Raw genomic sequence first — 55,254 nt, forward strand, 5'->3', positions numbered from 1 at the left:
GGTGCATTAGCGTGGGTCACGAGGACCTCCTGGGTGGTGCGGAACCTTCGACAAGCTCCACCTCACCCGGAGGTCCTCACCCATTTCAAGATCTAAGTCCTGTCACCAACGTCCGTGGACAGAACACCTAGCGTGGGGACGACGACCGACCGGAGGAAAGCCGATGATCGATCATCTCTCCATTCAGATCCGCGACCACAGCCCGGAGTGACCGATGGAGCAGCGGATAAGTCTCGTCACCCTCGGCGTCGCCGACCTGCCACGGGCCCGAACCTTCTACGAGCGGCTCGGCTGGCACGGCCAGCAGGTCGAGGAGACGGTCTTCCTCCAGGCCGGCGGGTTGGCGCTGGTGCTCTGGGGTCGCGACAAGCTGGCCGCCGACGCCGGCGTCGACGATCCGGGCGATGACGGTTTCGGCGGGATCACGCTGGCGCAGAACATGCGCTCCCGCGCCGAGGTCGACGACGCGCTCGCCGCGGCCGCCTCGGCCGGGGCCACCGTGACGCGGCCGCCCCGCGAGACGTTCTACGGCGGCTACGCGGGCTGCTTCACCGACCCCGACGGACACGTCTGGGAGATCGCCTGGAATCCGGGCTTTCCGCTCGCCCCCGACGGCACCCTCACCGTCCCCGACTTCGGCACCAGCGGGTGACCCGCGGCCCGGACCGGCCGGCAGCGCGGGTCAGTCGTCGTCGCGCGGGCAGAGCAGCGGGTCCAGCAGCGGCAACCTGAGCGGGTCGAGGCAGACGGTGAGCAGGCGCTCATGGTCGTCGGCCGGCGCGGTGGTCGGATCGGGCGCGGGCGTCGCCGGCGGCGGGCTGCTGCTCGGCGGCTTGCTCGGCGACGGAGCGGCGCTGGACGGCGGGGCGGTGCTGGGCGGGGCCGCAGGGGCGGGCGACGTCGGGGCGGCGGGCGCCACCGGCGCCGTGCCGGGGCGGGAACCGCCGCCGTCGCCCCCGGTCGTCGGACGGCCGGTCGACCCGGCGGCTGTCGCTCGCGGACCGGTCGCCGGCTCGGCTCCGCCGCCGGAGGTGCCTCCGGGTGCCGGGGCGTCGGTGGGCGCGACCGCGCCGCCGGGCGCGCCGGGCGCCGGGGTGAGGGTCGGGATGACCGCGCCGATCCCCATCGGCAGCTCGACGGCGCTCCTGCCGTCCGCCTCGGCCCGGTACAGCGGAACCTTCTCCTCCGCCCCGTAGGCGCCGGCGGTCACCGTCGCGAACGCCGCGGCGGCGACGGCGGCGACCGCGGCGACGCGCCGGCCGGGTCGCCGCGCGGTCAGCGGGGCCTGCCACGGCTCGACCGGCACCGGTGGCATCGGACGCTCGCGGTGCTGGGTGGCCAAAAGCGCGTCGAGTTCGGCGATGACGTCGTCCCGGCGGCCGGCGGCGGAGGCGAGGGCCAGGGCGAGGTAGAAGCGGGTGTTCGCCACGACGGCGGCCGGCACCCGCAGCCCGGTGAGCCGACCGGGTCGGCTCGGGTGCAGGAGGGTGAGCGGCGCGTCCGGGTGGTGGGCGGGCGCGACGAGGTCCGCGTACCACCACTCGCGGCGGACCTCGCGGCCGGCGAACGCCACCCGGCGGCTGGTGACGACGGCGACGCCGGTGTCCGCGACCCGCAGGCCCTTCGGCAGCGTACGGCTCGACGCGTCGTGCGGCCCGATGCTGAGCGCGGGCTGCGGCAGCCCGGGGGCGTGCCGGGCCACCACCTCGATCAGCTCCGCGGCGGGGATGATCCGGAAGACGAGTTCGTAGGGGTCGAGCTGCACGGGCAGCCCGGTGCGGGGCTCGGTGCAGCCGAGGAAGGTGGCCGACTCGATCCGCTGCCGGGTCAGCTCGTCGACGCGGTGGCGCCACGTCTCGAGTTCGGCGTGGTGGGCGCGCCGGCGGCGGTCGTTCTCGCGGTCCGCCCAGGCGGCGCGCCAGGTCGGCAGCGCGGTCGCCGGTACAAGGGTGCCGGGTGATGTGGTGGTCACGCGCGGTACAACCGCTCGCGTGGGCGACAGGAAACGCACGAGGGATCGATGCTTCCCTTTATTCCTTTAAGAGAGATTTGGCCGTCACGACCCGGACGGTCAGGAGATGACCCGTTGCGGGTACGCCTCCACCTCCCGCTCCCACTGCTCGGCCGCCAGGGCGAGGGCATCGGCGGAGATGGTCAGCGTAAGCGGGTACACCGCGTGCAGCGGACGGCGCATCCACGGGGGTAGCGACGCGGCGGAGAACTCCACTGTCAGCTCCATCCGGCGGCGGCGAATGACCCGGGTGCGGAACGCGAGGTTCGGCTCGGTGAACCGCAGCAGCGCGGTGGGCGCGGCCCCCATCTCGGCCTGCAGGTGCAGCCAGTCGCCGAGGATTCCGGCCTCGGCGACGGTGAGACAGGGGTTGCAGTGGGACCAGGCCTGGCCGTCCGCGGTCCGGGCGTCCGCCTCGATGAGGAGCCAGTCGTCCCAGCCCGCCGCCTGTTCGGCATCGACCGGCGGCTCGACGCCCGGCTGGTAGCCGACCGGCCGGATCCTCAGCCGCGCACCGTCGTCGGAGCGCATCTCCATACGCCCCATCATCTAGGACAGAAGTGCTATTAGTGGCTAAAACGGGCGCATGATCAGCGGGGACGGTCGTCCGGCGCCGACCCGGACCGCCCGGGGCGGGCTCGGGGGCGGTGAACTCCGGGGCGGATACGGGGAGACCCCGATGCCGGTCGCGCACCTCTCGGCCACGCTGGAGGAATGACTGTCGCCAATACCCGGGTCACCGTACGGCCGGTCTCCTGGACGCGGCTGGCCGCCGTCACCGCACCGCTCCTGCTCCTGCTCCTGCTCCTGCTCTACGGGGTCAGCCGTCTCGCCGACGGCCTGGACGGCGACCGCGGTCCCGGTCCGGCCTGGAACTTCGGCCACACCAGCTTCCTCATCTCGATCGTCGCCTTCGCCGTCCTGGCCGTGGAGCTGCGGCGCCTGCTGCTCGCCGCCACACCGCGCCTGCACACGCTCACCGACATCGCCACCGCGGCGACGCTCGTCGGCGCCGCGAGCTTCCTCTGGGTGATCCTCGGCGACCTCTTCGCCGGGTTCGCTCAGACGGCGCCCCTGCCCGACCCCCTCTACCTCGCCGGGCCGCTGCTCTTCCAACTCGGCCTGCTGACGCTGCTCGTCCGGGCCGCCACCGTCCGACCCCGCCGGCTGCCGCGCTGGGCCCCGCCGCTGGTCCTGGTCGGCTTCCTGGCGCTCGGGGCCAACCTCGACCTGCCGCCGGTCGGCGCGGCGCTCATCTTCGCCGGCCTGCTGCCGCTGCGCCCGCACCCCGAGCCGCACGGTCTGCCCGATCGCGACTAGCCCAAGGACGTCGACGCCGGGCGACCTCTCCGGCGGCCCGCTACCCGATCGAGCTGCGGCGACAACGGCCGAGAGCCTGATACCTCTGAGGCATATTCATGCCGCAGAGATATCAGGCTGTTTTCGCCTAGGCCGCCGCGACCCGGACCACGGACTTGCCCGCCCCCGGGGCGGTCTGGTTCGCGACCATCCGCGGCACCTCGTCGAAGTCGTAAACCGCGCCCACCGGTGTGCTGATGACGCCGCGCTCGGCCAGGTCGGCGAGGCGCTGCCAGACGGCGGCCTCCGCCTGCGGATCCTCCTGAGGCATGGAGAGCACGCCGACAACGGTCTGGTTACGCAGCATCAGCTCCATCGGATCCAGCGCCACGGGGGTGCCGCTGGCCAGGCCGACGACGGCGATACGGCCGTTGCGGACGAGACTCCGCATGGCCTCGGCCGCGGTCTCGCCGCCCACCGGGTCGTAGATGATGTCCACACCTCGTCCGTTCGTGATCTCGGCGATTCGAGCGGTGAGGTCCTGCGTGCGGTAGTTCACCCCGTGGTCCGCGCCGTACCGGGCGCAGAACTCCAGCTTCTCGGCGCTGCCGGCCACCGCGATCACGGTCGCGCCCAGTGCCTTGCCCAGCTGAATGGCGGTGGCACCACTGCTGCCGGCCGCGCCCAGGATCAGCAGTGTCTGCCCCGCCTCGACCGGGGCGCGCTCGACCAGACCCGCGTACGCCGTTCGAAATCCGATCGGGAACCCGCCGGCCTGCTCGTCCGTCATTCCCGCAGGGATCCGGACGCTCGATGTCTCTCTCAGGTAGGCGTAGTCGGCGTACCCTCCCCAGCCCTTGAGGAATTCGGTGATACCCGCCACCTGGTCACCCACCGTGAACCGAGAGCCCGCCGGTACGGCGACGACCTCGCCGCACGCCTCCTCGCCGAGCCCGAACGGAGGATCGCCGAGCAGCGGGAACTTCCCCGCCGTCATCATCGCGTCGGGAAACCCGGCACCCGCGGCTCGCACCCGGATGAGCACCTGTCCCGGGGACGGTTCGGGCCAGGTGAGTTCCTGAAGTTCGATCGCCTCTTCCGGCGCGCCGAACCGCACCACGCGCCACGCACGACCAGAAAACATCTCGCTCCCCGCTGTTCCGGTGCCGACAACATCTCATCACGATCTTGCCGGCTGCCACGTTCACCGGTGACGACTTCGACACAGCCCCTAGCGCCCGGTCGCGGGACGGGGCCACGGCCGAGATTGAACCAAGCCCGCTACCGATCCGGAAGGTGCGGGTCAGGTCCAGACCGTGCGGCGTACGCCACGGTGCTCGGCGCAGGCGTTGCGGGAGCCACCGGTCAGGCTCACCGCGCCGTCGCGGCACTGCACCAGGTAACCCCGTCCGGCCCAGAACTCCTGGGCGCAATCGAAGTGGTCGCAGACCTCGGCGTCCGGCTCGCGGATCCGGTCGCCGCCGCAGAAGTCGTACCCCATCGGGTTGCGTGGGGCACCGCAGAGCCGCTCGCCCTGCGGCGATGGGGAGGCGCTGGTGCGCTCCGGCTTCGGTTTCGGCGAGGTCGAGGCGGCCGGCTCGGCCCTGGCCAGCATGGGAGCGGCCGGGGGCGTGGCCCGCGGAGTGGGGTCGGGAGTGGCGGCGATCGCCACCTCCGCGCCCGGGTCGGAGGGGCCCGACTCGATGAGCGCGGCGGGCACCAGCAGGGCGAGGGCAGCGGCGACCGCGACGGTACGCCGGCCACCGGGCACCAGCCCGGAGAGTCGCGCCTGTGCCGGGGTGGCGACGGCCGGTCGGAACGGCTTGAGCTGCGCGTGCTCGTCGATCAGCTCGTCGAGCTGCGCCCGCACCGCGTCGCGCTGCTCGATCGCGTCGGCGAACGCCAGGGTCAGCTTGAACCGGAAGTCGGCCGCGGCCGCGACGGGCAGCAGCACTCCGCTGGTGCGGCGACGGTCGAGCGTCTGGATCAGCGTGACGGGCGCCGCCGGGTCGTGGGTGAGCCCGGTCATCTTCCCGTACGCCCAGTCGCGCCGGCCCCGCCCACCGAGCAGAACCAGGCGGCGGCTGGTGACGACGGCCATCCCGGCGTCGGCGACCCGTATCCCGTCGGGGCGCCGCGGGCGAAGCGGCGTCGCCTCGACACCGACGGCGAGGTCCGGCGCGGGCAGCACACCGCTGTGTCGCACCTCGACCAGCTGCACGGCCGGCCACACCCAGAGGACCACCTCGTCCGAGGCGAGTTCGAGCGGCAGGCCGATGCCGGCGGCCGCGGAGCCCTGGAAGTCGGCGGCGAGCGCGCGCAGGCGGCACAGCTCGTCGTTGCGCCGCCGCCAGGTGGCTTCGGCGCCGCGGTACGTCTGGTGCCGGCGCTCGTTCTGCCGGTGCGCCCAGCGGTACCGCCAAGTGGAACCCGTCGAATCAGTCCTTGCCATGCCGACTCCTTCGCCGCGCAGGCCACCAATCGGGGTGTCACACATGTCAACTGCACCGACCTTCGGCCCGGCCCCGCCAACAGGGAGCAAATACCCGAACGGTGGGTCAAATTGGACGATAGGTCGGTTTTGCAGGACAAGTTGCTTCTGTTCGGGCGTGTCGCGCGACGCCGGGCCACAGGACGCACCGCGCCCGCCGGTCCGAGCTGGTCCGGCGGGCGCGGCGCGTCAACGGGTCAGTGCCGGCGGCCCTCCCCCACCCGGTAGGTGCGCAGGTTCGGATCAGCCTTGATCTGCGCCTCGGTGAACTTCACGCTGTCCCACCCCTTGCCCGAGTAGAGCTCGGTCTGATCGGCGTACCAGGGCGAGTTCGGGTTGGTCGACTGCGAGTAGGTGAGGATCTGCCGCCCGGACGGGCCGTTGCGGCCCAGCTCGACGGCCATCACGAAGGACGAGCCGTGCACCACCTTCGGGTAGCCGACCCCCGGTACCCGGTTGTTGACGATCATGTTGAAGATGCCGGCCTCGGCGCGTCCGCCGTGGATCGGGATCCGCCGCTCGCCGCGCGGTTCGGTCTGGACGTCGCCGAGCCGGGCGTCGAGCGCGATGCCGTCCAGACGTCGCACGGCGTCGGCGAGCGCGGTGAGCACCCGCGGATCGGTGCTCGCCAGCCGCCTCGGCGTGTTCACCGGATCGGCGGCCGAGAAGGCGTCGGCGAAGCGCAGACCGCCGGCCAGGGCGAACTCGGTGAAGAGGTGCGCGCCCCGGCTGCCCAGATCGGCGTGCAGGTCCCAGCGGCGCAGCGCCGCGCAGGCGGCGCGCAGGTCCACCGTCGTGCCGTCGGAGGCCGCAGCGGAGGGCCGGGCGGTGCAGAGCTGCACCAGGTCGTCGCGGAGCAGCTCACCGCCGTACACCCGGTTGCCGAAGACCGTGCGCCAGAGCCGGTCGGCGGTGAAGCCGCGACCGGGCAGGCCGTCGGTGCCGGCCAGCCGCTGCCGCACCTGGTCCAGCCCGAGCCGGGTGCGCAGGCTGCGCGGAGTGCCCTCGTCGCCGATGATCCGCGGGTAGCCCTCGAGCGGCGCCTTCGGGTTCGCCAACCAGTAGCTGTCGTTGGAGTTGGTCACGTAGTCGGTACGGAAACGCACCGGCAGGTTCGCCGGCCCGAAGATGCCGGGCACGGCGGCGTCCCGGTCGGAGCCGAGCGCGCACGCCGACCGCGAACCGTCGAGCACCGCCTGGCCGCTGTTCGCGTACATCGCCCGGAACGCGGCCGGGATGCAGGCGGCGGCGAGCGCGTCGGTGACCCGAGGGATCACCGAGTGATCGGCGTAGAGCGCCTCGCCGCGGGCATCGGCGGCGATCACGTTCACCCACGGCAGGAACTGGTAGCGGTCGAGCACCCGGGTCAGCTCGCGCACGGTCGAGGCGCGGCCCATCTGGAGCCAGCCGTCGAAGGCCCGGTTGTTGCCGGCGTTGATGTCGGTGATGGCGTACGCGGTGCTGGTCGTCCAGTCGAAGCTGCCCGGCACCACCACGACCGGCCCGTAGTGGGTGTCGTGGAAGACCCGGCTGACCGGCACGAGCCGGCCGTCCGGGCCCGGCACCTGGACGGTGACGGTGCGGGTGGTCATCTTCCGCGGCTTGCCGTCGAGGTAGTACGAGGTGGGGTTGCCGGGCACGAGCGCGAGCTGGTGCCAGACGTAGCGGCGGGCCGTGGAGACGGTGTGACTCCAGGCGACCTTGCCGTTGTGTCCGATCTCGACGATCGGGTCGCCGATCAGCGATGCGCCCTCGACGTCGTACCGGCCAGGCACCTTCAGATGCATCCGGTAGAAACGGTCCGCGCCGTCCCACGGGAAGTGCGGATTGGCGAGCACCATCCCACCCCGGTTGGCGGTGGCCGTCTCACCCAGCCCGTAAGCGTTGCTGCCGATCCCGCCGGTGCTGCCGTCGGCGGCGGCGACCACGGCCGCCGCACCCGGCGCGTCCTGCACGGCCGCCGGTCCGGTGGCCCCCGGCGGCGCCGCCGCGACGATCCCGTCCAGCATCGCCGCCGAGCCGGCCCGGACCATGCTCGCCCAGGTGGTGCGCCACACGTCCAGTTCGGTGAGGGGGCGCACCCAGCCCTGGCCCCGGCACGCCGGATCGGTCAGCCTCGCCACGCCGGTCTTGCGCAGGTAGGAGTTGTAGCCGGCGGCGAAGCCACGGACCAGGTCGCGGATCTCGTCCGTGGGCGAGTGCACCCCGTCGCGGCGCCCTTCGAGCATCCGCTCCACCGTCCGGTCCTGCGCCACCTTGCGGTAGAAGAGGTCACTGCGGACGTTCGCGTCGGTGGGGCCACTCGCCCCGAACCACCGCGACCGTTCCCCGTTGACCGTCACCGCCGTGTCGGCGATGACGCAGAGATTGTCCTCGGCCTGCACGTAGCCGACCCCGAAGCCGAGACTCGCGAAGTTCGCCGCCGTGATGTGCGGCACCCCGTACGAGGCCCGGCGGATCTCGGCCGAGTAGCCCCCGTCGCGCTGGTGCGCGCCGGCCGGCCCGGCACCGAGCCCGGTGACGACGAGCCCCAGAACGGCGACCGCCGCGCCGAGGCGTACTGCGGGACGTCTCATCGTTCCTCCCCCGTGGCGCCCCCGAACCTCACCGCCCGAGGGACATCGATGATGATCGTTCATTCTGGTCGCCGGCCGGTCCGGCGTACAGCCCCGAGCTGCCCACCGGTCGACCGGCAACCGGCCGACCCCCGCCCTGACCAGCGGTGATCGCCCTCCGTGACGGCCCGCGCCTCGGTAACGTCAGCGGCAGCCGGACGCGCCGCAGCCGGCGCAGGAGAGGGGTACGGCGATGGCCGGGTCGGGCGGCTCACCGCCGGTGGTGATCGGCGTCGACATCGGCACCACCAGCACCAAGGCCGTCGCCTACGACACGACCGGCCGGCAGCTCGCCACCAACTCGGCCGGCTACCCGCTGAGCGAACCGCAGCCGGGGTACGCCGAGCAGGACCCGCAACGCATCCTCGACGCGGTCGTCACCTCGATCCGCGCCACCCTGACCGAGCTGGACCGCCCGGTGGCCGGCCTCTCGTTCAGCAGCGCGATGCACAGCCTGATCGGGCTCGACGGCGACGGCGACCTGCTCACCCCGTCGATCACCTGGGCCGACTCGCGCGCCAGCCGGCAGGCCGAGCGGCTGCGCGCCGTCCCCTCCGGGCTCGCCCTGCATCGGCGCACCGGAACCCCGATCCACCCGATGGCCCCGCTGCCGAAGCTGCTCTGGTTCGCCGAGCAGCAGCCGGCGCTCTTCGACGAGGTCGCCCACTGGGTGGGGATCAAGGACTGGGTGCTGCTGCGCTTCTGCGGGATGCTGGTCACCGACCACTCGATCGCCTCCGGCACCGGCCTGATGGACATCTACCGGCTGGACTGGGACACCGAGGCCCTGGCGATCGCCGGCATCAGCGCGCAGAAGCTGCCGCAGCTGGTCTCCACCACCGCCGTACTGCCCCGGCTCACCGCCTGGGCCGCGTCCGCCACCGGGCTGCCCGAGCGCACCCCGGTCGTGGTCGGCGCCGGCGACGGACCACTGGCCAACCTGGGGCTCGGTGCGGTGCACCCGGGCATGGTGGCCTGCTCGATCGGCACCAGCGGCGCGATGCGGGTCATGGTCGAGCACCCCGGCGTCGACCCGCTCGGCGGGGTGTTCTGCTACGCGCTCACCGAGGATCGCTGGGTGGTCGGCGGGGCGATCAACAACGGGGGCATCGTGCTGGACTGGGCCGGCGACGCGCTCGCCCCGGACCTGGGCGCGCACGCCGCGGACGAGCTGGTCGCCCTCGCCGCCCGCGCGCCGGTCGGCTCCGGCGGGCTCATCATGCTGCCGTACCTGCTCAGCGAGCGCGCGCCGCACTGGAGCGCGCTGCCCCGCGGCGCGTACGTGGGGCTGACCCACGGGCACCGCCGGGAACATCTCGTCCGGTCCGCGATCGAGGGGGTCTGCCAGCAGCTCGCCCTGGTGCTCGCCTCGGTGCGCTCGGCCGGCAACGAGGTGCGCGAGGTCCGGGCCAGCGGCGGCTTCGCCCGCAGCGGCCTGTGGCGGCAGATCCTCGCCGACGCGCTCGGTGTGTCGGTGGCCTTCCCGGCCGAGCACGAGGGGTCGAGCTTCGGCGCGGCGCTGCTCGGCATGCAGGCGCTCGGGCTGATCCCGTCCATCGACGTGGCGGCCGACCTGGTCCGGATCGAGGAGATCATCCGGCCCGACCCGGCCGCCGCCGCCACCTACGCGACGCTCCTGCCGCTCTTCGCCGAGCTCTACGACGCGCTGGTGCCCACCTTCACCTCGCTGCGCCGGCTGGCGCCGGGCCTGCCGCCGGAGCCCACCCCCACCCCGCCCCCGATGTGATCGGCGAGCCCGCCACCGTCGCCGCGTACCGAACGAGTGACAGCGCGACTGTCGCCGTCCACGATCGTCCGCGCTTCATATCGTACGAACGTGAATAAAACCGACACGAAGGTCTCATCTTCCCGGCGGTCGTCGTGGCGGGTACGCCTCACGAAGCTTGCCGCCACCGGCGTCGCCCTCGCGCTACTGCCGTCCGGGGTGGCCTCGGCCGACGGCGGCGGACCCGGCGCGGGGCCTTCCCCCGAGCAGCGCCCACCGGCCAGCGCCCTCGCCTGGCTGGCCTTCCCCGGCGGGGTCTTCTCCGTCGACAGCGAGACCCGCACCGTCCGCTACCGGGCCTGCGACGCCGACACCGGCCGGGTGCCCGACCCGGAGATGCGGGTGCACGGCCGGGTGGCCAGCGGCGAGGTCACCGTCGACGGGACCACCTACGCCTACGACGTGCCGCTGGTCGGCCGCACCCGGGGCATCGTCGAGGTGACCCGACCGGGGGCCGAGCCGGACGGGCTGGTCGGCGAGGTGGTCACCGAGCCGCAGCCGCCCACCGATCCGGCCACCGGCCGCCGGCTGCTCCCCCTCACCGGGCAGCTCCAGCAGGTCGTGGACGCCTCCACCGCCAACCCGGCCGGGGTGGCCGTGCGGGACCTCTCCGGCCGGTACGGCGACCAGCAGATCGCGGTCAACGGCGCGTTCCGGCCGAAGGCCGCCAGCGTGATCAAACTCTGGATCCTGGTCGAGCTGCTGCGTCGGGTCGACTGCGGCCAGGTCTCCCTGGAAGACGGGGTGCTGGTCACCCCATCCCAGGTCGTCAACGGCACCGGCGAGCTGCAGCACGAGACCTTCCCGCAGGTGGTCACCCTGCACCGGCTCGCCGAATACATGATCAAATACAGCGACAACACGGCCGCGAACGTGCTGATCGACTACTTCGGCGGCTTCGCGCCGGTCAACGATCTGATCGACTCGATGAACCAGCGGGAGACGATCCTGGCCCGCAAGATGCTCGACACCGAGGCCGCCATGCGCGGCGAGGAGAACTACACCAGCCCGGACGACGTCGTCGCGCTCCTCGGCGCGGTCTGGGACGCGCAGATCCTCACCCCCGCGACCCGCGACCTGATGATCGGCTTCATGGCCGAGCAGACCCTGAACACCAAGATCCCGGCCGCGCTGCCACCCGGGGTCCCCGTCGCGCACAAGACCGGCGACCTGCCCGACGCCTCACACGACGTCGGCTACTACCTCATCCCCGGCTCGCAGGTCGCGGTCGCGTTCCTCACCTCCGGCCCGATGGCCGGCGGCGACGAGACCGTACGGCGACTGGCCCGCACCGTCTACGACTACCTCGTCGAACCGCGACCCGGCACCACCGAGGAGTGAACCGTCCCGGCCCGGCGGCCACCCCCTCGGGTACGCCGGGCCGGGCCGCGAGCACGTCGAGGCGCGGCGTGCGGTCGTGGAGGGTGCTAGTCGGTGGCCTTGGGGTGGCCCGTGCCCGCGTGCTTGATCCAGCAGGTGCGGGTGTCGTGGTCGACCAGGTACCAGATGCGGCCGCCCGCGGTGACCTCGTACTGCCACTGCGGCAACGTCTTCCCGTTGTGCGAGGCGGCCGCGAGGGAGCCTCTGAGCGGGTGCTGGCGGCCGGTCGGCGGGGACGGGCAGGGGCTGGACTCGATGGCGTCGAACGCGGTGCGGGTGTTGGCCGCGGCCTGCCGGCACAGCTCGTCCCAGCCCTTGGCCGCGTCGTTGGTGGCGAAGCGGAGGGTGTAGCCGCCGGGGCGCGGTGGCGGCGCGGCCCGGTCGCCGCGCTTGGCGCTCACTCGCCGGTCGGGCGCGCCACCGGCCCGAAGTCGCCGGAGCTCGGCGCGGCCAGCACCCGGTGCAGGTCGGGATCCGCGTGGATCTCGGCGGTGTGCCGCCACTCGGTGAGCAGCTGCGACACCGCCGCGGTGTTGCCCAACGCCGCGGCCGCCTCTGCCGTGGCGATGAACTCATCCGCCATCTGTTCGACGTCCCCGGGCGGCAGGAACCGCACCCAGGGCAGCACGGTGGGCAGTGCCTCACGCACCAGCCCCGGGTCTCGGCGCACCACGCTGGCCAGCAGCCGGGCAGTCAGGTCCACCACCTCGCCCTCGGCTTCGGCCCGGTCGGCGGACATCAGCACCAGGTCAGCGGCGTCACGGCGGCGCAGCCGCACCGCGCGGGTGCGGGACAGCCGCTCTGCCGTCTCGGCCGGCTGGCGCAGCAGCTCCGAGAACGGCACGGACTCCACCGGCATCGACATGACATCAACACTACTTCAGAAGTAGGCGGGACGGCTAGGAACACGGCAAGGGCCCGGCGGACACCCCTCGGGTGCGCCGGGCCGGGCCGCCCCCGGCGTCAGGCGCGGCTGACCGCGTTGGCGTGGATCGCCTCGCTCAGGTACGCCGTCAACCCGGGCGCGATCTTCTCGTAGTGCGCGGTGAACCGCTCGTCGGCCAGGTACAGGTCGGCCAGACCGGTGTGAACCTCGTACGAGCACTCGTAGAACCAGCGACCGATGATCTGCCGGTGCTCCTCGGCCAACTCCATCGCCTCGGCGCCGTCGGCCGGGGTGCCGGAGGACATCGCCGCCACGATCCGCCGCGCCCACTCCTCGTTCTCCCGCTTGAACCGCAGCCAGTCGTCCTTGCTGTACCGGGACACCCGCCGGTTCGACTCCGCGTACGCCGCACCGCCGCCCCACCGCTGCTCCGCCTCCTCGGCGTGCGCCTCCGGGTCGAAGTCCCCGAAGACCTCGAACCGCTCCTCCGGGGTCAGCCGGATGTTCACCTTCCTCGCCTCCAACGCGAACTCGATCGCCGTGACCATCTCCTGCAACCGCTTGATCCGCACCGAGAGCAGCTCGTGCTGCCGGCGCAGGTGCGCGGCCGGGTCGGCCGTCGGGTCGTCGAGGAGCCCGGCGATCTGATCCAACGGGAACCCCAGCTCCCGGTAGTAGCGGATGAGTTGCAGCCGCTCCAGGTCGGCGTCGTCGTAGCGGCGGTAGCCGGTCGAGCTGCGCCCGCCCGGCGAGAGCAACCCGATCTCGTCGTAGTGGTGCAGCGTCCGCACCGTCACGCCGGCGAGCTTCGCCACCTGACCCACCGTGTACGCCATGGTCCCCTCCCTTCCGGAGACCAGGCTTCCACCTGCCGTTACGTGAGGGTCAAGGAGCAGCGAAGCCGGTACGGCGGACGATCGCCTCGACGATGCCGGAGCCGACCGACCCTGGATCACAGACCACGAGTTCCTCGGGTGGGTACACGGCGGCGCCGGATTCGGGGTGCACGACGAGAACGCCGCCCACCGGCAGGAAGCCGACGACCTGGGCGAACGGGTGCGTCGGCTGCTCGGTCGGGTCGACGACCGAGGCATCTGGGCGGACGATCATGCCTTCCTCGAGCCAGGGCGGCCGATCGACGAGGACGTCCACCTCCATCGGGCCGGGCCCGTACTCGGCGGCCACCCCTTCCCGAGCCAGGCGTCCGAGGTCGGCCGAGCGTCGGGTGACACCGGCGTCGAGCGGACCGTGCGGCCCGGCGACGACCAGCCGCATGGAACGGTCGGCATTGAAGTGGACGTGCACCGTCACGCTGCTGGACACCATTAGCGACACCTCATACCCGGGATAGCTGCTACCGCCGACGGCTGGGTCATCGACGGTCAGGCGATTTTCCGAATCCTGGCCGGATTCAGCTGCATCAGTCCACCCGGGCGGCCGTACCGGTAACCCTGCCCGTGTACGCAGCCGATCGCGGCGACCGCAGCGTGCTGCCGCTCGGTCTCGACCCCCTCCGCCACCACCGACAGGTCGAACGCACCGGCGAGGCGGGTCACCATCTCCACCGTGGCGTACGCGCGGTCGTCGTCGAGGTCGAGCCGGGCCACGAACGAACGGTCGATCTTCAGCTCGGTGGCCGGAATGCGGTGCAGGTAGCTCAGCGACGAGTAGCCGGTGCCGAAGTCGTCGATGGAGATCCGGATGCCCAGCTCACGTAGCTGCCGCAGCCGCTCCAGCACCGCCTCGCTGCCGTCGATCAGCGCCGACTCGGTCAACTCGAGCGTGAGCATGCGAGGTGCCAGCCCGGCCGCCGCGGTGGCCGCGGTGACCGTGGCGATCAGATCCGGCCGGCGCAGGTGAGCGGCGGCGATGTTCACCGCGACGGTGGCCTCGGCCGGCCGGTCCCGCCAGGCCGCCGCCGCCCGGCACGCCTCGTGGATCACCCACCGGTCGATCTGCACGATCAGCCCGGTCTCCTCGGCCAACGGCAGGAACCGCGCCGGGCTGAGCAGCCCGAGCCGGGGATGCCGCCAGCGGACCAGCGCCTCCGCGCTGCGCACCGCCCCGGTGGCCAGGTCGACGATCGGCTGGAACTCCAGGTGCAGCTGGCCCTCGTCGACCGCGCGGCGCAGGTCGGCGATCAGCTCGGCCCGGGACACCGCCGCCTCCCGCAGCTGCGGGGTGCAGACCCGATACGCCGACTTCCCCGCCTCCTTGGCCGCGTACATGGCGATGTCGGCGTCGCGGAGCAGGTCGGTGTGCGAGGCGTGCTGCGGGCCGTACTGGGCGATGCCGATGCTCGCCGACGGATGCACCCCCGCGTGCTCCTCCCCGTCGGAGGGTCGCAGCGCGTCGAGCAGCCGCTCGGCCAACCGCTCCGGTACCACCGGGGGCGAACCGTCGACCAGCACGGCGAACTCGTCGCCGCCGAGCCGGGCGATGACGCCGTCACCGGCCACGGCGTCGCGCATCCGCGCCGCCAGGCTGGTCAGCAGGCTGTCCCCGGCGGCGTGCCCGAACCGGTCGTTGACCTGCTTGAACCCGTCCAGGTCGAGCATCAGCACCGCCACCGGCCCCTCGGCGCGCAGCGCCTGCCGCAGCCGTCGGGTGAACATCAGCCGGTTCGGCAGCCCGGTGAGCTGATCGGTGTACGCGAGCCGGCGCAGCCGGGCCACCAGCCGCAGGTTCTGGGTGGCGGCCAGCCCCTGGCGTACCGCGAGTGCGGCGAGCAGCGCCATCATGCACACGAAGAGCAGGTGCGGGGTCTGTCCGGTCGGCTGCCGGACCAGCACCACGGCGACGATCGCCCCGCCCACCGGCAGGTACGGCAGGGCCACCTGCCACCACGGGGGCAGCGGAGCGTCGGTTGTGTCGTCCGGGTCGGGGCGGGCCGGCGGGGGCGGATACCGGGTGGCGACGACGATCAGCAGATAGCTCACCGGCCAGCAGGCGTCGACGAGGTGACCGGCGACGTAGTCACCCCGGGCGACGAGCGCGACGTACGCGGTGTCGGCCACCACCCGGGCCGCCAGGCTGCCGGCGATGAGGGTCATCGGTCGCCAGACCGGGCGCGTCATGCCGATCACCGCCACCAGGACGGTCAGCTGCACCAGGTCCAGCACCGGGTAGAGCAGTCCGAGGGTGCGGACCGGGTCGGCCAGGTCCGCCGGGGCGAGATCGCGGAAGAGCAGCACCCAGCCGACGGGCACCAGCGCGAGCCCGACGATCACCCCGTCCAGCACGATGCGGGCCCGGCCGACCCGGCTGCGGGGCGCGGTGAGCGCGCTGAGCAGCGCGGCCGTGCCAGTGACGATCCCGGCGGTGAAGGCCGCCGCGACGAGCGGGAGGTACGGCAGTTCGTCGCCGGTGAGCCGCCGCAACGCCCAGCACGCCTGGCCGAGCACGGCGAGCCCCATGGTGGCGGCGAGCAACGTCCAGAATCGACGCAGCGTGGCCGGGTGCCGGCGGGCCGCGCCCGCGCAGGCCACCGCAGCCCAGCCGGAGACCAGCAGCGAGCCGAGGCCACCGACCTGGGCCGCGCCCGGCAGCGCGGCCGCCAACCAGATCGTCAGCAGGAGCACGCCGCCCACCGCGACCAGCAGCCCGCCGTGACGTCGGCGGCGCGGACTGGGGTGGGCAGCCGTGGCCGGCTTCAGGTCCTGCGGCGGCACGCTCGCTCCGGCTCCCTCCCGTGCGGGCACCTACTTCGGCGCGGACCGCCCCGGCAAACGCGAAAAGCCTAGTCAGCGTTCGGCTGCCCCCGCCAGCGGCCGAGTGGTGGGTTCCCGACACACGCAGCGTCACCTTTACGCCACGTCGCCGCGCGCGCCTACCCGGGGGCCACCCGGGTCAGGCCCACTCCTCGCCGGGGTCGCCGTCGACGGCCGGCAGCTCAGCGGGGCCGGGCGCCGCACCCGGCGGGCCGCCGTGCGTCCACGGCGTCTCCTCCGGGGCGGGGAACGCACCCGACGGCAGGTACGCGTCGGACAACGTGGTGTAGCAGAGCCGCTCCCCCACCTCCGGCACGCTGCCCGGCGGGGCGGTCAGCCCGCGCCCCATCCCACCGGAGAGCTCCAGCACCACCTCGGTCTTACCGTCCGCGCCCGGAGTCACGAAGACCACCCGGGCCTTCTGCCCAGGACGGGCCGGGGAGTACAGCGTGGCCCCGACCGGCAGCAGCACCGGCTCGGTGGTGACCAGCTGGATCCGGGGCCGGAGCACCGGTCGTTTCCCGCTGTCGTCGACCCGCTTCGGGTCGGCCAGCGTCACGTCACCGACGAACGCCTCACCGGTCAGCCGGTGCTCGGCCATCACCAGCGGATCGTCGTAGGCGCGCTGCACGGCGTACGAGGTGAGGGCCCGCTCCAGCCGGTGCAGGCGGACCGCCGCGGCCACCGCGCCGTCCCGCCGGGGCTGCGGGCCGCCGCCGGAGTCGACGTGTTCGGCGTGCGCGGTGAACGCGTCCCGGTCGCCGGCCCAGCGCCCCTCGACCCGGGCACCGGGCGGCAACCCGCGCAGCAGACCCACGCCGCGCCACATCAGCTCCCAGGTGGGCGCGAGCTGGTCGCGCAGCAGCGCTTCGAGCTGCGCGTACGCCTCGGCGCGCGCAGACGGGTCGTCCTCCGTCGCCGCGTACGCCTCGACGGCCGGGGTGAGCCGGTGGTTGTCGAAGTCCGGATCGGTGGCCGGACCGGCCGGCGGATGCGTCGACGGGTCCTCGGCACGAGCGGCCGCCTCGGCGCCGGTGAGCCCGGCCGGCGGGTCGATCCAGCCGAGCAGGGCCGGCAGGTGCAGGTCCTCGACCGCGCTCTGCCCGGTGGCCCAGTGCAGGGTCAGCGCGTCGGTCATCGCCAGCAGCGCCGACGAGCCCGGATGTTCGGCCCGCTCGGCGAAGAACGTCAGCCAGCGCCCGAGCAGCGGCACGGACGGGTGCACCGGATACTCCCCGTCCGGACGGCGGAACCGCGCCGACCGGCCGAGCAGCCGCAGGAAGGTGATCCCGGCCGGGTTCGGGACGAGCAGCTGCGGCGCGTCGACGTAGCGGTGGCGGACGTCGCGCCCCCGGTCGACCGCGACCGCCTCGCTCACCCCCCGGTGCTCGTCCAGGTACGGCAGCAGCACCGAGGCCAGCTCGGCGACGAACGCGAAGCGCTGGCTCCGGTTGCGGGGCTGCGGCACGACCAGCAGCTTCGCGTCATCCGGCGTCGACCCGACCAGGGCGGCGAGCGGGGCGTTCGCCTCACCGGCCAGCGCGAGCGGCACCAGCACCAGTGGACGTTCGTGCAGGTGGAGGTGGCGTACGGTGGCCACCGGCTGGGCCACCCCGGCCGCGACGGCCTGCGCCTTCGCGAGCGCGCGCAGCGTACTCATGCCGGGGCGCCGAGGGCGTCGGCGCGCAACCGGGCCGCAGCGCGCAGCAGCGCGGCGGCCTCCGCCTGCTCCGGCTCCGGGGCGCGTTCACCGGAGGCGAGCGCCACCACCTCCGCGACCGTGCCGAGCCCGCCGAGCGCCTCCCGGACCGGCCGGCCCATCGCACCCGTGTGGTCGCGCGCCTCGTGCCGGCAGAAGTACGCCAGCTCGCAGCTGGCCAGGCACTCCGGCGCGTAGCGGGCCTCGACGCGGGCGAGCGCGGCGGTCAGCGTCGCCGGGTCGGTGGTCAGGTCGGCGGTGAAGTCCGCCGGCACCGCGGAGAGCAGGTCGTCGAGGCGGTCCATCCGGGCCAGCTGCCGGCGCAGCACCAGCAGCTGCTTGCGCACGTCGAGCAGGCTCGCCACCGGCTGGTTGGCGAAGTCACGCGGGCAGATCAGCACCACGTCGTGCGACACCAGCTCCGGGTCGTGCCCGGCGGCGGCGAGCAGTTCGCGCAGCGCCAGCACGTACACGGCGGACTGGGTCGCGGCCGCCGAGACCTTCGCCGGGTCGGCCTGGCCGTCGATCACCGGAAAGGACTTGATCTCCACGACGTGGAACCGGCCGGCCAACCGGGCGGCGACCAGGTCCGGTTCGAGGTGCACCCGCCGGCCGGCGACCTCCAGGCTGAGCAGCGGATGGTCGAAGAGCGCGGCCGGCTGGTGCGGGCCGGTCGGCACGGCCGTGGTCAACAGTTCGCGTGACCTGGCGTGCCGCTCGGGCAGGTCGTCGGCCGCGCCGAGATCGGTCCAGTCGGCCCGGTCGCCGGGCTCGACGCCGAGCCGCTCGGCGACCAAGCGGAGCAGCTCGACCCCGCCGTCGGCCTTGACCTGCGCCTCGAACGCGTTGCCCCGGGTGATCGCGAACCGGGACTGGCCGAACCGGGCGGGGAAGCCGATCCGCTCGGCCAGCCCGGTCTTGTCGACTCCCGCGCCGTCCAGCACCGCCCGGCGGCTGCAGCCCGGGTTGCCGGTCAGCGCGGCGATCGTCCGGGCGTTGTGCCGCCGCGGCGGGACGCCGCCCCGGATCTCGGCCAGTCGCTGCTCGCTGCTCGTCATGATCCGCCAGGATAGGCCGCGATCGCACCAACCCGGCCATTTCCCGCCGGCGGGTTACGTCACGGCAGCGGGCCGCCGCTCAGCCGACCGCGAGCCCCCGGGCCTCGGACTTGGGCAGGTCGTACTCGGCCCCGCAGTACGTGCACTGCTGGCCGTACCGGGTCCGCACCGGGATCAGCGGGACGAAGAAGAGGCTGAACTTCGTGGACCGGCGGCTGATCACCTGCGCGGCGTGGTTGCCGCAGTTGCGACAGACCCGGCTGACGACACCGAGCCGGTCGACCTTGGTACGGAACCCGAAGATGACGAACATCGTTCAGTGGTACCCGATACCTCGGCTCTTCACCACGCCCACGACAACGCCCGTCAGGTTTACTCATTGCTGCACCTGACGGATCGCGCGCAGCGGGAGGGGGACCGGCATGAACGGTCATGTGCGTTGGCAGGACATCCGGGGAGAGTACGTACGGCGCGCCGGCGGCGAGGAGTCGGTGCAGGCCGGCAAGGAGGAACTCCTCGCGCAGGTGGTCGGTCACCGCCTCGCGGAGATACGAGCCGGGTCGACGATGTGGCGGTGCCCCGGCCAGGGGGCACCGCCACATCATTGATCTGCCTCCGGCAGCCCGCCCGGACGGGTCAGCCGGCGGCGGTCGCCGTCTGCGGCTCGACGCTCGGCTCCTCGGTGAGCCACATCGGCTGCCAGTCCGCCAGCTCGTTGTAGCGACGCAGCTCGTACAGGCCGCTGAGCGATCCGGCCCAGCCCGCGTACGGCGGGTGCGCCTCGTCGAAGCCGCTCTGCACGAAGGTGAGCTTGGTCTTCCCCTCGGACTCGGCCAGCTCCCAGGTGGTGACGCCGGGCGGGCCCCAGTCGACGGAGACCATCCGCCCCGGGTCCAGGTCGACGACCTTGGCGGCGTGGCCCGACTCGAAGCCGCCCATCGCGTAGCGGCCGCCGACCCACGGCTCGATGCCGATCGGGTGGCCGAACCAGGCGCTGGCCTGCTCGGAGTCGGTCAGCGAGGTGAACACCTTGGCCATCGGCGCGTCGATGAGGATCTCGCTGCGCATCTCGGCGGAGGTGAAGTCGACCTTCGGCAGCAGCGGCTGGCCCTCCAGGTGCAGGGCGAGGTTGGCGGTCGAGAGGTACCAGTACGTCTGGAGCACCCCGCGCGGCGCCCCGCTGATCACGTCGGCGAAGTCGAAGTGGCTCTGGCTCAGGCTGAGGATCGTCGAGTCGGCGCTCTCGGCCCGCAGCCGGATTTCGGTGGTGGTCTCCACCCCGTCGAGCGTCCACGCGAAGCGCAGCGTCTCGTCGTCGACGTGCAGCGGGCGCTGGTGCGGCGCGTCACCCTCGGGCGTGTAGCGGCCCCAGAACTCGTACCGCTGGGGCAGCTCGACCTCGGCGTGCTCGGCCAGCCAGACGCGCAGCTCGGCGGCGTCGGTCAGGGCCCGGCGGACGGCCTCGACCGGTGCGGCGAGACGGGCGTGCAGCTTCATCGGTTCACTCACGGTCTTTCCCCTTCGGGTAGCAGGCCACGGCGAGCTTGAACGCGTCTCCCTCGGCGCCGCCGTAGCGGGTGAAAAGGTCCTGCAGAGTGGTCTGCAGGTCGTGCAGGAACTGCTGGCGTTGCTCCGCCGGCACCCGGATCTCGCCCGAGACTCCGACCGAGGGCAGCTCGGGCGCGGCCCGGTCGAGCGCGGCGATGTCGGCCTGGACCTCCTCCATGAGATCGAGGAGGTAGCCGAGGCTGAGTTCGTCGCGAGCGCGGCGCAGCCCGATGCGACCCACCAGCCGGGGTGAGAGCCAGTAGGACCGGGCGGCGGCCTGATAGATGCCCTCGGTGATGCCACGGACCTTGCGCTCGGCGACCAGGTCGACGAGGCCGGCCGCGACCAACTGCTTGACGTGGTAGTAGACGCGCTGCGGCGTCTGCTCCAGCCGGGCGGCCACCTCGGTGCAGGTGCGCGGCTCGGCCAGCTGCCGCAACACCTCCACACGTTGCGGCTTGAGCAGGACTTCGGCCTGCTCGATCTGCTCCAGGTACAGGACATCTCTCATGGCAAAATCAGTTTGTACGTACAAAACTTGTTTGTCAATCGGTTCGACGAAAGGCCGCGCCTGTCGCGCGGCCTTTCGTCGGACTTCGCCCTACTTGGACGGCAACAGGTCGGCCCCGGACGGCGCCTCGACCCTCACCGGCGCGCCGTAGCCCGACAGTTCGAGGACCACGCCGAGGTGGTACGTGTGGTCACTGCCGTGGATGCGCGTCTTCGCCGTGCGGGCGTAGGCGACCTTCGCGATCCGGCTGTCCGCGCCGATCGTCACCTCACCGGCGAGGTGATCGGCGAGGATCCCCGCGGCGGCGTCCGCCACGGTGACCTCGAAGTGGTACACGCCGGCTGCCCGCTCCGTCACCGTGGCGCCGGCCTTGCGCAGCAGCCGGAACAGCTCCTGCGGATCCGCCGACGCGCCCAGGCCGCCGCCCATCGCCATGTCGTAGTCGAGGCTCTCCTGCTTCCCCGGATGCTTCCTCCAGAGAATCCTGCCGTTCTCGGGGTCCGCGCCGTCCCGCGCGCCGGTGTAGTGGACACCGCCGAGCAGCCGCTCGTGCTCGTAACCCGCGGCGATGACCGGACGCAGCTTCCCGTCGTACGGCGATTCCAGGTAACCGGTGACCGTCGTCGGATCGAAGGCGCCCGTGGTGACCCAACTTTGGCCGACCGGTTCGGGCAGCTCGCCCGCCGGCGGCACCGCGTCCTTCGAGGTGGTCGTGACCTTCACCCGGTAACTGATGCCCTGACTCGCCGCCGCGGCGGCGGCCAGCCGCAGCTGCGGCGAGTCGGCGCCGGCCGCCGGCGGGCGTCCCGCGACCGGGCCGGGCGAGTCCTGCGTGCCCCCCGGGACACCGGTGCCGACGGTCGCGACCGCGACCAGCGCCCCCACCACGGCGACGACCCCCGCGGCGTACACGCTCCGATGCCGGGCGACCCGTCGCCGGTGCCGCAGGCCGGCCTCCGCCAGGACGTCGCGGCTGAACGCCACGCCGCTGACCTCGTCGTGCATGCCGCTGATCAACTGATCTTCGAGATCACTGGTCATCTACCTGCTCCTCTCACACCCGTCTCTTCGAGCGCCCAGCCGGCGGTCAGCTCGCGCAGCCGCGCCAGCCCCCGCGAGGCCGAGGACTTGACCGTGCCGACCGAGCAACCGAGCAGGTCGGCGGCCTCCGCCTCACTGAGCTGCTCCCAGTACCGGAGCACCAGCACGGCCCGCTGCCGTGGCGGCAACCCGGCCAGCGCCTGGACGAGCGCCTGCCGAAGGTGCAGGGCATCCGTGCCGTCCGCCTGGCTCGGCGGATCGACCACGGTCAGCACCTCCGGACGTCGCCTGCGCAGCCGCCACCGGTCGACGGCGAGGTGGTACATCGTGCGACGCAGGTACCCCTCCCGATCGCCGTGCACGCGGTTCCAGTTGCGCATCAGCCGCTCAAGCGCCGCCTGCACCAGGTCCTCACCGGCGACCCGGCTGCCCGTCAGCAGCACCGCCGTCGCGAGCAGCGCCTGTCCGCGTTCGGCGACCAGGACGTCCAGCCCTTCGAAGCGTTTCTTCCGCCGCACCGGCTCTCCTTCCGTCCCCACCAAGGACGACGGCCGCAGGCCGAAGGTTGACAGGCTCACCGGACCGGTTCGCCGACGACACCCGGGAGCCGAACGACGAACGGCCGCGCGGATCGCGCGGCCGTTCGTGGAATCAGGTGCCGGTCAGGGCAGCCAGTCCGGACGCAGCGGGTAGCCGTTGCTGCCGTCCGGGTTGTTGCGGGTGGCGAGCACCTGGTGCAGCTGGATGCCGTTGCGCTCGAACGCCAGCCGCGACCCGGCCATGTAGAGCCCCCACACCCGCGCGGTGCCCGCGCCGACCTCGGAGACGCAGAAGTCCCAGTTCTCGACGAGGTTGCGGCACCAACCCGCCAGCGTCAGCGCGTAGTGCTGCCGCAGGTTCTCCTCGTGGTGCACCTCCAGCCCGGCGTCGTGCAGCTCGCTGATCACCCGACCGGGCCCGGCCAGCTCCCCGTCCGGGAAGACGTACCGGTCGATGAACGCGCCGGAGCGGTGCGGCGCCCGATTGTCCGCCCGGGTGATGCAGTGGTTGAGCAGCCGGCCGCCTGGACGCAGCCGCTCCCGCAGCGCCCCGAAGTAGGCCGGATAGTTGCGCACGCCGATGTGCTCGGTCAGCCCGATGGAGGAGATCGCGTCGAACTGCTCCCGGGGCGCGTCCCGGTAGTCCATGTACCGCACCTCGGCCAGTTCACCCAGGCCCTCCCGCTCGATCGCCGTCTGCGCCCACTCGGCCTGCGCCTTCGACAGCGTGACCCCGAGCGCCTTGACGCCGTACTCGCGGGCCGCGTGCCGGACCATCCCGCCCCAGCCGCAGCCCACGTCGAGCAGTCGCATCCCCGGCTTGAGCGCCAGCTTCGCGGCGACCAGGTCGTACTTCGACGCCTGGGCCTGCTCCAGGGTGTCCTGCGGGGACCGGAAGACCGCGCAGGTGTACGTCATCGACGGGCCGAGCACCCGCTCGTAGAAGGCGTTCGACACGTCGTAGTGGTGCGAGATCGCGGAGCTGTCCCGGGCCCGGGAGTGGCGCAGCCCGCTCATCACGCGCTTCCAGCGGGGCTCGGCCTCCTGCGGCGGGGCCGGCGGCGGTCGCAGCCGCTCCCAGCCCAGCCCCCGCGCCAGGGTCAGCGCGTCCCCCAGCGACGGCAGGCGCAGCCGCAGCTCGTCGGAGAGCACCCGGAACGCCTCGTACGGGTCGCCGGGGTGCACCCCCTCCAGCCCCAGGTCACCGCTCACGTAGGCGCGGGCCATCCCCAGGTCACCGGGGGCGGTGAGCAGGTAGGACAGCCCGCGCTCGGTGCGGATGGCGAGGGTGATCCCGGTGTCGGCCGGGCCGATGGCGCTGCCGTCGTAGCCGGTGATCCGTAGCGGCAGGTCACCGGTGGTCACCGCGCGGATCACATCCGCCACGGTGATCTGCGGGTGCCGGCCCCCCGCCGGCGGTGTGCCGGGGACGCTCGTGGCCCCCTGGTCTCGGTCGGTCAGGCTCATGCTCTCGCTACCGCCTTCTCGTACAGTCCGGTCAGCCGCTGCTCCGGGTCGTAGCGGTCCCGCACGGTGCGCCACGTCGCCCCGCCGTAGAGCCGCTCGAAGGAGTCCCGGTCGTAGTAGGCGTCGGAGTAGAGCGACTTGTGCCCGCCCATCTCCGAGACCACCCGTTCGATCAACCGGTTGGCGTCGCCGTCAGCGGCGCCCTCGGCGATCGGCACGCTCCCCCAGAAACCGATGTTGACGTAGTCCTGCCCGGCCCGCAGCGGATACAGCGGCCAGGACCGGGCCGAGCCGGGACCCGCCGGCTCACGCAGTCGCAGTGGGCAGAGCCAGACCGGGGTCATCCCGACCGCGCCCGCGAACCAGCGCAGGAAGTCGGCCGTCCGCTCCAGTGGGATCTCCACGTCCTGCACCACCCGTTCCCGAGCGGGCTGGCCGCGCAGCCGGTCGATCCGGGCGGCGACACCGTGGCGGTGCTCCAGCCGGACCAACCGGTGGTAGACGTCGCTGCGCCGGTAGCGCGCCGGCCAGAGCCGGCGTACCACCGGGTGCTGCACGCCGAACGCCGAGGAGCACCAGAACCAGTCGGTGTCCCAGCGCCAGAGATAGTCGTACGTGGTGAGCGTGTCGCGGACCCGCCGGCGTAGCGACCGGTAGTAGATGTCCTGCCCGGTGTAGTCGCTGGGCCGCCCGCCCTCGTCGGTGAAGCTGCCGAGGACGAGGTACGCCTCGCCGGGGCTGAACATCACCCCGTCCATCGTGTCCACCGGCGTGCCGGCCCAGGAGCGGGTGGCGGTCACCTCGGCGATCGCGTCGGTGAGCACCTCCAGACTCGTGAACCGCACGTTGCGCAGCGCCACGTAGCGGCGTACCGGTTGGAGCTCGATGCGCAGCCGGGTGGCGTAGCCGAGGCTGCCCATCGAGTTCGGGAAGGCCGCGAAGAGGTCGGCGTGCTCACCCTCGGGCCGGGCGGTGACGATCTCACCCGATCCGGTGAGCACGTCCAGCTCGGTGACCGACTCGTGCGGCAGGCCGTTGCGGAACGAGGTCGACTCGATGCCCAGTCCGGTGACGGCGCCGCCCAGCGTGATGGTGCGCAGCTGCGGCACCACCAGCGGCATCAGCCCGTACGCGAGGGTCGCGTCGACCAGGTCCTCGTAGGTGCACATGCCCTGCACGTCGGCCGTGTGGGCGGCCGGGTCGACCGAGATGACCCCGGTCAACCCGCTGACGTCGAGCCCCGGCGTCCGCACGTCGGCGCGGGGGCGGAACAGGTTCGAGGTGCGTTTGGCGAGCCGGATCGGCTCGCCGGGCGGCACTGCTGCGTACGAGCGTCGCAGCGTCGTGACCGCACTGTCGTGGTCGACCGATTGAAGATCCACACGGACCGCGCCCATGTGATCACTCTACGCCCGTCGGCGGCCACGGCACCGGATGTCCACGTTGGCCTTTTCACACTTCCAGGCAGCTCAAGAGGGGTTACGGTGCACCACATGCCGTCACCCGCGCTCGCCGCTCTCGACGCCGCCGGCCTGTCCTACCGGCTGATCCGGCACGAGGCGGTGGCGAGCCTCGCGGAGGCCGCCGCCGTACGCGGGGTCGAGGTGCCCGACGTGGTGAAGACGATCGTGGTGCGGCGCGGCCCGGACGACCACCTCTTCGTACTCACCCCCGGTGGCCGCGTCATCTCCTGGCCGAAGCTGCGCACCCTGCTCGGCGTCAACCGCATCTCCATGCCGGACGCGGCGGCCGCGAAGGAGGCCACCGGCTACGAGCGCGGCACCATCACCCCGTTCGGCGCGACCACGGCCTGGCCGGTGATCGCCGACGAGCGGGTACGCGGCCGGACCATCACGCTCGGCGCGGGCGAGCACGGGTTGGCCGTGGCGGTCGACGCCGACGCGGCGCTGGACGTGCTGGGCGCGACCGTCGCCGACGTCACCGACCCCGAGCCCACCCGCTGACCAACGCGCCATCGGTAAGAGTCGATGGCGGTGGTCGTCGCCGCCCTGGCGACATAACGTGAAACGTATGCCAAAAGCTGTCTGGAACGACCTGGTCGTCGCCGAGAGCGACGACACCGTCGTGGTGGAGGGGAACCACTACTTTCCCCGTTCCGCGCTGCGCGACGACGTGATCCGTGAGTCGGACACCCACACGGTCTGCCCGTGGAAGGGCACCGCCTCGTACTACTCGCTGGAACACGACGGACGTACCAGCGCCGACGCGGTCTGGTACTACCCGGACCCGAAGCCGGACGCGGAGATGGTCCGCGACCGGGTCGCCTTCTGGAAGGACGTCCAGGTCGTCGAGTGACCGCCAGCGCGGCGCGGGGTCACCGTTCGTCGGCGACCCCGCGCCGCCCCCGGCACACACCGCCACCGGCCCGCGGCGCTGCGGCGCACCGTCCCCACCGACGCCTGCTCAGCCCCGGTAGCGCCACGCCCTCGGTGCGGCCGGACCGGCGGTGACCAGCGCCGGGGTGGGCACGACGCCGCGCGGGCGGCGGCGCAGCGACAGGGACAGCCCGGCCGCGCCGATGGCCAGCGCCCCGGCGACGTACCAGGCCGACGTGTACTCCCCGAGCCGGTCGCGCACCAGCCCCGCCGCACTGGCGGCGAGCGCCGCGCCGAGCTGGTGGGAGGCGAAGACCCAGCCGAAGACGACAGGCGCGGCCGCACCGAAGTACTCGCGGCAGAGCGCCACTGTCGGCGGCACGGTGGCCACCCAGTCCAGCCCGTAGAAGACGATGAAGACGAGCATGCTCGGCTCGGTCGAGCCGCCGAAGAGGCTCGGCAGCAGGAGCAGCGACACGCCGCGCAGCGCGTAGTAGACCCCGAGCAGCACCCGGCTGTCGACCCGGTCGGTGAGCCAACCGGAGGCGATCGTGCCGACGATGTCGAAGAGCCCGACCAGCGCCAGCAGGCTGGCCGCCGTGGTCTCCGACATGCCGTGGTCGTGCGCGGCCGGCACGAAGTGCGTACCGACCAGCCCGTTGGTGGTCGCGCCGCAGATCGCGAAGCCCCCCGCGAGCAGCCAGAACGGCCGTGTCCGGACGGCCTGGGCGAGCGCGCCGAGCGCGCGGGCGGCGGCCCCGCCGGTCGCGGTCGGGGGCGGGGTGACCTCGGTCGCACCGTAGGCGGGCAGGCCGAGATCCGCCGGGTGCTCGCGCAGCAGCCAGACCACCAGCGGTACGACCACCAGCGCGGCCCCGGCCACGACGAGCGCCGCCATGCGCCAGCCGTGGTCGCGCACGAGCATGGCGAGCAGCGGCAGGAAGACCAGCTGCCCGGCCGCCCCGCCTGCGGTGAGCACCCCGGTGACGAGGCCGCGGTGCTTGACGAACCAGCGCCCGGTCACGGTGGCCGCGAAGGCCAGCGCCATCGAGCCGGTGCCGAGCCCGACCAGAACGCCCCAGCAGAGGACGAGCTGCCAGCTCGCGGTCATGAACACGGTCAGGCCGCTGCCGGCGGCCACCAGCAGCAGCGCCACGGCGACCACCCGCCGGATGCCGAAGCGCTCCATCAGCGCGGCGGCGAACGGGGCGGTGAGCCCGTAGAGCAGCAGGTTGACCGAGACGGCGGCGGAGATCGTGGCGAGCGGCCAGCCGAACTCGGCGTGCAGCGGGTGCAGCAGCACCGACGGGGTGGCCCGGAAGCCGGCCGCGCCGACCAGGGCGACGAAGGCGACGGCGGCGACGAGCCAGGCGGGATGCAGGCGGCGTGTGGTCACGGTATGAGTCTCGGCACCAGCCGACGCCACGACGAGTGGCCGGAAAGCCATCATGCGCAATAATCGGGCCATGACCGATTCCCGGCACCGGATCGCCGTGCTCGCCCTCGATCATGTCGTCGGCCTCGACCTCGGCACCCCCGCGCAGGTCTTCGGCACCGCCCGCGACGCCGACCGCCGACGCGCCTACTCCGTCGAGGTCTGCACCCCGGGCCGCCGGCCGGTGCGGGCCACACCCGGCTTCCAGGTGCTCCCCGAACACGGCCTGGAGCTGCTGGAGACCGCCGACACGGTGATCGTGCCCGGGGTCCACGCCGGGTCGGCCATGACCGACGGCACGATCGAACCCGAGGTCTCCGCGGCGCTGCGCGCGGCGTACGAGCGGGGCGCCCGCATCATGTCGATCTGCACCGGCGCCTTCGTGCTCGCCGCCGCCGGGCTGCTCGACGGCCGCCGGGCCACCACCCACTGGGCGCACGCCGAGGAGTTCCACCGGCTGCACCCCCACGTCGACCTCGACCCGGACGTGCTCTTCGTCGACGACGACCGGGTGCTCACCTCGGCCGGGGTCGCCGCCGGGATCGACCTCTGCCTGCACGTCATCCGCACCGACCACGGCAGCGAGGTGGCCAACCGGGCGGCCCGCAGCTGCGTGGTCCCGCCGTGGCGGGAGGGCGGCCAGGCCCAGTACATCGAACATCCGGTGCCGAGGATGGCCGAGAGCAGCACCGCCCCCGCCCGGGAGTGGGCCCGGCAGCGGCTGCACGAGCCGGTCAGCCTGCGCGACCTGGCCGAACGATCCCGGATGAGCGTACGAACCTTCACCCGCCGGTTCCGCGCCGAGACCGGGCTGAGCCCGGCGCAGTGGCTGCTCCAGCAGCGCACCGACCACGCCCGGCTGCTGCTGGAGACCACCGACCTGAGCATCGACCAGGTGGCCCGCCGCGCCGGCTTCGGCACCGCCGCCGCCCTGCGCCAGCAACTGCACCAGCGCCTCGGCGTGCCCCCGTCGACGTACCGGCGCACCTTCCGCCAGCCGACGCCGACCGAACCGACCCCCGCCTAAGCAGGCGAAGTCGGCGGTTCGGCGACCGCGACGCCACCACCACGGCCGCCGCCCCGGCGCGCTCACCAGGCCGCGGCCGGCGCCGCCCGGCGTGCCCCAGGTGACGGCCGGCCTGCCAGCCGCCGGTCAGCCGCGGCGGAGCATGCGCAGCTGCGCGAGATGCTTCGGCAGGTGCACGGTGGTGTGCAGGTCGAGGGTCCTGCCCCAGGGGAGGGTGTCTTCGACCCGCAGGTCGAAGCCCTCGCGCAAGTGGGTCTCGACCGGGGTCTCCGCGGCCAGCCCGAGCCGGTCGGTGAGCGTGCAGAGCTTCCCGCTGGTGGCGCGCAGCAGCGCGGCCAACCCGTCCAGGCCGCCGTGCTCCGCGACCAGGGCGTCCACCTGCGGGCGGTGGATGGTCTCCAGGTCGTAGTAGGCGAACGGGGCGCCGGCCAGCACCGCCTCGGTCGCCGCCACCATCAGCTCGTCGTTGGCGGCCAGATGCGCCACGATCTGCTCCGCGCTCAGCTGCCCGGCCGGTGGCGGACCGAAGCCGCCCGCGTCGACCTCGGCGAGCACCTCCTCGTACGCGCGCCGCAGCTTCCTGCTCTCCACCACCCCAGTCAACCCCGCGCCGGCCCGCCGATCACGCGGTTGCGGCACCCGGTTCACCCGGACGGGCGGCCCCGGCGCCACCACCACGTGATCGGCTCGGGCGGCGGTGTCAGCGGCGACCCTGACGTGAGCGGAGATAGTCGGCGACGACGTACTCGCCGAGGTCGTCCGGGTCCGGGGTGAACATCCGCCCCTTCGACCGGCGGGCCACCGCGTCGACGAAGCGGCGCAGCCCCGGGTCGTCGCCGAGCATGAACAGGTTCAACGTCGCCCGATACCGGGCCAGCCGATCCACCTCACGGATCGTCGCCTCGATCGTCTCCGGCAGCGGAGGCCAGTGGAAGTACGCCTCCCCGTCGTCCGGGTCGAGGTGCGCGGTCGGCTCCCCGTCGGTGACCACCAGCACCACCGGCTCGGCGTCCGGGTGCCGGCGCAGGTGCCGCCCCGCCAGTCGCAACGCGTGCTGGAGGTTCGTGCCCTGCTCCATCACCGGCTCGACGGCCGCCAGCTCCTGCTGGGTCAGCGGCATCGCCTCCCGGCCGAACCCGATGATCTGGAGCGCGTCCTGCGGGAACCGGGTCGCCATCAGGTGCGACAGGGCCAGCGCCGTCTGCTTCATCGGCCCCCAGCGCCCCTGCGAGATCATCGAGTACGACAGGTCGACACAGAGCGCCACTGCCGCCGAGGAACGCCGCTCGGTCTCCATCACCTCGAAGTCGTCGACCGCGAGCTGCACGGGCACCGACGGACCGGCCCGGCGTACCGCCCGGGTGAGCGTGCGCACCACGTCCAGCGGCTGTTCGTCGCCGTACTCCCAGGGCCGGGAGGCGCCGCTCACCTCGCCGGCGGCCCCCGCCGAACGCAGGTCGTGCTGACCGCGCGGCCCGGCCGTCAGGTCGGCGAAGACCCGCCGCAGGGCGGTGCCGCCCAGCCGGCGCAGCGCCTTCGGGCTCAGCGTCAGCCCCTCGGCGTCCCGGGTCACCCAGCCCTGCCGGCGCAGCTCCCGCTCCAGCTCCCGCAGCCGGCGCACGTCGTCGGCCGCGTCCCGCCCGAGCGTACGGGCGACCGCCTCCACGTCGACGTCGTCCAGCGTCGCCCCCGGGTGCTCCTGGTCGAGCTGGTCGAGCAGGTCGTCCAGCTCGGCCAGCTCCTCGAGCGCGCCCGCCGCCTCGCCGTAGTCGAGCGGACGCTCACCGCGCACCCGCTCGCCCCGCCCCCAACCCAGATCGGGCCGCAGCGCCCGAAGCTGGGCGTCGAGCTGCGACATCTCCCCGGCCAGCCGCTCGCCGAGCGACTGGCGCATGAGCCCGGCCAACTCCTCGCGCTGCCGGTCGGAGAGCGAACGCATCAGCCGCTCCCCGGCCGCCGCCCGGCGGGCCAGCACGTCGACCAGCTCGTCGACGTCCTTCGGCTGCTCCGGGAAGAACTCGCCGTGCCGGCGCATGAACTCGGCGAAAGCGTCGGCGGTCTCCTCCGAGCGGGCGTGCCGGGCCAGCAGGTCGTTCAGGTCGCCCATCATCTCGGCGAGCCGCTGCTGGGTCGCCGGATCGGCGCTCGCCTGGACCGCGTCCCGCAGACCCGCGAACCGTTGCCCGAGCACGTCGTCGCGGAGCCCGTCGAGGATCTGCTGGTAGCTGCGGCGGGCCTCGTCGCTGGCCCACTGGTAGCCGGAGAGCTCCTGCACGGCGCGGGCGGTGGAGCGGGGCAGATTGTCCAGCACCGCCTCGGCGAAGCGTGCCGCGTCGTCCTCTCGACCGCGCAGCTCGTCGCGCTCGGCCGCGAGCGCCTGGTCGAGCAGGGCCCGGGACCGGGTCACCGCCCCGTCCAGGTCGCCCCGACGCAGCGCCTCCCGGCGCAACCGTCGAGCCCGGGCGGCCAGCTCGTCCAGCCTGCGGCGCCCGTCGGGACCCCGGCGCAGCAGGTCGCGCAGCGCCTCCCGCAGGCTGCCGCCGGTCAGCACCTCGGCGCCGACCGCGTCGACGGCCTCGCGTACGTCGTACGGGGGCGCGAGCGGGTCCGGCCCGCCGCGCCACTGCCCGTACCGGAACCGGTTGCCGGCCATGCTCAGCCCCGACCGCCGTAGACGGTGCGGCCGGAGTCGGTCACGTCCTTACCGAGCCGGCGGGTCAGGTGCAGCCCCTCCAGCACGAACTCGACCCCGGCGGCGGCCTCCGCCGGAGTGGGCGCGTCGCCCATCCCGAGCCGGTCCAGCACCTTCGCGAGCCCCGGCACCGTACCCACCTGCCGCAGCAGGTCGGCGGAGCCGACCAGCTCACCGGTCTCGATCACGGTGCCCTCGGCGACCAGGTCGGTGAAGCCGGAGAGGTCCAGCCCCGCCAGCCGGGCCCGGAACGTCTCTGCCGTCGCGGTACGCAGCAGGTGGGCCAGGATCTCAACCTCCCGCCCCTCCTCGCCGCTCTCGAACTCGACCTTCCCGCGCAGCGTCGACGTCACCGAGACGGCGTCCCCGACCCGGGCGACCGCGGCCTCGGGGCGTACCGCCTCGTCGCCGGAGCCGGAGCCGGAGCCGGAGGTCGAGCCGGCGGCGAGCAGGGCGGCCCGGCGCAGCGCGGCCGCGGCCACGGTCTCGGCGGCGGCGATGGCGAACCGGGCGGAGACGCCGGAACGCGGATCCACCGACGGCGACTCGCGCACCGCGCGGGCGAACCGGGCCAGCACCTCCAGCACGTGCTCCGGCACCTCGGCGACCAGGTCGGCCTCCTGCCGGATCAGGGCCAGCTCCAGCTCCAGCTCGACCGGGTAGTGGGTGCGGATCTCCGCACCGAACCGGTCCTTGAGCGGAGTGATGATCCGGCCCCGGTTGGTGTAGTCCTCCGGGTTGGCGCTCGCCACCAGCAGCAGGTCCAGGGGCAGCCGCAGCTGGTAGCCGCGGACCTGGATGTCCCGCTCCTCCAGCACGTTGAGCAGCGCCACCTGGATCCGCTCGGCCAGGTCGGGCAGCTCGTTGACGGCGAAGATGCCACGGTTCGTCCGCGGCACCAGACCGAAGTGGATCGTCTCGGGGTCGCCGAGGGTCCGCCCCTCGGCGATCCGGATCGGGTCGACGTCGCCGATCAGGTCGCCGACGCTGGTGTCCGGGGTGGCGAGCTTCTCGCCGTACCGCATCGAGCGGTGCAGCCAGCCGACCGGAAGATCGTCGCCGGCCTCGGCGACCCGGGCGCGGGACGCCGGAGTGAGCGGGTGCAGGGGGTGCTCGTTGAGCACCGAACCGGCGATGACCGGGGTCCACTCGTCCAGCAGCGCCGCGAGCGAGCGGATCAGCCGGGTCTTGCCCTGGCCCCGCTCACCGAGGAGCACCAGGTCGTGCCCGGCGAGCAGGGCCCGCTCGACCTCGGGCAGGACGGTGTCCTCGTAGCCGACGATGCCGGGGAAACGGTCCGCGCCGGTGCGCATCCGGGCGATGAGATTGTCTCGGAGTTCCTGCTTGACGGTGCGGTATCGGTGGCCGGCCGCGCGCAGCTCGCCGAGCGTACGGGGCAGGTCGGCCGGTGGAACCGGGATTACCGGGTTGGGCGCAGTCACCCGACCCACGCTAGCGCGCGGCGGGTGGGGGTGCCCGCCCGTTGCCGGGCACCCCCACTCCCACCCTCAGCCACGACCGCATCGGCGGCAGGCGCCCCGGCGACGCAGGTGGTAGGCGTACGTGGCCAGGCCCAGCGCCGGACCCCAGGCGGGCCAGAGCAGCATCGGCCCGGTGGCCAGGTTGAGACCGTCACCTCCGGCCAGCTCCCAGAACCGAGGGTTCGCGACCAGCCCCAGCGTGGCCGCGGTGACCGCGATCGCCACCAGGGTGGCCGGGATCACGGCGAGCCGGACGGGCACCCGGCGGCCGGCCAGGCCGAGCATCCAGCGGGGGAAGCGCTCACCCCACCGCTGTACCAGGCCGAGGGTGAGGACGGCGCCGACGGTGGCGAACGCGCCCAGCCCGAACCCGGCCCAGACGGCACCGTTCTCCTGCATCTCGGTGAGGAAGTCACGGGAGATGCCGAGCGGAACGCCGGCCGCCCAGGCGAAGCGGGTCACCGCGTACGCCAGTGGGATGGCGGCGGCGATGCCGGCGCTCCACCGGCCCCAGCGGGCGGCGGCGGCCGGGCTGGTCCAGCCGCGTGCGGCGTCGCCGCGCCCGCAGGCGAGGCACGCCTCCGCGGTGCGCCGCTGCCAGACCAGCACCGCGCCGGCCAGCAGCAGGCCCGCGATCACCGCGGCGAAGCGGGCGAAGAGCGGCCAGGTGAAGACCTCGGAGTAGTCGACGGGCGGCCAGCCGAACGGAGCGCCGATGATCAGCATCGGGGCGTAACCGAGCATGACCAGCACCCGGGCATCCGGGACGACCAGGGCCAGGAGGGCCGCGACCGCCCAGCCGTACCCGGCGAGCAGCAGTCGCAGCGGTCGGGGCGTGCTGGTCGTGGGGCGGCTCATGGCCAGCGCGGCGACCGCGGCGGTGAGCAGCAGGAGGGCGAAGAGCGGCGGTCCGACGTCGACCGGGACCAGCCGGAGCAGGTTCACGTCGCCGTGCGGGTCGTTCGCGCCGAACGGGTAGCCGGCACCGGTGATCGTGGCGAGCAGGGCGAGGACGCCCCAGAGGCCGAGCCAGCCGGCAGCGAGCGGGGCGAGCCGGTCGGGCGGGCGGGTGGTCGGCCGAGGTGGCGCATCGGTGATCGTCATACGCTCAGCCTCGGCCGGTACGCCGTGGAAACCCTCCCGTGCGCCGGTGAATCCGCTCCCCCACCTGAGGGAGCCGGCGCTTCCCCGGGCAGTTGCACACCGGTGGCCGCGCCGCGAAGGCGGCCGTCAGCCGGCCGGGGTGACGAAACCGGACTCGTACGCGGCGATGACCGCCTGGGTGCGGTCCCGCACCGCCAGCTTGGCCAGCACGTTCCCGACGTGGGTCTTCACCGTCTCAACCCCGACCACCAGGTGCGCGGCGATCTCCGGGTTGGAGAGTCCGGCCGCCATCAGCCGCAGCACCTCGGCCTCCCGCTCGGTCAGCCGGGCCGCGCGCAGCCGGTCGCCACCCGCCCGGCCGTACGCGCCGACGAGCCGCCGGATCGCCGCCGGGAAGAGCAGCGACTCGCCGGCCGCCACCACCCGCACCGCCTCCACCACCTCGACCGGGCGGGCCCGCTTCAGCAGGAAACCGCTGGCTCCGGCGCGCAGCGCGTCGTAGACGTACTCGTCGTTGGCGAAGGTGGTGACCACGAGCACCCGGGGCGGGTCGGCGGAGGCGGCCAGCAGGTGCCGGGTGGCCTGGATGCCGTCGATGCCCGGCATCCGGACGTCCATCAGGACCACGGCGGGCCGGTGCCGGGCGACCAGCGGCAGCACCTCGGCGCCGTCCGCGGCCTCGGCGAGCACCCGCAGGTCCGGTTCGGCGTCGATGATGGCCCGCAACCCGACCCGGATCAGCTCGTCGTCGTCGACGATCAGCACGCCGATGCTCACCGCGCCTCCCGGTACGGCAGTCGCACGCCGATCCGCCAGCGGCCACCCTCCGGCCCGGCGGTGAGCCGTCCACCGAGCAGCAGCACCCGTTCCCGCATGCCGTCGAGGCCACGGCCGCCTCCGCCGTGTCCGGGGCGGCGCGGCGCGGGCAGCACCTCGTTGACCAGCTCCAGCTCCAACGCGTCCGGCCCGACGTCGAGTCGCAGCTCGACCGGCCCGCGGCCGTGGCGCGCCGCGTTGGTCAGCCCCTCCTGCACGATCCGGTACCCCTCCCGGGAGACCACCGCCGGCAGGGTGGCCGGGTCGCCGGTGCGGTGGGCGTCCACGGTCAGGCCCGCCCCGCGGCTCTCCGCCACCAGCCGGTCCAGGTCGGCGAGCGTACGCTGCGGCGCCGGTGCGGGACGACCGCGTTCGGGCTCCCGCAGCACCCCGAGCACGTGGTCGAGGTCGTCCATGGCGCTGCGGCCGGCGTCCTCGATGGCGGCCAGCGCCCGGCGGACGAACTCCGGGTCGGTCTCCAGCACCGCGCGGGCCGCCCCGGCCTGGAGGGTGGCCACGGTGAGCGCGTGGCCGACGGAGTCGTGCAGCTCGCGGGCCAGCCGGTTGCGCTCGGCGAGCCGGGCCGCGCGGGCCTCCAGCGCGGCGATCCGCTCGGCCTGCGCCGGCCCGAGCAGCACCGGCGCCATCGTCGCGGCCAGCGCGCCGAGCCCGGCGACGGCGTAGCCGAGGCCGACCAGCAGCAGCACACCGGTGAGGGTGAGCCAGCCCGTGTCCCGCCCGTCGAGCGGACCGAACCGCTCATCGCGGACCAGTTCCGCGCCGACGCCGAACTGCTGGGCGATGAAGGCCAGCGACATCGGCACCGTGCTGAGCAGCGCGAAGGCCAGCAGACCGCCGACGATCAGGTGGGTGGCGATCCAGAGCGCGGCACGCAGCCGGGTCTCCCGGTCGGTACGGTGCCCCGGCGCCGGATCGGGAAGGTCCACGCCGAGCAGCGCCCGGGCCGCCGCGATCTCCAACGCCCGGCTGCCGTTGAGCAGCAGGGGCGCCCCGGCGATCAGGACGGCGATCACGAGCAGACCGAGCGCCAGCGGCCGGGGGATCGGCGGCCCGGTGAGAACCTGCCAGAACGCCACCACGAGCAGCACGTACGGCAGCACGAGCACGCCGCCCAGCAGCAGGAACACGCCGCGCCGCCAGGTGCTGGCCGCGACGAGCGGTGCCAGGGGCCTCATCGGCTCATTCTCGCGCCGGCGTACCCGCGGGCGACTCCCCCGCGCCGGGGATATCTCAGCGGTGCTCGCGCACGTACCCCTGCGGGTCCTTGTCGTGGAAGGTCAGGTTGCGGCCGTTCTTGTGTTCGCCGTAGAAGGTCAGCCAGCGGTGACCCAGCTCGGCGCGCAGCTCGGCGCCGGCGTGCCGGCGGAAGTCGGGCAACGCCTCGTCCTCCTCCTCGGCGAGGTGTTCGCTGTTCTCCCGGCGGGCCTGCCACACCGCCGCCCACCACTGGTCGGAGCCGACCGGGTGCAGCTTGGACTCCGCGATCGCGTCCCGGATCTTGTTGTGGTCGCCGACGGCGTCGACCGTCTCGGCCTCGCCGTCGTCACCGTGGCGCACCAGGTGCGGATAGAGGATGGCCTCCTCGGCCTCGGCGTGGATGTCGAGGTGCAGGGCGAGCGCCTCCCAGATCGCGAGCAGCTCCTGCTCGTCCTCGGCGTCGTCCAGCCGGGCGAAGCCCCGCCGGAACGCGGCGTGGTCGTCCATGATCATGGCGGTGATGTCGTCCATCTGGTCCCCCGTTCTGATGCCGGCGTGGTGGTCAACTCCTCGCCGGGCGGGCGGGTGACGCCGGGTGGCCGGGCCGGGTCGCCGCCGCTCGGCGGCTCAGCGCCCATGGGGCAACCCGACGTAGGCTCATGATCGTGAACTATCTCGCCGCGGACGACCGCTACGACACCATGACCTACCGGAGGAGCGGCCGCAGCGGGGTGCGGCTGCCCGCCATCTCCCTCGGTCTGTGGCACAACTTCGGCCCCGATCGCCCCTACGAGCGGCAGCGCGACATCGTGCGCCGCGCGTTCGACCTCGGTGTCACCCACTTCGACCTGGCGAACAACTACGGGCCCCCGGCGGGGTCGGCCGAGGAGAACTTCGGCCGGATGCTCGCCACCGACCTGAAGCCGTACCGGGACGAGCTGATCATCTCCAGCAAGGCCGGCTACTACATGTGGCCCGGTCCGTACGGCGAGTGGGGTTCCCGTAAAAACCTGATCTCCTCGCTCGACCAGTCGCTGCGCCGGATGGGGCTGGAGTACGTCGACGTCTTCTACTCGCACCGGTTCGACCCGGACACCCCGCTGGAGGAGACGATGGGCGCGCTGGACGCCGTCGTCCGCTCCGGCAAGGCGCTCTACGTCGGCATCTCCAACTACAACTCGGAGCAGACCGCCCGGGCGGCCGCGATCCTGCGGGAGCTGGGTACGCCGCTGCTGATCAACCAGCCGTCGTACTCGATGCTCAACCGGTGGACCGAGGACGACGGCCTGCTGGACACGCTCGAGGAGGCCGGCGCGGGCGCCATCGCGTACAGCCCGCTGGCGCAGGGCCTGCTCACCGACCGCTACCTGGGCGGCATCCCCGCCGACTCCCGGGTTCGCACCAGCGTCTTCCTGAACGAGAGCGACCTCGACGAGAAGCGGATGGCGACCATCCGGGCCCTCGGTGCGATCGCGGAGCGGCGCGGCCAGTCGCTGGCCCAGCTCGCTCTCGCCTGGGCGCTGCGTGACCCGCGGATGACCAGCCTGATCATCGGGGCGAGCAGCGTGCCCCAGCTGGAGGCGAACATCGCGGCGCTGGAGAACCTCGACTTCACCGCCGAGGAGCTGGCCGAGATCGACAGCCACCTCGGCTGAGCGGCCCCGCTGGGGTGGGAATCCCAGGTCGGGCTCCGGCGTTTCGATACACGGAACCGACGAGACCCCACCCCGAGGAGGGTCGAGATGAAGGTACGTAGCTCCCTGCGCTCGCTGAAGCAGAAGCCGGGTTCGACAGTGGTCCGCCGCCACGGCCGGGTGGTCGTGGTGAACCGCACGAACCCGCAGTGGAAGGGCCGCCAGGGCTGATTCGACGCATCGGCGCCGTCGCGAGGAGCGACGGCGCCGATGCCGTATCCGGGCGACGAATTCGCCCAACCGGCCGTCAATCGCTCAGGCACGCCGGTACCGGATCCGGGGTCGACCGTCCGCGGCCGTGTCGACGTCGGTACGCACCCGGTACACCTGCTCGATCCGGCTCGTGGTCAGCACCTCCCCCGGCGCACCCGCCGCGACCACCCGGCCGGCGTGCAACAGCACCAGCCGGTCGCAGTACTGCGCGGCCAGGTTGAGGTCGTGCAGGGTCACCACGACGGTGGTGGCCGACTCGGCGAGGAACCCCAGCAGCTCCAGCTGATGCCGGATGTCCAGATGGTTCGTGGGCTCGTCGAGCAGCAGCAGGTCCGGCTCCTGCACCAGGGCGCGGGCCAGATCGACCCGCTGCCGCTCCCCGCCGGAGAGGCTGGACCAGCGGCGCTGCGCGAAGCCGGCCAGGCCGGCGTCGGCGAGCGCGCGCCGGGCCAGGTCCAGATCGGCGGCCGCGACCCCGGCCAGCGGCGGCCGGTACGGTGTCCGGCCGAGCAGGACCACCTCCAGCGCGGACATCTCCACATCGGTGGCCGCCTGTTGGGTGACCACCGCGATCCGCCGCGCCCGAGCCCGCCGGGGTAGCGCGCCCAACGCCACGTCGTCGAGCAGCACCCGCCCCGAATCGGGTCGGGCCAGCCCGGCCAGCAGCCGTAGCAGGCTCGACTTGCCGGACCCGTTCGGTCCGAGCAACCCGACCGTCGCTCCCGGCTCGGCGGTGAGCGCCACCTCGACCAGGATCCGCACCCCGGCGACGCCCCAGCCGATCCGCTCCGCGTGCAGCCGCGCGCCCCGGGCGTGGCCGGCGACACCGCTCCGGTCGTCCCGTCCGCGGCCGGCGTTCTCCCCGCCGATCACGACGTGCCCGCCCGACGTCGCATGACCAGCGCGAACATCGGCACCCCGAGCAGCGCGGTGAGCACACCGACCGGCAGTTCCTGCGGCGAGAACACGGTCCGCGCCGCGGTGTCCGCCCAGATCAGGAAGATCGCACCGACCACCGCGCAGGTGGGCAGCAGCGCACGATGCCGCGAGCCGATCACGAACCGCACCGCGTGCGGCACGGTCAGCCCGACGAAGCCGATCGCCCCGCTCGCCGCCACCAGCGTCGCCGCCACCAGGGCGGTGACGCCGCAGAGCAGCAGTCGGGTACGCCCGGGCGAGAAGCCGAGCGACCGTGCGGTGTCCGCGCCGAACGCGAACGCGTCCAGTGCCGTCGCGTTCGCCCAACACACGACCAGACCGACGCCGGCGACCGCGGCGCTCAGCGCCACCGCCGGCCAGGAGGCCGCGGTCAGCGAACCGAGCAGCCAGAACGTCACGCTGCGGGTGTCCTGCGTCTGCGTGTCGGAGATCACGATCAGGCTGGTCACCGCGCTGAACAGCTGCGAGACGGCCACCCCGGCGAGCACTATCCGGGTCGGCTCGCCGGCTCGCCGACCGGCCAGCAGCAGCACCGCGCCGAACGCGGCCACGCTGCCGGCGAACGCGCCGGTGGTCAGGTCGATCGGGCCGCTACCGAGCTGGATGCCGAGCACCAGCACCGCCACCGCGCCCGTCGAGGCGCCGGAGGAGACCCCGAGCAGGAACGGGTCGGCCAGCGGGTTGCGGGTGAGTGCCTGCAGGACCGCGCCGCACACCGCCAGGCCCGCGCCGACCAGCGCGGCCAGCAGCACGCGGGGCAGCCGCAGGTCCCACACGATGCTGTCCGGCAGCGGGGGCAGCGGACGGACCGGCAGGCCCAGATGGGTACCCACGGCACGCAGCACGCTGTCCACGGGCAGATCGGCCGAGCCCACGGTCACCGCCGCCGCGATGCTGAGCAGCAGCAGGATCACCGCGAGCGGCAGCACGTACCGCCCCGATCGCCAGGCGCCCGCCTTGGCGGACGGGCCCCGCCCGGCCCCGACCGTCGAACCTGTCGGGGCGAGCGACGAGGTGACTGACGAGGTCATCGGCGGGCGAACACCACGTAGTCGTCGAGGTACTGCCAGACCGTGCCGACCTCGGCGAAGCCGGCCGCGCGCAGGGCGGCGAGATGGAACTCCAGCGGAGCCAGGGCCTGCGGCGGCCGGTCCGCGAAGCGCTCCTCCCGCTCCTCGGCGAGTCCGGCCAGTTCCGGATGACGAAGCGCCTCGGCGTACCAGGCGGAGTAGTCGAGCGCCCCGGAGTCGAACGTCTCCCGCTGCACCCGCGCGTCGTGCCGGCGGGCGATCTCGCGCAGGGTGGGCGTCGATCCGTCGTACCGGAGGTGGTCGGCGTTGAGCAGCACCCCACCGGCCGGCAGCAGCCGCGCGGCGGCGGTGTAGACGTGCAGCAGCTGCGCCGGTGACAGCCAGTGCAGCGCGGTCGAGCTGAGTACGGCGTCGACGGTCCGTCCGGCCAGCACGTTCTCCCAGCCGTCGGTCACCAGGTCCACGTCGTGCACCTCGGCCCGCGGCCCGTACCCGTCGAGCGCGCCGCGGGCGACCCGCAGCAGGATCGGGTCGTAGTCGACAGCGATCGCCGTGGCCTGCGGGAAGGCGGTCAGCACCCGGTCGGTGATCGCGCCGGGGCCGCAGGCCAGGTCCAGGATCGTCAGGTCGTCCGGGCTGTGCAGCCGCAACACGTCGAACATGGCCTCGAACCGGTGGTCGCGGTGGGCCACGTAGGCGGACTGCTGCTCGTTCCAGAGCTTCAGCAGGCGGCGGGCGGACGACTGGTCCAGCGCTGCGGTCTCGGTGCCGCCGGGCGCGGTCATCGGGCGGTCTCCCGCAGCTTCGCGCCGACCAGTTCGGCCGCCTCGACGCTGCGGATCGACGGGTCCAGCGACGAGCCGGGCACGATGACGAAGCGTCCGGCGACCACCGCGTCCAGCTTGGACGTCACCGGGTTACGACGCAGGAAGTCGATCTTCGACTGGGCGCTGTCACCATCGCCGCCCCGGGTCAGGTCGGCCAGCACGATCACGTCCGGGTTGCGCTTGGCGATCTCCTCCCAGTTGCCGGCGGGCCACTTCTGATCGACGTCGGCGAACGCGTTGCGGGTGCCGAGCAGCGAGCCGACCGCGTCCGGCACGCCGCCGCGCCCGGCCACGTACGGGGTGCTGGTGCCGGAGTAGTACCAGAGCAGCGAAGGGCCGGCGTTCGGCCCCGCGGTGGCGCTCGGCGTGGCCGTCGCACCGCCGCCGCGGGCCGCGTCCAACCGGCCCTGCTGCTCGCGGATCACCTGGTCGGCGCGCTCCGGTACGCCGAAGACGGTGGCGATGTCGCGAACCTGGTCGAAGATCCCGTCGAAGGTGACGGTCTGGATCGCGTCGGCCGGGTTCTCGCAGGCGAACCCGGAGAGGTACGCCGGCACGCCGAGCTTGGCCAGGTCGGCGCGGGAACCGGCGGCGTCGGGGGCGTACGCGGACGTGTAGGTCGAGTAGACGAAGTCCGGGTTGGCCGCGCGGACCGCCTCCCGCGACGGGTAGAGCTTGGCCAACACCGGCACCTTCTCGTACGCCGGGCGCAGCGCGGGCAGCACCGGGTCGGTCTGGTAGCTGGTGCCGGCCATCCGGTCGGCGAGGCCGAGGCTGAGCATGATCTCGGTGGCGTTCTGCTCCAGCGTGACGGCGCGCTGCGGCGGCGCGCCGACGTCGACGGGGAGTCCGCAGTTGGTCAGGTGGACCGGGCCGGCCGGGTTCTTCGAAGCAGCCGGTTCGGCAGCCCCGGCTGAGCAGCCCGCGGCGGCCAGCACCGCGCAGAGGCCAGCCGTAATGAAAACGGTTTTCATGACGGATGACGGTAGCAGCAGGTCACCCGAGGCCCGGCAGGTGGGGCGAGGGCATTGACCTCAACCTCGCTTGAACTCCTACGGTCGACCCGAAGCCGACCAGCCACCAGGAGCCGCGCCATGCCGACCGACCAGATGACCGACGCCGAACTGGCAGCCCAACCCGCCGCCTACTGGACCGGAGTCGCCTACCAGGCCCTCATCGCGTTCACCCGCGCCCGGCAGGCCGAACACGGCTTCACCCAGCCCCAGTTCTGGCTGCTGCGGAACCTGTCGCCCAACGACATCTCCCCCGACGGCCAGGGCCGGACGATTCCGCAGCTGCGGGAGGCGATGGCCAGCTACATCCGACCCGAGGACGACCTGCACGCCGAGGCCGAGACGCTGCTGGAACGGGGCTGGATCAGCCGGGACAGCGAGAGCCGACTCCGGATCACGGAGGCCGGCGAGCAGGCACGCCTGCGGCTGAAGTCCCACGCCCCGGCGATCCGGGCCCGCATCCATCACGGCATCGACGACGCCGACTACGTCACCGCGCTGAAGGTACTGCTCCAAATGATCGAGAACACCGAGCAGAGCGCGGGCTGACAGTGGTCCTGCCAAGCCGCTGCTACGAGCCTCCGCCGGCGCCGCATTGACGGAGCGTGACGACGACGAGCCAAGCGGGCTAAGCTATTAGCTAACCGAGGAGGTCGCGGCATGTCGGCAGAAGCCGTGCACTACAACATGCATGACGCCAAAACCCACCTGTCGCGCATCATCGAACGGGTGGAGCGCGGCGAAGAGATCATCATCGACCGGGCTGGCACCCCGGTGGCGAAAGTCGTGCCGCTGGTACGGCGGACGGACCGCACCGCAATCGGCTCCCTCGCCGGGCAAGTGGATCTCTCCGGTGACTGGGACTCGCCCCAGACCAATGCCGAGATCGCTGCCGACTTCGGCATCGGCGCATGACCCTGCTGCTCGACACACACGTAGCACTCTGGGCCATCACCGGCGACACGACCCTCAGCGTCGAGTTCCTCGATCGACTACGCCACGAACCGGATATCTTCCTCTCCCCGGTCAGCCTGTGGGAGATCACCATCAAGCAGAAAGCGGGGAAGCTCCACGGCCCTCCTGACCTCGCGGAGCGGGTGAGGGACATGGGCTTTCGTGAACTCCCGGTGACCCACGCCCATGCCATCGCCGCCGGCCGTCTGCCGCCGCATCACCGTGATCCCTTCGACCGCATGCTGGTGGCGCAAGCGATCACCGAGAGTCTGACCCTCGCCTCCCGCGACGCCTCGATAGCGCTGTACGACGTGGACGTTCTCAAGGTGTGACCGCACGACGGCGAAGAAGGCTGTGGACCAGGTCCACCCCGAGGTATTCCACCCCGCGGCAAGCGCCGGTCCGCTGACCGGGCAGCACGGCCGGGTCATCGGAACGGCGAGCCGGGGCACGACCAGGTGCCCGTGTCCCGCGATCGTTCGCTTGGGCAGGTGCCAGGCTTCTTGGTGCCTGGTTCACCGAGACCCTCTGGCGCGGGATTCATGGGCTCCTCGACGCGCCCCATGGCATCCGCTCCTACGGCATCAGGATGATTTTTCCGGCGGCGTGTCCGGACTCGAGTGTGCGTTGGGCGTCGGCGGCGCGCTCCAGGGGAAAGGTGGCGCCGATTCGGATGGTGAGGTCGCCGGCTTCGACCATGTGGGTCAGGGCGCGCAGGTCGTCGAGGTCGAGTCGGGCGTAGACCGTGGTGGCGCCGGGGTGCACGTCGGCGATGGTGACCGCCCGCACGTTCGGCTTCCCCACGTCGGAGGTGGCCGCGAGGGCACCCCGGCCGGCGGCGTCGAAGACCGCGTCGACGCCCTCCGGCGCGTGGCCGCGTACCCGCTCGGCCAGGCCGGGACCGTAGGTGACCGGGCTGACGCCGAGTGAGCGCAGGTAGTCGTGGTTGCCCGCCGAGGCGGTGCCGATGACCGTGGCGCCGGCCGCGACGGCGATCTGGGCCGCGATGGAGCCGACCCCGCCGCCGGCGGCGTGGACCAGGACGGTTTCGCCAGGCGCGACGCGGAGATGGTGAACCATGCCCTGGTACGCGGTGAGCCCGGCCAGCGGCAGCCCGGCCGCCTGCGCCCAACTGGCGTTGCTTGGCTTGCGTACGAGGGTGTGCACCGGTGCGGAGACGAGTTCCGCGTAGCTGCCGTGGTGCAGGACCGACTCGCGGAGGTAACCGATGACCTCGTCGCCCTCGGCGAACTCGGTGACACCGGGCCCGACCTGCTCCACTACGCCGGCAACATCCCAGCCGGGCACGACCGGAAAGAGGGTGTCCATCGCCTCGGCCAGGGCCCCGGCTCGGATCAGGTTGTCCGCCGGGTTGAGGCCGGCGGCTCGGACGCGGATCAGGACACTGTCCTGCTGCATCTTCGGGGGCGGTAGTTCCGCGAGTTCGAGGACGTCAGGGCCGCCGAAGCGGCGGTAGACGATAGCTTTCACAGTGATCCCTCGTGAGTACGCGGCACGGCGCACTGAGCGGCCGTGCGGATGACGTTGTGGCCGGCCCGCACCCAACCCTCGGGTGCGGGCCGGCTGTGGGCGAGGTCAGGCGCCCGGGATGGCGAACGGCAGGTCGTTGCGGACCCGGTGGTGCGTGATCTTCCATTCGCCGTCGATCTTGCGAAGGTCGGTCTCGTAGTAGCCGCTCTCGGTCACCTGCACGGTGCCCTGAACGCCACGCGCGCCCTCGGGCCAGCCGCCGGCCGGCCGCTCGTCTGCCCGGGTCTCGAAGACCACGAACTGGGCGCTGAAGTGGGCGGTGTCACCGTTGACGTCGATGATGTGATCGGCGGTGACGTGGTGGCTGGTTCCGCGCGGAGGGTGCGGGGCCATGAAGTTCTCCACCGCATACTTGACAGCGGCCGGGCCCTTGAGTGGTTCCCCGTTGGGCTCCCAGTTGAACTCCCGGCCGTCCGGGTAGACCTTGTTGTAGATCTCCGTCGTCGAGTCCTCGGCGAAGAGTGCGGCCTGGGCCGCGCCGTCCCGCCGGTCGGTCGCCCGGACGTATCGGGCGAATACCTCGGCAACCTTGCGCTCGTCGCTCATCGTGGAGTCCTTTCGTCATGCCCTGGTGGAGGGGGAAGCTCCGCCCGAACAGTACTTGAGACTCTCATGCAATTTCCTGGAGTGTGGCCGGAATCTCTGAGACTCTCAAGCATGTTGAGAAGGAGGTGACCTACGATGAATCGGTGCGACCGACCCACCCCTACACCGGTGAACGCCTCGAAGGAGACCTGGCGCGAGGAATCTTCCCCGAGGTCCGGTTTGCCATGCTGCAGTTCGTCGGCGAATATCTGCTCGACTTCGAGCGAGCCGCCCAGGCGGCCGGGATGACCCTGGCTCAGGTACGGGTGCTGGGGTTCGCCGCGGTGAAGCCGTCCTCCATGCGGGAGATCGCCGAGCAGTTCGGCTGCGACCCCTCCAACCTGACCGCCAAGGTCGATCGGCTGGTCGAGCTGGGTTACGTCGAGCGCCGCGCCGACGACAAGGACGGGCGGGTCAAGGTGATCGCGGCGACTCCGACCGGCGTGCAGGCCTCCGCCGACCTCTGCCGCAGCCGCGAATGGCTGGCCTCGGTCCTCACCGGCCTCGACGAGGACGAGATCGACACGGTTAGGACCGCCCTGGGGCTGCTGCTGCGCGAGCGCGACCATTAGGGCCCGACAGGACCCTCACGCTGCGCTACCCGTTGACGCGGGCGGGACGAATTCGGGAAGCTGTCTCGATGCCTGCTGCGTACGCCCAGAGTGACCAGTTCCGTGGTGCCCGCATCCACCTGAGCGATCTTGCCGGCCTTGAGATTCGCGATTGCGAGGTCAGCGGCCTGAAGATCGTGGACTGCTACGGCAGCGACGTCTACCTCGCCGGCGCCTTCGAGCGGATCGTCGTCAACGACGTCGATGTGACCGCCTACGTCGAGGCCGAGCTCGACCGGCAGCATCCCACCCGGGTGTTGGCGCGTGACGCCGCGTCCGCCGTCGACTACCGGGCCGCTTGGGATGCCATCGAGACGCAATGGGAGGCGACGCTCGACCGCGCCAGGCTCCTGCCCGAGGCCAAGCTGCACGAGCAGGTCAACGGCGAGTGGTCGTTCGTCGAGACCCAACGACACCTGCTGATGGCCGCCGATGCCTGGCTCGGTAATGCCGTGCTCGAGGAGGATGCGCCGTACCACCCGTTGGGCCTTCCACACGGCGGGATGCCGCCCGACGCGGCGGCGAAGCTCGGGCTCACCCTCGAAGCCACCCCGACGCTCGACGAGGTACTCGCACCGCGGTTCGCTCGCATGGCCACGATGCGGCGTGCCGTCGACGGCCTCACCGAGGCCGAGCTCGATCGGGTGTGTGGTCGCAAGCCGGCGGACCCATATCCGGACCGGGAGTACGTCGTGCGCCGCTGCCTCAAGGTGGTGCTCAAGGAAGAGGCCGAGCATCACCGTTACGCGGTGCGCGACCTCGCCGTGCTCGAGGCCGGTGCCTGAACCGGATGGATGCGGACCGCCTCGGCTAGGCGGACGGGGAGGGGGCCTCAGGTGGGCGACCGGCGGCGCGTCGCGCGTCCGCAACGGCGACCCCGAGCAGCACGGCCGCTGCGGCGAGGGCGGCCAGCAGCGGCGGGCCGAAGAACAGCGGCGGCGCCAGCAGGACCAGAACGCCGATGCCGACGAGCCGGCGCACGGCGAGCCGGTCGAAGACGACCCGTTCCAACCGACTGCGACCGAACAGGAAGAGCGCCGGCCCGCCGAGGATGACCACGAGCCAGGCCGGCAGGGAGGGCCCCCCGGGATGCGCCAACACGATTTCCGAGCCGGCCGCGGTCAAGGTGATGCCGAGCACCATGAGCAGATGGGCCACGCCGACGATCCCGCCGGCAGCTGCCCGGTTCGACGACATCTCGACGGCCTCGGCCAGCACCTGGCCCGCGCGATAGAAGTAGATCCGCCACATCAGCACGGAGGACAGGAACGTGACCACCAGGGCCGACTTTGCGGCGAACGTGGCGGGGTGATTGGCGTAGGTGAGGCCTATGGACAGCACTGTCTCGCCGAGCGCGATCAACAACAGTTGCTGGTAGCGCTCGGGGAGGTGTCGACTGCTGGCCATCGCCCACGCGCTGGTAGGCGGTCGGCCCATACCGGGCAGGGGCCATCTGAACCGTGCCACGACCAGGTCCACGGTAATGGCGATCGCCCACAGGGCGATCCGGTGGTTTCCGTGCATCGCCGCCCCGGCGAGCCAGATGACGCCGGAGATGCTGGCCCAGATGGCCAGGCGGGTGTAGAGCGCCCGAACGTTCTCGTGCTCCCGTAACAACGGGCGGAGCACCAGGGGGCGCCCGATGTGCAGCACCACGTACACGATCGCGAAGGTGGCACCGCGTTGCTCGAACCCGTACAGGGACGTCGCCATGATCAGCAGGCCGAACGCGCTGACCAGGACCAGCAGCTGAATCCAGCGGTTGCGGTAGTCGAACCGGCTGGTGACGTATGCCGTGGTCGTCCACAGCCACAGCAACGGCAGGGCCAGAACGAACGTGTACAGCAGCGACAACCAGCGCACGCTCACGTTGTCGGAGAGAAGGTCCGGCCCCATCCGGCTGACGACCCCGACCAGGGCGAAGACCAGCACCAGGTCGAAGAAGAGCTCCAGGAAGCTGGCCTGCTGCGCGTCCTCCGCGCCGCGCAGGATGCCCCCGGCCGCCGCCGGCTTCCATGGTCGCCCCATCCGACCATGGTCGCGTGATGAATGTCCTTTACGCGCAGATTCCGCCCGCTCCATGGACATGAGCGGCGCTCCTGCTTGGCTACCTCCGCGGTCTGCAACGACGAAGGGCGTCCGTCTTGTCAGACGAACGCCCTGATCGTGAAGGGTGGAGCCGAGGGGACTCGAACCCCTGACCCCCACACTGCCAGTGTGGTGCGCTACCAGCTGCGCCACGGCCCCTTGCTGTTGTCCCGGTCGCCCGGGCACTGGCGAAACTATACACATGGCGGCCGCCGGGGTCATCTCGCGGGGTCCCCATCCGCGCCGACCGGCGGGGCGGCCCGAAGGCCGGGCCCGACCACCTGACGATCGGCCCCGCTGGTCAGTTGAGCGCCACGTCCGGCGGAAAGTGGGCCACCGCGGCCATCATTCCGCCCTGGCGGCGCAGCACCATCGGCCACAGGTCGTCGGGACGGTCGACGAAAGCGTCGCCGGGCAGCGCGTCGAGCACGAACCAGGACCCCTCCTCGATCTCCTGCTCCAACTGCCCCGCGCCCCAGCCCGAGTAGCCGGCGAAGACCCGGATCCCGCCGATGTTCTCCCGCAGCCGCTCCGGGTCGACCGAGAGGTCGATCGTGCCGACCGCGCCGGAGATCTGGTGGAAGCCCTTGACCCGCTTGATGGGGTGGCGCATCCGGGCCAGGCAGATCGCGCTGTCGGGCTGCACCGGGCCGCCCTCGAAGAGCACGGCCGGGTGGCGGGCCAGGTCGCTCCAGTCGCCGAGCACGTCGGCGACCGGCACCTCGGTGGCCCGGTTGAGCACCACACCGAGCGCGCCGCCCGGCTCGTGCGCCACCAGAAGCACCACCGTACGGTCGAAGTTCGGGTCCTTCAGCGCCGGAGTCGCGACCAGCAGCCGCCCGGTCATCGACTCCATCGCCCGCCCGCCGATCGCCTGGCCCTCTCCGTGCATCTCACACACCCGTCACCTGCGCGCCGCAGCACAGGAATCGTCGCCATTAGCGCCGGTCGGCACCCGCGCTGTCAACGCCATGCCTGGCACCATAGCTTGCGGTAGGGGTGGTCGCTAAGGTCTGAGCGGCGGTGATCGGACGCTGGAGAGGATGCGACAGATGAGCCCTACAGCCGAACTCGCGGTGATCGGCGGCTCCGGCCTCTACGCCCTCCTGGACGCGGCCGCCGAGCACGAGCTGGAGACGCCGTACGGGCCACCGTCGGACACGATCACGATCGCCGAGGTGGGCGGCCGGCGGGTGGCGTTCCTGCCCCGACACGGCCGCGATCACCAGCATCCGCCGCACCTGATCCCGTACCGGGCGAATCTCTGGGCGCTGCGATCGCTCGGGGTGCGCCAGGTGCTCGCGCCGTGCGCCGTGGGCAGCCTGCGCCCGGAGTTCGGCCCCGGCACGTTCGTCGTGCCCGACCAGCTCGTCGACCGCACCAGCGGGCGGGCCCAGACGTACTACGACAGGGGCGCGGTGCACGTGCCCTTCGCCGACCCGTACTGCCCGAACGGCCGCCGTACGCTGCTCGCCGCCACCGGAGCCCGCGGGGTGGCGGCGGTGGACGGCGGCACGGTCGTGGTGGTCGAGGGGCCGCGGTTCTCCACCCGCGCCGAATCGCGGTGGTACGCCTCGATGGGCGCGACGGTGGTCAACATGACCGGCCACCCGGAGGCGGTGCTCGCCCGCGAGCTGGCGCTCTGCTACACCTCGATCGCGCTCGTCACCGACCTGGACGCCGGGCTCGTCTCCGGCGAGTCGGTGACCCAGGCCGAGGTGTTCCGGGTCTTCGGCGAGAACACCGACCGGCTGCGGGCGGTGCTGCTCGACGCGCTCGCCGCGCTCCCGACCGAACGGGACTGCGCCTGCGGGCACGCGCTCGACGGGATCGAGCTGCCCTTCGCGCTGCCTGACGGATCACAGCGCTGACGAATTGCCCGAAGTAACCGAGCTGTCCCGATAGATTCGAGAGGTTCGGGGGTAGCCGGCCACTCCGGCGAGCCGCAGCACGCGCCGCGACACGGAGGCAGGTGGCGATGGCAACGGTCCGGGACACGACGTACGACCTGTTGCGCGACCTCGGGATGACGACCGTCTTCGGTAATCCCGGCTCCACCGAGGAGCCGTTCCTGCAGGAGTTCCCCGCCGACTTCCACTACGTCCTCGCGCTGCACGAGGCGTCCGCGGTCGGCATGGCCGACGGGTACGCCCAGGCCACCGGCCGTCCGGCGCACATCAACCTGCACACCGCGCCGGGCACCGGCAACGGCATGGGAAACCTGGTCACCGCCTGGCACAACAAGACGCCGCTGATCGTCACCGCCGGCCAGCAGACCCGGGAGATGCTGCTGCTCGAACCCCGGCTGACGAACCGCCGGGCCGCGGAGCTCACCCAGCCGTACGTGAAGTGGGCCTACGAGCCGGTCCGCGCCCAGGACATCCCGGCCGCGCTGCTGCGGGCGTACGCGACCGCAGTGCAGCCACCCGCCGGGCCGGTCTTCCTCTCGCTGCCGCTCGACGACTGGGCGCAGCCCGCCGACCCGCCCCCACCGCTGCGCTCGGTGGCCACCCGGTACGCACCCGACCCGGAGCAGCTGGGGCACTTCGCCGCCGTGCTCGCCGCGAGTCGCTCCCCCGCGCTGGTCTTCGGCGCGGCCGTGGACCGGGCCGACGGCTGGGCCCTGGCGACCGCGCTGGCCGAACGGCTCGCCGCCCCGGCCTGGTCGGCACCGGCACCCGAGCGGGCCGGTTTCCCGGAGGACCACTCGCACTACCGGGGCGTGCTGCCGTTCGCCATCGGCCCGCTCGCGGAGGCGATCAAGGGTCACGACACCGTGCTGGTGGTCGGCGCCCCGGTCTTCCGCTACTACCCGTACGTCCCGGGGTCCTACCTGCCCGACGGGGCGCGGCTGCTGCACGTCACGGACGACCCGGACGAGGCCGCCCGGGCACCGGTCGGGGACAGCCTGCTGGCCGACTCGGCACTGGCCCTGGCCGCGCTGGTCGACCTGTTGCCGGCGGCCGACCGTCCGCCGCCGCAGCCCCGACCGACGCCGACGCCGCCGGAGGTCACCCGCCCGCTCAGCGCGGACGCGCTCTTCGCGGCGCTGGCCCGGAACTGGCCGCAGGACGGGGTGCTGGTCCAGGAGACACCGTCGAACCTGCCCGCCCTGCGTCGCCATTTGCGGATCACCCGACCGGCGTCGTACTTCACCATGGCCAGCGGTGGGCTGGGGTACGGGCTGCCGGCCGCCGTGGGGGTGGCGCTTGCGGAGCGGGACACCGGACGCGAGCGACCGGTGATCGCGGTGATCGGCGACGGCTCCTTCCACTACTCCGTGCAGGCGCTCTGGACCGCCGCGCGGCTGCGGCTGCCGCTCGTCGTCGTGGTGCCGGTCAACCAGCAGTACGCGATCCTGAAGGCGTTCGCGGAGCTGAAGGAGACGCCGGGGGTTCCCGGCCTGGACCTGCCGGGCCTGGACATCACGGCGGTCGCCGGAGGGTACGGCTGCGCCACGGCGGTGGTGGAGACACCGGAGCAGCTCGCCGACGCGCTCGCCGTCGCGCTGCGACGGGACGGCCCGACAGTGCTCCCGGTGCCGATCACCACCGACCTGCCTCGGATCATCTGACGCCCGCTTCCCTGGGTGGGCCGAGCCGCCGCACCGACCGCCGGCACCGGCTCAGTACGCCAGCGGCCGCCGAAGCGGAGCGGCCCGCTGGCTCGACGAGTTCAGCGCACGCCGAAGTGGAGCGGGGCGCCGGTGAGCACGTCCAGCACGGGCCGCGTGCCCAGCGGGGATTTCAGCGTGACCTCGACCGGATGCAGCACGAGCTGGTCGGTGCAGGCGGTGGCGGTGTTGGTGACGCCGCCGCCCAGGACCACCACATCGTCGCGCTCCAGCACCAGCGGGGTGATCTCCGTGTCGCAGGCGCCGACCCCCAACTGGTACGAGATCCGGGCGTCCACCACCGTCTGCAGGTTCTGCGCGCCGACCACCCCGTCGGGGGCGGCGCGGGGCGGCATCACCGGTTCCGGCAGGGCGGTGACGGCGTGCGCGGCGACCGCCAGCCGGGCCACCGGGCTGTTCAGCTCCTCGACGTCGAAGAGCCAGGCGGGCACCTGCGCCTCGCCCCGACTGGTCGGTACGGGTGCGGTGCCGAGCCGCACGGCAGTGACGGTCAACGGGGTGCAGGCGGCCTCCGGTGCGCTGGTGACCCAGCCGTCCGGTCCGGGTTCGATGGTCGGCCCGCCCTTGGTCCGCGGCGGCGCCTTGGGCCGTCCCGGGCAGGACGGCGGATCGCCCTGGTCCAGCTCCCGGTACGCCTCGGCCGCACTGACCAGTGGGACGGTCAGGGTGCCGTCGGGGAAGCGGATGGCGGTGTCGGCCGGCCGGGCGGCGGGCAGGTTGATCTGTTCCCGGTACCAGCCGCTGCGGAAGGCCGCCTCGGTGTCGCTGGTGAATCCCGGGTCGCCGGTCAGCAGGGTCGGCCCCTGCAGTGGCACGTACCCCTTCGTCCAGGCGGGGTCGGGCTGCCAGGCCTCGGCGGCCTCGGCCGCCCGCTGTTCGAAACCCTCGCGGCGATGGTCGGGACTGGTTCCGGGCGGGGAGCCGGTCGGGGCGGCCGGACCCGGGGCGTCGGCCGGCGCGCAGCCGGCGAGCATCAGCAGTGGCAGACCCAGCAGGAGGACTGAACGGCGCATGCCGGTTCGACGGTGCGCCGCGGCGTCCGGTTCCGAGCCTGTACGGCGGGTCTTCCGGTTCCGAGCCTCTGCGCCGCGGCTTTCGGTTCCGGGCCCGGACAGAACTGTGCGCCCCGGTCCGGGTGGACGGGGCGCACAGGTCGGGTGGTGGAGGTGCCGGGAATCGAACCCGGGTCCTTCGCCGGTTTGTCAGGGCTTCTCCGAGCGCAGCTCGCTATGCCTCTACTCGGCCCCACCGCTCACGCGAGCAAGTTGGTGTGACGGGCCCAGTCGCTGATTGATCTCGCCGCACGGACCCCGCGACCGGGTCCGATTGGCCAGCCTCCTAGCTGATGCCGGCTAACTGGGACGAAGGCGTTCCCAGGCCGACAGACTCACTACTCGCCTCAGGCGGCGAGAGCGAAGTCAGCGCGATTGTTCTTGGCGCTTATAAATTTCCGACGACCGATTCTCGAGACGACGTCGGCTTCCTCGGCTCGCTTCCCCTGTCGCTGCGTACGAAGTCGAAACCAGTCACCCCCTCGAAGGGCCGCCGATGTGGCGGCACCGACAAGCCTAACGCCTGCCGCAACGGGTTTCATCCCGAGCCTCGACCCGGGCGAGCCGACCCGGACATATCGGGCAAATCACTCGTCCATCCCCTTACCGCGCCGGCCGCTGACCCGGGCGATCTCCCGGTCCGCGTCCCGCTTGGCGAGGTCCTGCCGCTTGTCGTACGACTTCTTACCCTTGGCCAGGCCGATCTCCACCTTGGCCCAGCCGTCGGAGAAGTAGACCTGCAACGGCACCAGCGTCAGGCCGGCCTCCCGGGTCTTCCCGATCAGCCGATCGATCTCCAGCCGCTTCAGCAACAGCTTCCGGGTACGCCGGGGCTCGTGGTTCGTCCAGGTGCCCTGGGTGTACTCGGGGATGTGCATCCCGTGCAGGTAGAGCTCGCCGTCACGCTCCTGCGCGAACGCGTCCACCAGCGAGGCCCGCCCCGCCCGCAGCGACTTGACCTCGGTGCCGGTCAACGCCATACCCGCCTCGTACGTGTCGAGGATGGCGTAGTCGTGCCGCGCCTTGCGGTTGGAGGCGACCACCTTGCGTCCCTTTTCCCGTGGCATCGGCGCCACCTCCCTTCCGTTCGTGCCGCCGCCCAGGGAGTTCCGGCCGGACGGCGGAGATCATGCTACTGAATCACAAGGGCCCTTCCGCACCGGTTATTCCGGTGCGGAAGGGCCCCCGCGACGATGCCGGGACGACCCGTACGGTAGCTAGACCCGCAGGTAGAAGCGGAGCGTGACCCACGCGGTGGCGGCGCTGACGACGGCGCCGACACCGGCCATCAGCGGGTAGACCAGGAAGATCTCACCCCAGGACACGGGCGAGATCAGGCCCTCCAGAGCCGCCATCGAACTGCTCGCCGCCGTGACCTTCAGGACGGACAGGGCCACCAGGCCGAGGATGGAGCCGAGCAGACCGGCGACCACGGCCTCCAGCACGAACGGCGCCTGGATGAACCAGTTCGAGGCGCCGACCAGCTTCATGACCGCGACCTCACGCCGCTTGCTGTAGGCGGCCACCTGGATCGTGTTGGCGACCAGCAACAGGGCGGCGATCGCCATCACGATCGCGATGGCGAGCGCACCGTTCTGGAATCCGCTCAGCACGCCGAAGACCTTGTCGAGGAGCTTGCTCTGGTCGACGATCTCGTCGACCCCCTCGCTCTCCTTGTACTGGTCGTAGATGTTCTTGTACTGCTCCGGGTTGTTGAGCTTGAGGCGGAACGACTCGGGCAGCTGATCCGGCTTGACGGCGTTCACCAGGTCCGGAGCGTCGGCGTACATCTGCTGGAAGCGCTCGTACGCCTGCTGCTTGTCGACGTACAACACCTCCTTGACCATCGGGTCGTTCTTCAGCTTGCCGTCCAGGTCAGTACGCTGCTGCTCGGTCACTTCCTGGGTCAGGAAGATCGAGACCTCGACGTTCTCGTAGTAGAGGTCCTTCATGTCGCCGACCTTCTGGTACAGAAGGCCGCTGCCGCCGAGCATGAACAGCGACACCGCCAACGTGATGATCATCGCGATGGTCATGGTCACGTTGCGCCACAGTCCGACAAGTACCTCGGACAGGACGTACTTCATCCGCATCGGGAATTCCTCCGGGTCTCCGGCATGAGGTGTTCGTCGTCAGGTCGTACGGCGAGATGGGAGCGGGGGCTCACCCGTAGACGCCGCGGGCCTGGTCACGCACGATGCGGCCGCTCTCGATCTCGATGACCCGCCGCCGCATCTGGTTCACGATGTTGGAGTCGTGAGTGACCATCACGACGGTCGTGCCGGTGCGGTTGATCCGGTCCAGCAGGCGCATGATCTCGATCGAGGTGTCCGGGTCCAGGTTTCCGGTCGGCTCGTCGGCCAGCAGGATCAGAGGCCGGTTCACGAACGCCCGGGCGACCGCGACCCGCTGCTGCTCACCACCGGAGAGCTCGTGCGGGTAGCGGTGCTCCTTGCCACCGAGCCCGACCAGCTCGAGCACCTCCGGCACGACCCGGCGGGCGACCGCCTTGGTCTTGCCGATGACCTCGAGGGCGAACGCCACGTTCTCGTACGCGGTGCGGTTCGGCAGCAGCCGGAAGTCCTGGAAGACACAGCCGATCGAACGCCGGAAGTGCGGCCGCTTCCACGAACGCATCGACGTGACGTCCTTGCCGTTCACGACGACGCGGCCCTTGTTGGGCGTGACCTCGTGCAGCAGCATCTTGATGATCGTTGACTTGCCGGAGCCGGATGGGCCGATGAAGAAGACGAACTCGCCCTTCTCAATGGAGACGGACACGTTGTCGAGCGAAGGCCGGGACGCCTTCGGGTACGTCTTCGTCACTTGCTCAAGCTGAATCACGGGTGGTGAGTCTACGCGGTGTAACCGGGGAGCCAAGCCCCACGCCCCGCCGATGCGGGGCGCGTCAT

The 55,254-nt window shown here is 72.4% G+C and carries 56 protein-coding genes, 1 tRNA gene, 1 other RNA gene and 1 pseudogene; 18 read left to right on the plus strand and 41 right to left on the minus strand.

The annotated features are described in order from the left end of the window. Nucleotides 1–214 precede the first annotated feature (214 nt). Nucleotides 215–652: a VOC family protein gene (locus D7147_RS00005; protein ID WP_120673184.1), complete on the plus strand. Its 438-nt coding sequence runs from the start codon at nt 215–217 to the stop codon at nt 650–652. A 30-nt stretch (nt 653–682) separates the two neighbouring features. On the opposite strand, the gene D7147_RS00010 is transcribed toward D7147_RS00005, so the two are convergent. Then, nucleotides 683–1,972, minus strand: coding sequence for a hypothetical protein (locus tag D7147_RS00010; RefSeq protein ID WP_120673185.1), 1,290 nt, complete (start codon nt 1,970–1,972; stop codon nt 683–685). Nucleotides 1,973–2,071: 99 nt separating this feature from the next. After that, nucleotides 2,072–2,548: a WapI family immunity protein gene (locus D7147_RS00015; RefSeq protein ID WP_120673186.1), complete on the minus strand. Its 477-nt coding sequence runs from the start codon at nt 2,546–2,548 to the stop codon at nt 2,072–2,074. Between the two features lie 49 nt (nt 2,549–2,597). On the opposite strand from D7147_RS00015, the gene D7147_RS33320 reads away from it, so the two are divergent. Next, on the plus strand, nt 2,598–2,729 hold the full coding sequence (locus D7147_RS33320; protein WP_267900746.1) for a hypothetical protein: 132 nt from the start codon (nt 2,598–2,600) through the stop codon (nt 2,727–2,729). Further along, nucleotides 2,726–3,331 (plus strand): hypothetical protein, encoded by a 606-nt coding sequence (locus tag D7147_RS00020; RefSeq protein ID WP_120673187.1) that lies wholly within the window; start codon nt 2,726–2,728, stop codon nt 3,329–3,331. The genes D7147_RS33320 and D7147_RS00020 overlap by 4 nt, the downstream gene beginning before the upstream one ends. Nucleotides 3,332–3,458: 127 nt before the next feature. Here D7147_RS00020 and D7147_RS00025 read toward each other — a convergent pair whose 3' ends face one another. The 3 genes from D7147_RS00025 to D7147_RS00035 all read right to left on the minus strand — a co-directional run bounded on the left by D7147_RS00025 (nt 3,459) and on the right by D7147_RS00035 (nt 8,377). After that, nucleotides 3,459–4,454 carry an NADPH:quinone oxidoreductase family protein gene (locus D7147_RS00025; RefSeq protein WP_120673188.1) on the minus strand — a complete coding sequence of 332 codons (996 nt, stop codon included), beginning with the start codon at nt 4,452–4,454 and terminating at the stop codon, nt 3,459–3,461. 159 nt (nt 4,455–4,613) lie between these two features. Next, nucleotides 4,614–5,762, minus strand: a complete 1,149-nt coding sequence (locus tag D7147_RS00030; protein WP_120673189.1) for a hypothetical protein — start codon at nt 5,760–5,762, stop codon at nt 4,614–4,616. A gap of 236 nt (nt 5,763–5,998) precedes the next feature. After that, on the minus strand, nt 5,999–8,377 hold the full coding sequence (locus tag D7147_RS00035) for an acylase (protein WP_120673190.1): 2,379 nt from the start codon (nt 8,375–8,377) through the stop codon (nt 5,999–6,001). 232 nt (nt 8,378–8,609) lie between these two features. Here D7147_RS00035 and D7147_RS00040 point away from each other — a divergent pair, with 232 nt between their 5' ends. Together D7147_RS00040 and D7147_RS00045 are read left to right on the plus strand one after the other, a co-directional pair. Beyond that, a complete protein-coding gene (locus D7147_RS00040; RefSeq protein WP_120673191.1) occupies nt 8,610–10,163 on the plus strand; it encodes a gluconokinase in 1,554 nt (517 codons plus the stop codon). 90 nt (nt 10,164–10,253) lie between these two features. Continuing rightward, on the plus strand, nt 10,254–11,543 hold the full coding sequence (locus D7147_RS00045) for a serine hydrolase (protein WP_147437315.1): 1,290 nt from the start codon (nt 10,254–10,256) through the stop codon (nt 11,541–11,543). Between the two features lie 86 nt (nt 11,544–11,629). On the opposite strand, the gene D7147_RS00050 is transcribed toward D7147_RS00045, so the two are convergent. From D7147_RS00050 to D7147_RS00085, 8 genes are all read right to left on the minus strand, one after another. Beyond that, the gene (locus tag D7147_RS00050) at nt 11,630–11,983 is read right to left on the minus strand and encodes a hypothetical protein (protein ID WP_120673193.1); all 354 of its coding nucleotides are present in this window, start codon (nt 11,981–11,983) and stop codon (nt 11,630–11,632) included. Next, nucleotides 11,980–12,447, minus strand: coding sequence for a hypothetical protein (locus D7147_RS00055; protein ID WP_233562850.1), 468 nt, complete (start codon nt 12,445–12,447; stop codon nt 11,980–11,982). The genes D7147_RS00050 and D7147_RS00055 overlap by 4 nt, the downstream gene beginning before the upstream one ends. A gap of 98 nt (nt 12,448–12,545) precedes the next feature. Further along, nucleotides 12,546–13,304, minus strand: a complete 759-nt coding sequence (locus tag D7147_RS00060; protein ID WP_120673194.1) for a MerR family transcriptional regulator — start codon at nt 13,302–13,304, stop codon at nt 12,546–12,548. Between the two features lie 49 nt (nt 13,305–13,353). Continuing rightward, nucleotides 13,354–13,794 (minus strand): hypothetical protein, encoded by a 441-nt coding sequence (locus tag D7147_RS00065; RefSeq protein WP_120673195.1) that lies wholly within the window; start codon nt 13,792–13,794, stop codon nt 13,354–13,356. A gap of 56 nt (nt 13,795–13,850) precedes the next feature. Continuing rightward, nucleotides 13,851–16,139, minus strand: a complete 2,289-nt coding sequence (locus D7147_RS00070; RefSeq protein WP_233562851.1) for a putative bifunctional diguanylate cyclase/phosphodiesterase — start codon at nt 16,137–16,139, stop codon at nt 13,851–13,853. 178 nt (nt 16,140–16,317) lie between these two features. After that, nucleotides 16,318–17,838: a hypothetical protein gene (locus D7147_RS00075; protein WP_120673196.1), complete on the minus strand. Its 1,521-nt coding sequence runs from the start codon at nt 17,836–17,838 to the stop codon at nt 16,318–16,320. Next, entirely contained in the window at nt 17,835–18,935 is a 1,101-nt protein-coding gene (locus D7147_RS00080) for a hypothetical protein (protein ID WP_120673197.1), read from the minus strand. The genes D7147_RS00075 and D7147_RS00080 overlap by 4 nt, the downstream gene beginning before the upstream one ends. A 79-nt stretch (nt 18,936–19,014) precedes the next feature. After that, nucleotides 19,015–19,248: a zinc-ribbon domain-containing protein gene (locus D7147_RS00085; protein WP_120673198.1), complete on the minus strand. Its 234-nt coding sequence runs from the start codon at nt 19,246–19,248 to the stop codon at nt 19,015–19,017. Between the two features lie 109 nt (nt 19,249–19,357). Between D7147_RS00085 and D7147_RS00090 the strand changes: the two are divergent. Then, a pseudogene (locus tag D7147_RS00090) lies at nt 19,358–19,489 on the plus strand (helix-turn-helix domain-containing protein); the annotation flags it as partial. 82 nt (nt 19,490–19,571) lie between these two features. Here the strand turns inward: D7147_RS00090 and D7147_RS00095 are convergent. The 6 genes from D7147_RS00095 to D7147_RS00120 form a co-directional block, all read right to left on the minus strand. Beyond that, complete coding sequence (locus D7147_RS00095) at nt 19,572–20,444, minus strand: SRPBCC family protein (RefSeq protein ID WP_120673199.1); 873 nt, start codon at nt 20,442–20,444, stop codon at nt 19,572–19,574. Continuing rightward, on the minus strand, nt 20,437–20,994 hold the full coding sequence (locus tag D7147_RS00100) for a winged helix-turn-helix domain-containing protein (RefSeq protein ID WP_120673200.1): 558 nt from the start codon (nt 20,992–20,994) through the stop codon (nt 20,437–20,439). The genes D7147_RS00095 and D7147_RS00100 overlap by 8 nt, the downstream gene beginning before the upstream one ends. A 90-nt stretch (nt 20,995–21,084) precedes the next feature. Next, nucleotides 21,085–22,035, minus strand: a complete 951-nt coding sequence (locus D7147_RS00105; RefSeq protein ID WP_120673201.1) for a hypothetical protein — start codon at nt 22,033–22,035, stop codon at nt 21,085–21,087. Then, nucleotides 22,032–22,553, minus strand: a complete 522-nt coding sequence (locus tag D7147_RS00110) for a SigE family RNA polymerase sigma factor (RefSeq protein WP_233562853.1) — start codon at nt 22,551–22,553, stop codon at nt 22,032–22,034. Before D7147_RS00110 ends, D7147_RS00105 begins: the two co-directional genes overlap by 4 nt. Nucleotides 22,554–22,697: 144 nt before the next feature. Then, a complete protein-coding gene (locus D7147_RS00115; protein ID WP_120673202.1) occupies nt 22,698–24,041 on the minus strand; it encodes a class I SAM-dependent methyltransferase in 1,344 nt (447 codons plus the stop codon). After that, nucleotides 24,038–25,438 (minus strand): FAD-binding oxidoreductase, encoded by a 1,401-nt coding sequence (locus D7147_RS00120; protein ID WP_120673203.1) that lies wholly within the window; start codon nt 25,436–25,438, stop codon nt 24,038–24,040. The genes D7147_RS00115 and D7147_RS00120 overlap by 4 nt, the downstream gene beginning before the upstream one ends. Before the next feature lie 96 nt (nt 25,439–25,534). Here D7147_RS00120 and D7147_RS00125 point away from each other — a divergent pair, with 96 nt between their 5' ends. Together D7147_RS00125 and D7147_RS00130 are read left to right on the plus strand one after the other, a co-directional pair. After that, nucleotides 25,535–26,005: an aminoacyl-tRNA deacylase gene (locus D7147_RS00125; RefSeq protein ID WP_120673204.1), complete on the plus strand. Its 471-nt coding sequence runs from the start codon at nt 25,535–25,537 to the stop codon at nt 26,003–26,005. A 67-nt stretch (nt 26,006–26,072) separates the two neighbouring features. Beyond that, nucleotides 26,073–26,357, plus strand: coding sequence for a DUF427 domain-containing protein (locus tag D7147_RS00130; protein WP_120673205.1), 285 nt, complete (start codon nt 26,073–26,075; stop codon nt 26,355–26,357). Between the two features lie 108 nt (nt 26,358–26,465). On the opposite strand, the gene D7147_RS00135 is transcribed toward D7147_RS00130, so the two are convergent. Further along, nucleotides 26,466–27,773 carry an MFS transporter gene (locus D7147_RS00135; RefSeq protein ID WP_120673206.1) on the minus strand — a complete coding sequence of 436 codons (1,308 nt, stop codon included), beginning with the start codon at nt 27,771–27,773 and terminating at the stop codon, nt 26,466–26,468. Nucleotides 27,774–27,825: 52 nt separating this feature from the next. On the opposite strand from D7147_RS00135, the gene D7147_RS00140 reads away from it, so the two are divergent. Then, complete coding sequence (locus tag D7147_RS00140; protein WP_120673207.1) at nt 27,826–28,839, plus strand: GlxA family transcriptional regulator; 1,014 nt, start codon at nt 27,826–27,828, stop codon at nt 28,837–28,839. A gap of 126 nt (nt 28,840–28,965) precedes the next feature. Here the strand turns inward: D7147_RS00140 and D7147_RS00145 are convergent, their stop codons facing one another. From D7147_RS00145 to D7147_RS00175, 7 genes are all read right to left on the minus strand, one after another. After that, a complete protein-coding gene (locus tag D7147_RS00145) occupies nt 28,966–29,430 on the minus strand; it encodes a hypothetical protein (RefSeq protein ID WP_120673897.1) in 465 nt (154 codons plus the stop codon). A gap of 109 nt (nt 29,431–29,539) precedes the next feature. Continuing rightward, a complete protein-coding gene (locus tag D7147_RS00150) occupies nt 29,540–31,492 on the minus strand; it encodes a VWA domain-containing protein (protein WP_120673208.1) in 1,953 nt (650 codons plus the stop codon). Nucleotides 31,493–31,494: 2 nt separating this feature from the next. Then, nucleotides 31,495–32,982, minus strand: coding sequence for a sigma 54-interacting transcriptional regulator (locus D7147_RS00155; protein ID WP_120673209.1), 1,488 nt, complete (start codon nt 32,980–32,982; stop codon nt 31,495–31,497). Nucleotides 32,983–33,039: 57 nt separating this feature from the next. After that, nucleotides 33,040–34,116: a hypothetical protein gene (locus D7147_RS00160; RefSeq protein WP_120673210.1), complete on the minus strand. Its 1,077-nt coding sequence runs from the start codon at nt 34,114–34,116 to the stop codon at nt 33,040–33,042. A gap of 126 nt (nt 34,117–34,242) precedes the next feature. Then, nucleotides 34,243–34,893, minus strand: a complete 651-nt coding sequence (locus tag D7147_RS00165) for a response regulator transcription factor (RefSeq protein ID WP_120673211.1) — start codon at nt 34,891–34,893, stop codon at nt 34,243–34,245. Further along, the gene (locus tag D7147_RS00170) at nt 34,890–36,128 is read right to left on the minus strand and encodes a sensor histidine kinase (protein WP_120673212.1); all 1,239 of its coding nucleotides are present in this window, start codon (nt 36,126–36,128) and stop codon (nt 34,890–34,892) included. The genes D7147_RS00165 and D7147_RS00170 overlap by 4 nt, the downstream gene beginning before the upstream one ends. 55 nt (nt 36,129–36,183) lie before the next feature. Next, a complete protein-coding gene (locus D7147_RS00175; RefSeq protein WP_120673213.1) occupies nt 36,184–36,681 on the minus strand; it encodes a hemerythrin domain-containing protein in 498 nt (165 codons plus the stop codon). 128 nt (nt 36,682–36,809) lie between these two features. Here D7147_RS00175 and mgrA point away from each other — a divergent pair, with 128 nt between their 5' ends. Both mgrA and D7147_RS00185 read left to right on the plus strand, forming a co-directional pair. Further along, a complete protein-coding gene (gene mgrA / locus D7147_RS00180) occupies nt 36,810–37,805 on the plus strand; it encodes an L-glyceraldehyde 3-phosphate reductase (protein WP_120673214.1) in 996 nt (331 codons plus the stop codon). 87 nt (nt 37,806–37,892) lie between these two features. Further along, on the plus strand, nt 37,893–38,015 hold the full coding sequence (locus tag D7147_RS00185; protein ID WP_120673215.1) for a 50S ribosomal protein L36: 123 nt from the start codon (nt 37,893–37,895) through the stop codon (nt 38,013–38,015). Nucleotides 38,016–38,099: 84 nt separating this feature from the next. Here the strand turns inward: D7147_RS00185 and D7147_RS00190 are convergent, their stop codons facing one another. Genes D7147_RS00190 through D7147_RS00205 form a run of 4 tightly spaced genes read right to left on the minus strand, consistent with a single transcriptional unit; the run spans nt 38,100 to nt 41,828 of the window. Then, entirely contained in the window at nt 38,100–38,930 is an 831-nt protein-coding gene (locus D7147_RS00190) for an ABC transporter ATP-binding protein (RefSeq protein ID WP_233562854.1), read from the minus strand. Beyond that, the gene (locus D7147_RS00195; protein WP_120673216.1) at nt 38,927–40,027 is read right to left on the minus strand and encodes a FecCD family ABC transporter permease; all 1,101 of its coding nucleotides are present in this window, start codon (nt 40,025–40,027) and stop codon (nt 38,927–38,929) included. The genes D7147_RS00190 and D7147_RS00195 overlap by 4 nt, the downstream gene beginning before the upstream one ends. Continuing rightward, on the minus strand, nt 40,024–40,812 hold the full coding sequence (locus D7147_RS00200) for a class I SAM-dependent methyltransferase (RefSeq protein ID WP_120673217.1): 789 nt from the start codon (nt 40,810–40,812) through the stop codon (nt 40,024–40,026). The genes D7147_RS00195 and D7147_RS00200 overlap by 4 nt, the downstream gene beginning before the upstream one ends. Beyond that, a complete protein-coding gene (locus tag D7147_RS00205; protein ID WP_120673218.1) occupies nt 40,809–41,828 on the minus strand; it encodes an ABC transporter substrate-binding protein in 1,020 nt (339 codons plus the stop codon). The genes D7147_RS00200 and D7147_RS00205 overlap by 4 nt, the downstream gene beginning before the upstream one ends. A gap of 120 nt (nt 41,829–41,948) precedes the next feature. Between D7147_RS00205 and D7147_RS00210 the strand changes: the two genes are divergently transcribed. The 3 genes from D7147_RS00210 to D7147_RS00220 all read left to right on the plus strand — a co-directional run bounded on the left by D7147_RS00210 (nt 41,949) and on the right by D7147_RS00220 (nt 43,153). Next, entirely contained in the window at nt 41,949–42,416 is a 468-nt protein-coding gene (locus D7147_RS00210; RefSeq protein ID WP_120673219.1) for a MarR family winged helix-turn-helix transcriptional regulator, read from the plus strand. Nucleotides 42,417–42,527: 111 nt separating this feature from the next. Further along, nucleotides 42,528–42,782: a type II toxin-antitoxin system Phd/YefM family antitoxin gene (locus D7147_RS00215; protein ID WP_043329066.1), complete on the plus strand. Its 255-nt coding sequence runs from the start codon at nt 42,528–42,530 to the stop codon at nt 42,780–42,782. Then, a complete protein-coding gene (locus D7147_RS00220) occupies nt 42,779–43,153 on the plus strand; it encodes a type II toxin-antitoxin system VapC family toxin (RefSeq protein ID WP_120673220.1) in 375 nt (124 codons plus the stop codon). The genes D7147_RS00215 and D7147_RS00220 overlap by 4 nt, the downstream gene beginning before the upstream one ends. 244 nt (nt 43,154–43,397) lie before the next feature. Here D7147_RS00220 and D7147_RS00225 read toward each other — a convergent pair whose 3' ends face one another. Both D7147_RS00225 and D7147_RS00230 read right to left on the minus strand, forming a co-directional pair. Next, the gene (locus D7147_RS00225) at nt 43,398–44,312 is read right to left on the minus strand and encodes an NADP-dependent oxidoreductase (RefSeq protein WP_120673221.1); all 915 of its coding nucleotides are present in this window, start codon (nt 44,310–44,312) and stop codon (nt 43,398–43,400) included. A gap of 105 nt (nt 44,313–44,417) precedes the next feature. Then, a complete protein-coding gene (locus tag D7147_RS00230; protein ID WP_120673222.1) occupies nt 44,418–44,918 on the minus strand; it encodes a nuclear transport factor 2 family protein in 501 nt (166 codons plus the stop codon). Nucleotides 44,919–45,061: 143 nt separating this feature from the next. Here D7147_RS00230 and D7147_RS00235 point away from each other — a divergent pair, with 143 nt between their 5' ends. Next, nucleotides 45,062–45,529: a MarR family winged helix-turn-helix transcriptional regulator gene (locus tag D7147_RS00235; protein WP_147437316.1), complete on the plus strand. Its 468-nt coding sequence runs from the start codon at nt 45,062–45,064 to the stop codon at nt 45,527–45,529. 68 nt (nt 45,530–45,597) lie between these two features. Beyond that, nucleotides 45,598–46,353, plus strand: a complete 756-nt coding sequence (locus D7147_RS00240; RefSeq protein ID WP_120673224.1) for a DinB family protein — start codon at nt 45,598–45,600, stop codon at nt 46,351–46,353. A gap of 25 nt (nt 46,354–46,378) precedes the next feature. On the opposite strand, the gene D7147_RS00245 is transcribed toward D7147_RS00240, so the two are convergent. The 3 genes from D7147_RS00245 to D7147_RS00255 form a co-directional block, all read right to left on the minus strand. Next, on the minus strand, nt 46,379–47,596 hold the full coding sequence (locus D7147_RS00245; protein WP_158609254.1) for a low temperature requirement protein A: 1,218 nt from the start codon (nt 47,594–47,596) through the stop codon (nt 46,379–46,381). A gap of 146 nt (nt 47,597–47,742) precedes the next feature. Next, nucleotides 47,743–47,815 (minus strand) — tRNA-Ala (locus D7147_RS00250). Nucleotides 47,816–47,957: 142 nt separating this feature from the next. Continuing rightward, nucleotides 47,958–48,548, minus strand: a complete 591-nt coding sequence (locus D7147_RS00255) for a YqgE/AlgH family protein (protein WP_120673899.1) — start codon at nt 48,546–48,548, stop codon at nt 47,958–47,960. 160 nt (nt 48,549–48,708) lie between these two features. Between D7147_RS00255 and D7147_RS00260 the strand changes: the two genes are divergently transcribed. Together D7147_RS00260 and mdlC are read left to right on the plus strand one after the other, a co-directional pair. Then, the gene (locus D7147_RS00260) at nt 48,709–49,527 is read left to right on the plus strand and encodes an S-methyl-5'-thioadenosine phosphorylase (protein WP_120673226.1); all 819 of its coding nucleotides are present in this window, start codon (nt 48,709–48,711) and stop codon (nt 49,525–49,527) included. 107 nt (nt 49,528–49,634) lie between these two features. Further along, a complete protein-coding gene (gene mdlC / locus D7147_RS00265; RefSeq protein ID WP_199716784.1) occupies nt 49,635–51,230 on the plus strand; it encodes a benzoylformate decarboxylase in 1,596 nt (531 codons plus the stop codon). Nucleotides 51,231–51,331: 101 nt separating this feature from the next. Here mdlC and D7147_RS00270 read toward each other — a convergent pair whose 3' ends face one another. The 5 genes from D7147_RS00270 to ftsE all read right to left on the minus strand — a co-directional run bounded on the left by D7147_RS00270 (nt 51,332) and on the right by ftsE (nt 55,186). Continuing rightward, entirely contained in the window at nt 51,332–52,303 is a 972-nt protein-coding gene (locus D7147_RS00270; RefSeq protein WP_120673228.1) for a hypothetical protein, read from the minus strand. A 145-nt stretch (nt 52,304–52,448) separates the two neighbouring features. Continuing rightward, nucleotides 52,449–52,824, minus strand: a transfer-messenger RNA (tmRNA) gene (ssrA, locus tag D7147_RS00275). A 105-nt stretch (nt 52,825–52,929) separates the two neighbouring features. Beyond that, entirely contained in the window at nt 52,930–53,409 is a 480-nt protein-coding gene (gene smpB / locus D7147_RS00280; RefSeq protein WP_120673900.1) for an SsrA-binding protein SmpB, read from the minus strand. Between the two features lie 150 nt (nt 53,410–53,559). Beyond that, entirely contained in the window at nt 53,560–54,435 is an 876-nt protein-coding gene (ftsX, locus tag D7147_RS00285) for a permease-like cell division protein FtsX (RefSeq protein WP_120673229.1), read from the minus strand. Between the two features lie 70 nt (nt 54,436–54,505). Then, on the minus strand, nt 54,506–55,186 hold the full coding sequence (gene ftsE / locus D7147_RS00290) for a cell division ATP-binding protein FtsE (RefSeq protein WP_073832794.1): 681 nt from the start codon (nt 55,184–55,186) through the stop codon (nt 54,506–54,508). Nucleotides 55,187–55,254 lie beyond the last annotated feature (68 nt).

Origin of the sequence: Micromonospora musae (assembly GCF_003626545.1) — a bacterium.
In the GTDB taxonomy this organism is placed as follows: Bacteria; Actinomycetota; Actinomycetes; order Mycobacteriales; family Micromonosporaceae; genus Micromonospora; species Micromonospora musae.

Bases quoted from the DNA above. Each gene is read 5' to 3' on its own strand.
- D7147_RS00005 (WP_120673184.1), top strand. From the start codon at position 215: ATGGAGCAGCGGATAAGTCTCGTCACCCTCGGCGTCGCCGACCTGCCA.
- D7147_RS00015 (WP_120673186.1), bottom strand. From the start codon at position 2,548: ATGGAGATGCGCTCCGACGACGGTGCGCGGCTGAGGATCCGGCCGGTC.
- D7147_RS33320 (WP_267900746.1), top strand. From the start codon at position 2,598: ATGATCAGCGGGGACGGTCGTCCGGCGCCGACCCGGACCGCCCGGGGC.
- D7147_RS00020 (WP_120673187.1), top strand. From the start codon at position 2,726: ATGACTGTCGCCAATACCCGGGTCACCGTACGGCCGGTCTCCTGGACG.
- D7147_RS00025 (WP_120673188.1), bottom strand. From the start codon at position 4,454: ATGTTTTCTGGTCGTGCGTGGCGCGTGGTGCGGTTCGGCGCGCCGGAA.
- D7147_RS00030 (WP_120673189.1), bottom strand. From the start codon at position 5,762: ATGGCAAGGACTGATTCGACGGGTTCCACTTGGCGGTACCGCTGGGCG.
- D7147_RS00035 (WP_120673190.1), bottom strand. From the start codon at position 8,377: ATGAGACGTCCCGCAGTACGCCTCGGCGCGGCGGTCGCCGTTCTGGGG.
- D7147_RS00040 (WP_120673191.1), top strand. From the start codon at position 8,610: ATGGCCGGGTCGGGCGGCTCACCGCCGGTGGTGATCGGCGTCGACATC.
- D7147_RS00055 (WP_233562850.1), bottom strand. From the start codon at position 12,447: ATGTCGATGCCGGTGGAGTCCGTGCCGTTCTCGGAGCTGCTGCGCCAG.
- D7147_RS00060 (WP_120673194.1), bottom strand. From the start codon at position 13,304: ATGGCGTACACGGTGGGTCAGGTGGCGAAGCTCGCCGGCGTGACGGTG.
- D7147_RS00065 (WP_120673195.1), bottom strand. From the start codon at position 13,794: ATGGTGTCCAGCAGCGTGACGGTGCACGTCCACTTCAATGCCGACCGT.
- D7147_RS00075 (WP_120673196.1), bottom strand. From the start codon at position 17,838: ATGAGTACGCTGCGCGCGCTCGCGAAGGCGCAGGCCGTCGCGGCCGGG.
- D7147_RS00080 (WP_120673197.1), bottom strand. From the start codon at position 18,935: ATGACGAGCAGCGAGCAGCGACTGGCCGAGATCCGGGGCGGCGTCCCG.
- D7147_RS00085 (WP_120673198.1), bottom strand. From the start codon at position 19,248: ATGTTCGTCATCTTCGGGTTCCGTACCAAGGTCGACCGGCTCGGTGTC.
- D7147_RS00100 (WP_120673200.1), bottom strand. From the start codon at position 20,994: ATGAGAGATGTCCTGTACCTGGAGCAGATCGAGCAGGCCGAAGTCCTG.
- D7147_RS00105 (WP_120673201.1), bottom strand. From the start codon at position 22,035: ATGACCAGTGATCTCGAAGATCAGTTGATCAGCGGCATGCACGACGAG.
- D7147_RS00115 (WP_120673202.1), bottom strand. From the start codon at position 24,041: ATGAGCCTGACCGACCGAGACCAGGGGGCCACGAGCGTCCCCGGCACA.
- D7147_RS00120 (WP_120673203.1), bottom strand. From the start codon at position 25,438: ATGGGCGCGGTCCGTGTGGATCTTCAATCGGTCGACCACGACAGTGCG.
- D7147_RS00125 (WP_120673204.1), top strand. From the start codon at position 25,535: ATGCCGTCACCCGCGCTCGCCGCTCTCGACGCCGCCGGCCTGTCCTAC.
- D7147_RS00130 (WP_120673205.1), top strand. From the start codon at position 26,073: ATGCCAAAAGCTGTCTGGAACGACCTGGTCGTCGCCGAGAGCGACGAC.
- D7147_RS00140 (WP_120673207.1), top strand. From the start codon at position 27,826: ATGCGCAATAATCGGGCCATGACCGATTCCCGGCACCGGATCGCCGTG.
- D7147_RS00150 (WP_120673208.1), bottom strand. From the start codon at position 31,492: ATGGCCGGCAACCGGTTCCGGTACGGGCAGTGGCGCGGCGGGCCGGAC.
- D7147_RS00160 (WP_120673210.1), bottom strand. From the start codon at position 34,116: ATGACGATCACCGATGCGCCACCTCGGCCGACCACCCGCCCGCCCGAC.
- D7147_RS00170 (WP_120673212.1), bottom strand. From the start codon at position 36,128: ATGAGGCCCCTGGCACCGCTCGTCGCGGCCAGCACCTGGCGGCGCGGC.
- D7147_RS00175 (WP_120673213.1), bottom strand. From the start codon at position 36,681: ATGGACGACATCACCGCCATGATCATGGACGACCACGCCGCGTTCCGG.
- mgrA (WP_120673214.1), top strand. From the start codon at position 36,810: ATGATCGTGAACTATCTCGCCGCGGACGACCGCTACGACACCATGACC.
- D7147_RS00185 (WP_120673215.1), top strand. From the start codon at position 37,893: ATGAAGGTACGTAGCTCCCTGCGCTCGCTGAAGCAGAAGCCGGGTTCG.
- D7147_RS00195 (WP_120673216.1), bottom strand. From the start codon at position 40,027: ATGACCTCGTCAGTCACCTCGTCGCTCGCCCCGACAGGTTCGACGGTC.
- D7147_RS00200 (WP_120673217.1), bottom strand. From the start codon at position 40,812: ATGACCGCGCCCGGCGGCACCGAGACCGCAGCGCTGGACCAGTCGTCC.
- D7147_RS00205 (WP_120673218.1), bottom strand. From the start codon at position 41,828: ATGAAAACCGTTTTCATTACGGCTGGCCTCTGCGCGGTGCTGGCCGCC.
- D7147_RS00210 (WP_120673219.1), top strand. From the start codon at position 41,949: ATGCCGACCGACCAGATGACCGACGCCGAACTGGCAGCCCAACCCGCC.
- D7147_RS00215 (WP_043329066.1), top strand. From the start codon at position 42,528: ATGTCGGCAGAAGCCGTGCACTACAACATGCATGACGCCAAAACCCAC.
- D7147_RS00220 (WP_120673220.1), top strand. From the start codon at position 42,779: ATGACCCTGCTGCTCGACACACACGTAGCACTCTGGGCCATCACCGGC.
- D7147_RS00230 (WP_120673222.1), bottom strand. From the start codon at position 44,918: ATGAGCGACGAGCGCAAGGTTGCCGAGGTATTCGCCCGATACGTCCGG.
- D7147_RS00240 (WP_120673224.1), top strand. From the start codon at position 45,598: ATGCCTGCTGCGTACGCCCAGAGTGACCAGTTCCGTGGTGCCCGCATC.
- D7147_RS00245 (WP_158609254.1), bottom strand. From the start codon at position 47,596: ATGGGGCGACCATGGAAGCCGGCGGCGGCCGGGGGCATCCTGCGCGGC.
- D7147_RS00255 (WP_120673899.1), bottom strand. From the start codon at position 48,548: ATGCACGGAGAGGGCCAGGCGATCGGCGGGCGGGCGATGGAGTCGATG.
- D7147_RS00260 (WP_120673226.1), top strand. From the start codon at position 48,709: ATGAGCCCTACAGCCGAACTCGCGGTGATCGGCGGCTCCGGCCTCTAC.
- mdlC (WP_199716784.1), top strand. From the start codon at position 49,635: ATGGCAACGGTCCGGGACACGACGTACGACCTGTTGCGCGACCTCGGG.
- D7147_RS00270 (WP_120673228.1), bottom strand. From the start codon at position 52,303: ATGCGCCGTTCAGTCCTCCTGCTGGGTCTGCCACTGCTGATGCTCGCC.
- smpB (WP_120673900.1), bottom strand. From the start codon at position 53,409: ATGCCACGGGAAAAGGGACGCAAGGTGGTCGCCTCCAACCGCAAGGCG.
- ftsX (WP_120673229.1), bottom strand. From the start codon at position 54,435: ATGCGGATGAAGTACGTCCTGTCCGAGGTACTTGTCGGACTGTGGCGC.